At 59.4% G+C, this 46,272-nt stretch carries 46 protein-coding genes and 1 tRNA gene (1 of these 47 cut by a window edge); 15 read left to right on the forward strand and 32 right to left on the reverse strand.

Features of this window, described 5'->3' with window-relative positions; all coding sequences use genetic code 11:
• A protein-coding gene (pcsA, locus tag QDY28_RS19400) for a phosphatidylcholine synthase (RefSeq protein WP_331383284.1) crosses the window boundary here: on the reverse strand, positions 1–617 show its 5' portion. 109 nt of this gene lie to the left of the window's left edge; 617 of the gene's 726 nt are visible here — the first part of the coding sequence; it begins with the start codon at positions 615–617; its stop codon lies off the left edge, out of view.
• 213 nt (positions 618–830) lie between these two features.
• On the opposite strand from pcsA, the gene QDY28_RS19405 reads away from it, so the two are divergent.
• Positions 831–2,033, forward strand: a complete 1,203-nt coding sequence (locus QDY28_RS19405) for a UbiH/UbiF family hydroxylase (RefSeq protein WP_331383285.1) — start codon at positions 831–833, stop codon at positions 2,031–2,033.
• Here the strand turns inward: QDY28_RS19405 and QDY28_RS19410 are convergent.
• On the reverse strand, positions 2,010–2,972 hold the full coding sequence (locus QDY28_RS19410; protein WP_331383286.1) for an AEC family transporter: 963 nt from the start codon (positions 2,970–2,972) through the stop codon (positions 2,010–2,012). The two genes, QDY28_RS19405 and QDY28_RS19410, sit on opposite strands and share 24 nt — an antisense overlap.
• A gap of 45 nt (positions 2,973–3,017) precedes the next feature.
• A complete protein-coding gene (locus tag QDY28_RS19415) occupies positions 3,018–3,770 on the reverse strand; it encodes a cytochrome c biogenesis CcdA family protein (protein WP_331383287.1) in 753 nt (250 codons plus the stop codon).
• Positions 3,771–3,972: 202 nt separating this feature from the next.
• Between QDY28_RS19415 and QDY28_RS19420 the strand changes: the two genes are divergently transcribed.
• Positions 3,973–4,206: a helix-turn-helix domain-containing protein gene (locus QDY28_RS19420; RefSeq protein WP_331383288.1), complete on the forward strand. Its 234-nt coding sequence runs from the start codon at positions 3,973–3,975 to the stop codon at positions 4,204–4,206.
• A gap of 147 nt (positions 4,207–4,353) precedes the next feature.
• Here the strand turns inward: QDY28_RS19420 and QDY28_RS19425 are convergent.
• Positions 4,354–4,429 (reverse strand) — tRNA-Lys (locus QDY28_RS19425).
• Positions 4,430–4,903: 474 nt separating this feature from the next.
• Here QDY28_RS19425 and QDY28_RS19430 point away from each other — a divergent pair.
• The 4 genes from QDY28_RS19430 (at position 4,904) to QDY28_RS19445 (ending at position 6,766) form a co-directional block, all read left to right on the forward strand.
• On the forward strand, positions 4,904–5,104 hold the full coding sequence (locus QDY28_RS19430) for a hypothetical protein (RefSeq protein ID WP_331383289.1): 201 nt from the start codon (positions 4,904–4,906) through the stop codon (positions 5,102–5,104).
• 136 nt (positions 5,105–5,240) lie between these two features.
• Entirely contained in the window at positions 5,241–5,498 is a 258-nt protein-coding gene (locus QDY28_RS19435) for a GlsB/YeaQ/YmgE family stress response membrane protein (protein WP_331383290.1), read from the forward strand.
• A gap of 173 nt (positions 5,499–5,671) precedes the next feature.
• The gene (locus tag QDY28_RS19440) at positions 5,672–5,878 is read left to right on the forward strand and encodes a hypothetical protein (RefSeq protein ID WP_028753159.1); all 207 of its coding nucleotides are present in this window, start codon (positions 5,672–5,674) and stop codon (positions 5,876–5,878) included.
• Between the two features lie 273 nt (positions 5,879–6,151).
• Complete coding sequence (locus QDY28_RS19445) at positions 6,152–6,766, forward strand: GntR family transcriptional regulator (RefSeq protein ID WP_331383291.1); 615 nt, start codon at positions 6,152–6,154, stop codon at positions 6,764–6,766.
• A gap of 75 nt (positions 6,767–6,841) precedes the next feature.
• Here QDY28_RS19445 and QDY28_RS19450 read toward each other — a convergent pair whose 3' ends face one another.
• The 5 genes from QDY28_RS19450 to cysG all read right to left on the reverse strand — a co-directional run bounded on the left by QDY28_RS19450 (position 6,842) and on the right by cysG (position 11,847).
• On the reverse strand, positions 6,842–7,654 hold the full coding sequence (locus tag QDY28_RS19450) for a ferredoxin--NADP reductase (protein WP_331383292.1): 813 nt from the start codon (positions 7,652–7,654) through the stop codon (positions 6,842–6,844).
• Between the two features lie 237 nt (positions 7,655–7,891).
• On the reverse strand, positions 7,892–8,404 hold the full coding sequence (locus tag QDY28_RS19455; protein ID WP_331383293.1) for a DUF934 domain-containing protein: 513 nt from the start codon (positions 8,402–8,404) through the stop codon (positions 7,892–7,894).
• A gap of 10 nt (positions 8,405–8,414) precedes the next feature.
• Positions 8,415–10,085 carry a nitrite/sulfite reductase gene (locus QDY28_RS19460; protein ID WP_331383294.1) on the reverse strand — a complete coding sequence of 557 codons (1,671 nt, stop codon included), beginning with the start codon at positions 10,083–10,085 and terminating at the stop codon, positions 8,415–8,417.
• A gap of 7 nt (positions 10,086–10,092) precedes the next feature.
• The gene (locus tag QDY28_RS19465; protein WP_331383295.1) at positions 10,093–10,407 is read right to left on the reverse strand and encodes a DUF2849 domain-containing protein; all 315 of its coding nucleotides are present in this window, start codon (positions 10,405–10,407) and stop codon (positions 10,093–10,095) included.
• A 3-nt stretch (positions 10,408–10,410) separates the two neighbouring features.
• Positions 10,411–11,847, reverse strand: coding sequence for a siroheme synthase CysG (gene cysG / locus QDY28_RS19470; protein ID WP_331383296.1), 1,437 nt, complete (start codon positions 11,845–11,847; stop codon positions 10,411–10,413).
• 332 nt (positions 11,848–12,179) lie between these two features.
• On the opposite strand from cysG, the gene QDY28_RS19475 reads away from it, so the two are divergent.
• Complete coding sequence (locus QDY28_RS19475; protein WP_331383326.1) at positions 12,180–12,728, forward strand: nucleoside deaminase; 549 nt, start codon at positions 12,180–12,182, stop codon at positions 12,726–12,728.
• Positions 12,729–12,855: 127 nt separating this feature from the next.
• Positions 12,856–13,692 (forward strand): nucleoside triphosphate pyrophosphohydrolase, encoded by an 837-nt coding sequence (mazG, locus tag QDY28_RS19480; protein ID WP_331383297.1) that lies wholly within the window; start codon positions 12,856–12,858, stop codon positions 13,690–13,692.
• A gap of 15 nt (positions 13,693–13,707) precedes the next feature.
• Here mazG and hflX read toward each other — a convergent pair whose 3' ends face one another.
• The 8 genes from hflX to dusB all read right to left on the reverse strand — a co-directional run bounded on the left by hflX (position 13,708) and on the right by dusB (position 23,943).
• Complete coding sequence (hflX, locus tag QDY28_RS19485) at positions 13,708–15,042, reverse strand: GTPase HflX (protein ID WP_331383298.1); 1,335 nt, start codon at positions 15,040–15,042, stop codon at positions 13,708–13,710.
• Positions 15,043–15,120: 78 nt separating this feature from the next.
• Positions 15,121–15,363, reverse strand: coding sequence for an RNA chaperone Hfq (gene hfq, locus QDY28_RS19490; protein WP_007693481.1), 243 nt, complete (start codon positions 15,361–15,363; stop codon positions 15,121–15,123).
• A 108-nt stretch (positions 15,364–15,471) separates the two neighbouring features.
• Positions 15,472–16,335: a D-amino-acid transaminase gene (locus QDY28_RS19495; protein WP_331383299.1), complete on the reverse strand. Its 864-nt coding sequence runs from the start codon at positions 16,333–16,335 to the stop codon at positions 15,472–15,474.
• A 74-nt stretch (positions 16,336–16,409) separates the two neighbouring features.
• Positions 16,410–17,774 (reverse strand): nitrogen assimilation response regulator NtrX, encoded by a 1,365-nt coding sequence (gene ntrX, locus QDY28_RS19500; RefSeq protein WP_331383300.1) that lies wholly within the window; start codon positions 17,772–17,774, stop codon positions 16,410–16,412.
• The gene (locus tag QDY28_RS19505) at positions 17,764–20,037 is read right to left on the reverse strand and encodes a sensor histidine kinase NtrY-like (RefSeq protein WP_331383301.1); all 2,274 of its coding nucleotides are present in this window, start codon (positions 20,035–20,037) and stop codon (positions 17,764–17,766) included. The genes ntrX and QDY28_RS19505 overlap by 11 nt, the downstream gene beginning before the upstream one ends.
• 284 nt (positions 20,038–20,321) lie before the next feature.
• The gene (ntrC, locus tag QDY28_RS19510; RefSeq protein ID WP_028753146.1) at positions 20,322–21,773 is read right to left on the reverse strand and encodes a nitrogen regulation protein NR(I); all 1,452 of its coding nucleotides are present in this window, start codon (positions 21,771–21,773) and stop codon (positions 20,322–20,324) included.
• Positions 21,770–22,918 (reverse strand): two-component system sensor histidine kinase NtrB, encoded by a 1,149-nt coding sequence (locus QDY28_RS19515; protein WP_331383302.1) that lies wholly within the window; start codon positions 22,916–22,918, stop codon positions 21,770–21,772. The genes ntrC and QDY28_RS19515 overlap by 4 nt, the downstream gene beginning before the upstream one ends.
• Positions 22,915–23,943, reverse strand: coding sequence for a tRNA dihydrouridine synthase DusB (gene dusB, locus QDY28_RS19520; protein WP_331383303.1), 1,029 nt, complete (start codon positions 23,941–23,943; stop codon positions 22,915–22,917). The genes QDY28_RS19515 and dusB overlap by 4 nt, the downstream gene beginning before the upstream one ends.
• A gap of 218 nt (positions 23,944–24,161) precedes the next feature.
• Here dusB and QDY28_RS19525 point away from each other — a divergent pair, with 218 nt between their 5' ends.
• Both QDY28_RS19525 and QDY28_RS19530 read left to right on the forward strand, forming a co-directional pair.
• The gene (locus QDY28_RS19525) at positions 24,162–25,382 is read left to right on the forward strand and encodes a bifunctional 2-C-methyl-D-erythritol 4-phosphate cytidylyltransferase/2-C-methyl-D-erythritol 2,4-cyclodiphosphate synthase (protein WP_331383304.1); all 1,221 of its coding nucleotides are present in this window, start codon (positions 24,162–24,164) and stop codon (positions 25,380–25,382) included.
• Entirely contained in the window at positions 25,379–25,879 is a 501-nt protein-coding gene (locus tag QDY28_RS19530; RefSeq protein ID WP_331383305.1) for a CinA family protein, read from the forward strand. Before QDY28_RS19525 ends, QDY28_RS19530 begins: the two co-directional genes overlap by 4 nt.
• Here QDY28_RS19530 and QDY28_RS19535 read toward each other — a convergent pair.
• From QDY28_RS19535 to QDY28_RS19600, 14 genes are all read right to left on the reverse strand, one after another.
• Positions 25,870–26,316: a type II toxin-antitoxin system RatA family toxin gene (locus QDY28_RS19535; protein WP_331383306.1), complete on the reverse strand. Its 447-nt coding sequence runs from the start codon at positions 26,314–26,316 to the stop codon at positions 25,870–25,872. The genes QDY28_RS19530 and QDY28_RS19535 overlap by 10 nt on opposite strands.
• Before the next feature lie 9 nt (positions 26,317–26,325).
• Positions 26,326–26,916, reverse strand: a complete 591-nt coding sequence (locus QDY28_RS19540; RefSeq protein WP_331383307.1) for an AAA family ATPase — start codon at positions 26,914–26,916, stop codon at positions 26,326–26,328.
• Positions 26,917–27,029: 113 nt separating this feature from the next.
• Positions 27,030–28,001, reverse strand: a complete 972-nt coding sequence (lipA, locus tag QDY28_RS19545; RefSeq protein ID WP_283058218.1) for a lipoyl synthase — start codon at positions 27,999–28,001, stop codon at positions 27,030–27,032.
• 36 nt (positions 28,002–28,037) lie between these two features.
• A complete protein-coding gene (locus tag QDY28_RS19550) occupies positions 28,038–28,286 on the reverse strand; it encodes a GlsB/YeaQ/YmgE family stress response membrane protein (protein ID WP_028753138.1) in 249 nt (82 codons plus the stop codon).
• 7 nt (positions 28,287–28,293) lie between these two features.
• On the reverse strand, positions 28,294–28,554 hold the full coding sequence (locus tag QDY28_RS19555; RefSeq protein ID WP_028753137.1) for a GlsB/YeaQ/YmgE family stress response membrane protein: 261 nt from the start codon (positions 28,552–28,554) through the stop codon (positions 28,294–28,296).
• Between the two features lie 55 nt (positions 28,555–28,609).
• Entirely contained in the window at positions 28,610–30,073 is a 1,464-nt protein-coding gene (gene lpdA / locus QDY28_RS19560) for a dihydrolipoyl dehydrogenase (protein ID WP_331383308.1), read from the reverse strand.
• 136 nt (positions 30,074–30,209) lie between these two features.
• Positions 30,210–30,851 carry an SGNH/GDSL hydrolase family protein gene (locus QDY28_RS19565; protein ID WP_331383309.1) on the reverse strand — a complete coding sequence of 214 codons (642 nt, stop codon included), beginning with the start codon at positions 30,849–30,851 and terminating at the stop codon, positions 30,210–30,212.
• 138 nt (positions 30,852–30,989) lie between these two features.
• On the reverse strand, positions 30,990–32,348 hold the full coding sequence (locus QDY28_RS19570) for a pyruvate dehydrogenase complex dihydrolipoamide acetyltransferase (RefSeq protein ID WP_331383310.1): 1,359 nt from the start codon (positions 32,346–32,348) through the stop codon (positions 30,990–30,992).
• A gap of 15 nt (positions 32,349–32,363) precedes the next feature.
• Positions 32,364–33,761, reverse strand: a complete 1,398-nt coding sequence (locus QDY28_RS19575) for a pyruvate dehydrogenase complex E1 component subunit beta (protein ID WP_331383311.1) — start codon at positions 33,759–33,761, stop codon at positions 32,364–32,366.
• Between the two features lie 17 nt (positions 33,762–33,778).
• Positions 33,779–34,822, reverse strand: coding sequence for a pyruvate dehydrogenase (acetyl-transferring) E1 component subunit alpha (gene pdhA / locus QDY28_RS19580; protein WP_028753132.1), 1,044 nt, complete (start codon positions 34,820–34,822; stop codon positions 33,779–33,781).
• A 157-nt stretch (positions 34,823–34,979) separates the two neighbouring features.
• Positions 34,980–35,291 (reverse strand): FtsB family cell division protein, encoded by a 312-nt coding sequence (locus tag QDY28_RS19585; RefSeq protein ID WP_331383312.1) that lies wholly within the window; start codon positions 35,289–35,291, stop codon positions 34,980–34,982.
• A 280-nt stretch (positions 35,292–35,571) separates the two neighbouring features.
• Positions 35,572–36,846, reverse strand: a complete 1,275-nt coding sequence (gene eno / locus QDY28_RS19590; RefSeq protein ID WP_331383313.1) for a phosphopyruvate hydratase — start codon at positions 36,844–36,846, stop codon at positions 35,572–35,574.
• A 149-nt stretch (positions 36,847–36,995) separates the two neighbouring features.
• On the reverse strand, positions 36,996–37,835 hold the full coding sequence (kdsA, locus tag QDY28_RS19595; protein WP_331383314.1) for a 3-deoxy-8-phosphooctulonate synthase: 840 nt from the start codon (positions 37,833–37,835) through the stop codon (positions 36,996–36,998).
• Positions 37,832–38,719, reverse strand: coding sequence for a VOC family protein (locus tag QDY28_RS19600; protein ID WP_331383315.1), 888 nt, complete (start codon positions 38,717–38,719; stop codon positions 37,832–37,834). Before QDY28_RS19600 ends, kdsA begins: the two co-directional genes overlap by 4 nt.
• Positions 38,720–39,224: 505 nt before the next feature.
• Between QDY28_RS19600 and QDY28_RS19605 the strand changes: the two genes are divergently transcribed.
• From QDY28_RS19605 to lexA, 4 genes are all read left to right on the forward strand, one after another.
• Positions 39,225–40,733: a hypothetical protein gene (locus tag QDY28_RS19605; protein WP_331383316.1), complete on the forward strand. Its 1,509-nt coding sequence runs from the start codon at positions 39,225–39,227 to the stop codon at positions 40,731–40,733.
• On the forward strand, positions 40,733–41,290 hold the full coding sequence (locus QDY28_RS19610; protein WP_331383317.1) for a mechanosensitive ion channel family protein: 558 nt from the start codon (positions 40,733–40,735) through the stop codon (positions 41,288–41,290). Before QDY28_RS19605 ends, QDY28_RS19610 begins: the two co-directional genes overlap by 1 nt.
• A gap of 105 nt (positions 41,291–41,395) precedes the next feature.
• Positions 41,396–41,887, forward strand: coding sequence for a DUF2721 domain-containing protein (locus QDY28_RS19615; RefSeq protein ID WP_331383318.1), 492 nt, complete (start codon positions 41,396–41,398; stop codon positions 41,885–41,887).
• A gap of 390 nt (positions 41,888–42,277) precedes the next feature.
• Complete coding sequence (gene lexA, locus QDY28_RS19620; protein ID WP_331383327.1) at positions 42,278–43,000, forward strand: transcriptional repressor LexA; 723 nt, start codon at positions 42,278–42,280, stop codon at positions 42,998–43,000.
• Here lexA and QDY28_RS19625 read toward each other — a convergent pair.
• A complete protein-coding gene (locus QDY28_RS19625) occupies positions 42,981–45,440 on the reverse strand; it encodes a ComEC/Rec2 family competence protein (protein ID WP_331383319.1) in 2,460 nt (819 codons plus the stop codon). The two genes, lexA and QDY28_RS19625, sit on opposite strands and share 20 nt — an antisense overlap.
• A 280-nt stretch (positions 45,441–45,720) precedes the next feature.
• On the opposite strand from QDY28_RS19625, the gene QDY28_RS19630 reads away from it, so the two are divergent.
• Positions 45,721–46,272: citrate/2-methylcitrate synthase (locus tag QDY28_RS19630; RefSeq protein WP_331383320.1), on the forward strand; the 552-nt coding region annotated here is incomplete at its 3' end.

Raw genomic sequence — 46,272 nt, forward strand, 5'->3', positions numbered from 1 at the left:
ATCAGCAGCGAATACATGCCGAGAGCGGACCAGAACAGGAATATGCCGAGATTGAGCGGCCGCAGACGCCTGACCCGCACCGGATGCAGGAAATTGATCGGCAGGAAGGTCAAGACGACCGAAACGCCGACGAGCACCATCGCGGTCGTCGCGCTGGCGCCGATGACGAAGAGCGTGAAGATCACCATGTTCCAGACGACCGGGAAGCCGGAGAAGAAATATTCCTCCGTCTTCATGCCAGTGTCGGCATAATAAATGGCGCTGGAGACGACGATCATTCCGGCGGCGACGAAGGACCAGGGCTCACCGATCATGCCGCTTTCATAGAGGGCAAAGGCCGGCAGAAGCACATAGGTCACATAGTCGATGATGTTGTCGAGGGTGTCGCCGGACCAATTCGGCAACACTTCCTTGACTCTGACCTTGCGGGCGATCGGCCCGTCAATGCCGTCGACAAGCAATGCCAGACCCAGCCACCAGAACATATCGACGAAGCGATGTTCTGCCGCTGCAACAACGCCGAGAAAGGCAAGAAACGAGCCGGATGCCGTCAATATATGTACGGAAAAGGCACGGATCTCCGCGTAAGGCACCCGCTTGTAATTGAAGATTTTCATCCGCCCCGTTACTCGCCTGCTTATCTACCTGCCCGGGCAGGCGATTTTTCTTTCTAATATGCACCCTTTGCGCGGCGCTGCCAGCGCAAAAACGTGCATGTGCCACAGGCTAGCGCGAGTTCCTGTCATTTTCACCCGTTGCGATGTTTCATCCCATGGATTTCAACAGGCTAAGCGTCTATTTTCAGAAAGAAAGACAATTGAGGCATCGATATGAAGCAGGTTGAAGTAGCCATCATCGGCGGCGGTCTGGCGGGCATGATCGCGGCGATCGCCTTAGCGCGCGGCGGACGGGCCGTTGCCCTCGTGGCTCAGCCGCATAATAAGGCCGACCGGCGGACGACGGCGTTGATGGACCAATCGATTCGCTTCCTGGAGCGGCTGGCGCTGTGGGACAGGATCGCACCTTCCACCGCACCCTTGATCACGATGCAGATCATCGATGGCACCACACGGCTGCTGCGTGCGCCGACCGTCGCTTTTCGCGCCTCCGAAATCGGCCTCGACGCCTTCGGCTACAATATCCCTAATGCTGCACTGCTCAGCGCCCTCAGCGAAGCCGTGAAAGCCGAGGGCAATATCGAGCTTATCGAGACGGCGGCTTCCGGAATCGCGGTCCGCGACGATGGCGTTACCATCACGCTGGAGGATGGCGAAACGGTCGATGCGGCTTTTGTCGTCGGTGCAGACGGGCGCAATTCGCTGGTGCGGGAAACGGTTGGGATCAAGGTCAAGACCTGGTCCTATCCGCAATCGGCCATGGTGCTAAATTTTGGCCATTCGCTGCCGCATCAAAACATCTCAACGGAGTTCCACACCGAAAGCGGGCCATTTACCCAAGTGCCCCTGCCCGGCAGTCGCTCCAGCCTCGTCTGGGTGCAAAAGCCGGCGGAAGCGGCCGCCAATTCGGAAAGATCGCTGGAGGACCTCGGCCGCCTCATCGAGGACCGCATGCAATCAATGCTCGGCAAGGTCACGGTCGAGGACAGCGTGCAGGTCTGGCCGCTCTCCGGCATGACGGCGTATCGCTTCGGCAAGGGCCGGGCCGCGTTGATCGGCGAAGCCGCGCATGTTTTCCCACCGATCGGCGCTCAAGGGCTAAATCTCAGCCTGCGCGATATCCTGACGCTCGTCGAAATTCTGGCGAGCCCGACCGGACAGCCGATTTCCGCATCGGCAGGCGACAGCTTCGACCGCCGCCGCCGCGTTGATATCATCAGCCGGACAGCAAGCGTCGATCTGCTGAACCGCTCTCTGCTTTCGGATTTCCTGCCCGTACAAATGTTGCGAGCCGCGGGACTGCACGTGCTTTCGGCCATTCCGCCGCTGCGCAACATCGTCATGCGCGAAGGCATCGAGCCCGGCGGCGGCTTGCGCGGCTTTCCGTCGATGCTACGGGAAAAGCTGCGCCGGTAAGGCGCCTGACTTGATCAAATAAAGCACCAGGGAGACGGTCACCACCGAACATGCGGTGGTGATCATGATCGTCGCGGAGGCCCGCTCCTGCCAGACGCCATATTGCTGGCCAATGACGAACACATTCGTCGCCGTGGGCAAGGCGGCGAGCAGCACCGCCGATTCGATCCAGATCGGATCAAAGCCCCCGACCGCCTGCAGCACGACATAGACGACCAGCGGATGTAGAATGAGCTTGGCCGGCACGACATAGCCGATCTCGGTTGGGATACGTTTCAGCGGCCGCAGCCCCAATGTCACGCCCATGGCGAACAATGCGCAGGGTGCGGCAGCCTGTGCGAGATAGTCGACGAAGCGTTGGAAGGCGGGCGGTTGGCTGATGGAAAAAGCAGCGGCGGCAAAGCCGAGGGCTGTCGACAGGATGAAGGGGTGCAGCAGCACTTTCTTCGCAATGTCGGCGGCAAGCCGCCATGGCGAACGTTTATCGCCGCCCTCAATGGCCATCAATGCTGGCGCAACGATGAAATGTAGCGCATTTTCAAAGCAGACGATCAGGGCGACGGGAACGGCGGCCCTCTCGCCAAGCGCCAGCAGCGCCAAACCCGGCCCCATGTAGCCGATATTGCCGTAGGCGCCGGCGAAAGCCTGGACCGTGCTGTCTGCCAGCGAGTTGCGGCGCAGGAAGCGTCCGATCAGGAACAGCAACAGGAAAATCAAATAGGTCGCGGCAATATCGGTGACGATAAAATCGACGCGCGTCAGTTGTTCGATCGGGGTTTTCGAAACGAGCTTGAAGAACAGGGCCGGCAGCGCGGCATAGATGATGAAGGTATTGAGCCAGCCAAGCGCCTCCGCCGGCTGTTTTGTCATGCGCGCGGCAATGTAACCGATCGCGATCAGACCGAAGAACGGCAGCAACAGACCGACAATGTCAGCCATCAGGCATATCCATTTTGGGTGATTGGAAAGGAAGACGGGAGTTGCTTAGCCGATTTGCATCAGGATTGGAAAGGTCTGCTGGAACCAGATCGCCATGTCGCTGACATAGCCGAAGATGAACGCCAGACCGGTCAGCACGAGTAGCCCGCCCATGACCTTCTCGACCGTGCCGAGGTGGCGGCGGAAGCGGACAAGAAAGCTCATGAAGGCACCGGAAAAACCAGCGGCGATCCAGAAGGGAATGGCAAGGCCGAGCGAATAGATGGCAAGCAGGCCGGCGCCGGCGCCGATCGTCTCGCGCGAAGCCGCAACGCCGAGGATTGCCCCAAGCACCGGGCCGATGCAGGGCGTCCAGCCAAACGCAAAGGCCAGGCCCATGATATAGGCGCCCGTCAGCGTCGCCGGCTTGCCGCCACCTTGGAAACGTGCCTCGCGGGCGAGAATGCCAAGCCTAAAAACGCCGAGAAAATTCAGGCCCATAATAACAATGATCAGGCCGCCTATTTTCGCCAGAAAATCGAGATGCTGGCGCAGCAGAATGCCGATCGAGGACGCGCCGGCGCCAAGCGCGATGAACACCGTCGCAAAGCCGAGTGTGAAGAACAGCGCCGAGAACAGGACATTGCCGCGAACACTTGGCCCGGCCGCAACGGCCGCACCGCCGCCGCGGAACTGTTCGACGGAAATGCCGGCCATATAACAGAGATAAGGCGGCACCAGCGGCAGCACACAGGGCGAAAGAAACGAAAGCGCTCCGGCGAGCAAGGCGCTCAGAAGCGAGATATCAGCAAGCGACACGACAGACTCCGGCTATGTCATCCAGCCGTCTTACTAGCGTTGCAGTCGCAGGAAGGCCAATCACCTTTTCGCGGGTGGCAGGCGCGACGCTTGCGGTCATACCGAATAAAGCTTGTTTGATATACTGCTAATATCCGAATTTACTCGCAACAACATTGACGTCATTGCTTCCAACTCTCCAATGATTGCAAGGGAGCGTGTCATGGCGCCTGTTGATACAGAGCATTCCGAAACCTCAGCGGTCGAAAATTCCATCGCCGTCGGCATGGTGCCGGCGCACGATTCGTCGGTCAATGCCATGAGGCATAAGGAAGAAAGTGTATTCCGCCTAAAGGCCGAGGGAAAATCGATGGATTGCATCGCTCAAGAGGCGGGCGTTAGCCGATCAACCGTGACCAGAATCCTGCGCTATGTCGAACGGGCATCCGCCGGCTAGGATGCCGCGAGGTACGACAGCGCGGTGAATCGTTTGTCCTGCTGAGGCGGACATTCATCGTTTTCCTTCGGGCAAAGGACAGACGCGAAAACGCCTCGCCAAGGTTTGAACAAAACCTACCCTTAATGCGCTGATTTTTTTGAATTTTGGTGAGAGCGATGGGATTCGAACCCATGACCTACTGATTAAAAGTCAGTTGCTCTACCGGCTGAGCTACGCTCTCCCCGTCCGCGGATGATCGCACCCCGGCTGGAAGTGCGCGGAACATATGCAGACGCCCCATTGCGGTCAACCCATAAAATCGCGGTTGCGACGACGTACAATGCTTTTCCGCATATCGAAGTGGTGAAACCTGCCTGTTTCGACGCGCAGATCGGGAAAGTCGGCCGCAGGAAAGCGCATCTCTTTCTGCAAAAGCAGCGACCAATCGTTTTGATGATAGGCTCGTCACAATTCCTCAATTTAAGAATTATCCCATAGATTATTCTTGCCTTTTCGGGAGATTGCCGCAGACTTTTTGGGGATCGACTACGCCTTTCTCATTCAAACGAATGACTCGGCGAGCGCCACTTCAGAATGTTACCACTGTTTTGATAGGATGATTTTCAACAAACACGGCATTGTTGAATACTGGCCTGAATTGTTACGACATCTGTTCGGTGTCAGATTTGGGCCGGCACTGGGGTCGAGAGCGCCAATGAAGCAGAAATCCGAACTGGATAAATGGTGCAAGGCACAGGAGCAATTTCTGCGTTTTCATCTACATTGTCTGAAGCAGGGCCGGATCCGCGTACATGCCGTCGAAAACAACCGGTTCATCGATACGACCGATGAAATTGCCGAGGATATCAGAAAGCAGCTTGCCGATCTCAAAGCTTGCCTCGGCGCACCGGAATAACCGTAACATTTTTCCTCAATAATCGCGACCGCCAACGGTTCTGATCGCAACCCAGACGCAATGATTTGCGGCCCGAATCGCTTTTGGTGTATATCGGAACTATTGGCAACCTGCCGATTCCCTCAGGAGGATCTTTATGGAAGACGCACACGTCGGTTGGATCGCAGCAATCATTATTGGCGGCTTTGCCGGCTGGCTCGCTGAAAAGCTCATGGAAAGCAACATGGGCGTTTTCATGAACATCATCCTCGGCATCGTCGGCGCAGTCGTTGCTAGCTGGCTCCTTGGAGTCCTGCACATCGCATTGCCGTTCCACGCTTGGCTCAATTATCTGATCACCGGTTTCATCGGTGCCTGCATCCTGATCTTCGTCGGGCGATTGATCAGACGATAGGCGCGCGCCGCGCGCGCAGAACGCCGTCTCCACAGAAATGGTCAAAGGGAGGATGGGATAGTTCATCCTCCCTTTTTTATTGTATTTATGTGAGATTTTGACTTTCACAACCCCTTTTCAACCTCATCCGCAGCCCTAGCTTTTATTAGTAGACGGAAGAGGAGGTTGGAAGCATGACCCAAAGCGCCAATCAGACGCCGGGCCGGAAAGTAATACGCGGTCGTCCCTATAGCATCGCCGAATTCGCACGAAAATATCGCCTCGACGACAAGGAAGCAAAGCGGCTGTTCGATAAGTTCGGACCATCATCGACTGAGCTCGACTTGCTGATGGCTGCCAAGCGGAAACCGCCGAGCCTTTCCTCCGCAATCGGCTATTGACGCCATATCGCAGTCACAGGATGCCGGGCTCTCCCTCGCCCGGCCTTTGCCTCGGACCTCCCAAATCACTAGTTTCATGGTGCGGCAGGCTCGCCAAATGCGCGCCTGATATGGGCGATGGCTTTGCTGCGTGTTGGCGACAGCAGTGGCTATCCGCTCGCGGCTTTTCGAATGGGTGTCCGGTCTGCACTGGCCTTTCCTAACATATCACCTTCGCTTGCCATTGCGAGAACGACATGGCAGCTTGTGATATATCAACGGAATCGGCCGAGCATGCAGAATTCGCAAAGCCACCTCGCCTATCTCGCCCTTGAGCAGCGGATCGTGACGCTGGTTCTGAAACCAGGTGCGCTGGTGACGGAGAAGCAACTGATCGAGTTGGCGGGCCATGGGCGCACGCCGGTGCGCGAGGCGATTCAGAAGCTGGCATGGCAGGGGCTGATCCATGTGAAGCCGCGCGTCGGATTGCAGATTGCAGAGATTCGGCCGCAAGACCATGAGCATGTCATGCAGGTCAGGCGCGAACTCGAACCAATCGCTGCATCGCTGGTCGCCAGTCAAGCCACCGAGGAACAGCGGGAACAATTGCTGGAATGCGCCCGGCTGATGACCGATTGCGCCGAAACGCACGATCTGCCCGGCTTCTTTGCTGCCGACAAAGCATTCGATGAAATTCTCGAGGATGCCTGTCCGAACGGCTTCATCACGGCCGCTCTCGGCCCCGTGCAGACCCATTCGCGCCGGCTCTGGTATTCGACCGCGACACCAAACGCCATCGACCGTTCGATCGCGCTGCATGTCAGCGTCATCAGGGCCATCCATAAGGGCGATAGCGAAGATGCCCGAAAGGCAATGGCGACGCTGATCGATTATCTCAGCGCCAGATAAAAAAGCGGCCTCGCTGTCGAGACCGCCTTGCCTATTGCGATATCCGCCGATTCTGAAAGCGGTTCAGCTTTTCCTTCAGCCGACGAAGGCGCGCTCGATGACGAATTCGGCTGGCTTGCTGTTGGCGCCTTCGCTGAGACCTGCCTTCTCAAGCAGATCCTTGGTATCCTTGAGCATCGCCGAGGAGCCGCAGATCATGCCGCGGTCGATGGCGGGATCCAATGCTGGTACGCCGAGATCGGTGAAGAGCTTGCCGTTTTCGATGAGATCGGTAATGCGACCCTTGAAGGGAAACTCTTCGCGGGTGACTGTCGCATAGTGGCGCAGCTTGTCGCCGACAACTTCGCTCAGGATTTCATTGTTGCGGATTTCCTCGACAAGGTCGAAGCCGTATTTCAGCTCTGCGACGTCACGGGTCGTATGGGTGAGGATCACCTCCTCGAACTTCTCATAGGTCTCAGGGTCGCGGATCAGGCTGGCGAACGGCGCGATGCCGGTGCCGGTCGAGAACATGTAAAGCCGCCTGCCCGGCGTCAGCGCATCGAGCACCAGCGTACCGGTCGGCTTCTTGCGCATCAGCACTTCGTCGCCCGGCTTGATGTTCTGCAGATGCGAGGTCAGCGGGCCGTCCGGCACCTTGATCGAGAAGAATTCAAGCTCATCGGCCCAGGCCGGGCTTGCGATCGAATAGGCGCGGTAAAGCGGCTTGCCATCGACCATCAGGCCGATCATCGCGAATTCGCCGGAGCGGAAGCGGAAGCCCTGCGGCCGCGTCATCGTAAAGCGAAAGAGCCGGTCGGTGTAATGCGTCACGCTCAGCACCTTCTCGGCAAAGACGCCGGCGGGCACTGCGGAAACAAATTCTTCGGTCTTGGCGGGGGCGTTCATTCGGTATCGGATCCCGTATTCGTCATACACGTCATTGTTGGCAGGCTGCCTTTCGGGAGGCTGATATTATAATATAGCCCCAACTTAAAGGCATTCCATTCCATCCCACGGCGCCGGCGTAAAATATGCGTGTTCCGGTCAAGATTCACGCCGTCACATGCGCCCTTCATTATGACCCAGAATGCGGCAATCCGATGTATCTCGCATTGCCGCCACTCCTGGGGCTGGAAAGCCGCATTATGCCGTTTTGGCGGCCTGACGGCGCCAGCTATAGCCCTGACCACCTTCGGCATGCCGGGCGGTCGGCTGATAGTGATGCGGAATGCCTGGCAGGCGCTGTTCCGAAAGCCGCTTCAGCGCCGTCTCATTGGTGACCGCGAAACTATCGATGCCGACGCGCAGCATCAACGGAATCTGGTCGATCAGCACGTCGCCAACCGCACGCAGCTCGTTGGTGTAGCCGAGGCGCTGGCGCAGCAGCGACGCGTGGCTGAAGGCGCGGCCGTCGTTGAAAGCCGGGAACGCCACTGCAACGATCGCCAGGCGATCGAGATAGGGCTCCAGCCGGGCCACATCGTCAGCCGGCTTGATCAACACGCCGAGGCCGACATCGTTGCTTTCCTCGGCCTTGGCAATCAGGGCGTCGAGACTGAGCAGCGGCTTCTGCTCTTCCGTTGCCTTCAGGTCATCAGTCTCGATGATCCAGGGATCGTTTGCGGCAAAACCGCTTTCCCGCCAAATCTTCGTCATGGCCATCTCCTCACGCCGCTTCCGCCGCGGAGCCGTAGAGCGCATCCTTGAAAGGCTGCGGTCCGACCCGGCGATAGGCGGTAAGGAAGGTTTCAGAGGGCTCCAGGCGCAGGCCGAGATAGGTATCGACGATCGTCTCGATCGCGTCGGTCACCTTTTCCGGCTCGAAACCGCGGCCGATGATCTCACCGATCGAGGTATGCTCGTCGCCGGAGCCGCCGAGCGTAATCTGATAGAGTTCCGCACCCTTCTTCTCGACGCCAAGCAGGCCGATATGGCCGACATGGTGATGGCCGCAAGCATTGATGCAGCCGGAAATCTTGATCTTCAGCTCACCAATTTCGGCCTGACGCTCGGCCGAACCGAAGCGCTTAGAGATTTCCTGCGCAACCGGGATCGAACGCGCATTGGCGAGAGCGCAATAGTCGAGCCCGGGACAGGCGATGATGTCGGTGATCAGACCGGCATTGGCGGTTTCGAGACCGGCTGCGACCAGAGCGCGATAGACGGCTTCGAGATCGGCCAGTGCGACATGCGGCAGGATCAGGTTCTGCTCGTGGCTGACGCGGATTTCATCGAAGGCGTATTCTTCGGCGATATCGGCGACCACATCCATCTGCGCGTCCGAAGCATCGCCCGGAATACCGCCGATCGGCTTCAGCGAGATGGTCACCATGCCGTAATCGGGGTTCTTATGCGGCTGCACATTCTGGTGCACCCAGCGAGCAAAGTCCGGATCGGCTTTTTTCCAGCGGGCAAGGTTTTCCCAACCTTCGGCACGTTCGGGCAGAGCCGGTGGCGCGAAATAGGCCGCGATCGCCTGAACGTCCGCCTCGGGAAGCTTCAGTTCCGTGTCCTTCAGCTTCGCAAACTCGGCCTCGACCTGGCGGGCCAATTCCTCAGCCCCGGTTTCGTGCACGAGGATCTTGATGCGGGCCTTGTATTTGTTGTCACGGCGGCCGTGCAGATTGTACACGCGCACGATAGCGGTCGTGTAGGACAGCAGGTCTTCTTCCGGCAGGAAGTCGCGGATCAGTTTGGCAACCATCGGCGTGCGGCCCTGCCCGCCGCCGACATAGACGGCAAAGCCGATCTCGCCCTTGTCGTTTTTCTTCAGGTGCAGGCCGATGTCGTGTACCTGGATGGCGGCGCGATCGCGCTCGGCGCCGGTGACGGCGATCTTGAACTTGCGCGGCAGGAAGGAGAATTCCGGGTGGACGGAAGACCACTGGCGCAGAATTTCCGCGTAGGGACGCGGGTCGGCAACTTCGTCGGCGGCAGCACCGGCAAAATGGTCGGCCGTGACGTTGCGAATGCAATTGCCCGAAGTCTGGATGGCGTGCATCTCGACGGAAGCGAGCTCGGCAAGCACGTCGGGTATGTCGGACAGTTTCGGCCAATTGAACTGCAGGTTCTGGCGGGTGGTGAAATGGCCATAACCGCGGTCATAGGTGCGACCGATATGCGCCAGCATGCGCATCTGGCGCGAGCTCAGTGTGCCATAGGGAACGGCAATACGCAGCATATAGGCATGAAGCTGCAGATAGACGCCATTCATCAGGCGCAGCGGCTTGAACGCATCTTCCGAGAGCTCACCCGAAAGGCGCCGCTGCACCTGATCGCGGAACTGCGAAACCCGTTCCGCAACAAAGGCGTGGTCAAATTCGTCGTAACGATACATGATTTCCTCAGACTGCAATGAATTCCGGATCGGCCGCAGCATAGCCCGGCGCGTATTCCATGGTAGGACCTTCGGCGCGGATGCGCTCACGCAGGCGCAGCGGCCAGAGCTTACCACCGGTTTCCTGAACGTCGATCAGATTGACGTCGACAACCTTGTTGTCGGCATAGGCCTGCTTGCCGATCGCCTCGAGGGCAGCTTCCGCCTCGGCATGACGAGCGACGAGCGCCTCCTGCAGCGAGGTCGTCCACGCACCATTGGCATCCAACCAGACGGCAATGCCATCGGTCAGCCGGTTTGCGGTCAGAACCTTGTCGACCATGGATCAGCTCCTTGCAAATTCTTGAACCACGGTCTCCTGACGGACCAGCGGCACGGACTGTTCGAAATTGGCGCCGGCGACAGCATCGCCGATAATGACCATGACCGGACCGCTGAGCTCATCGCGATGCTCCAGGTCCGGCAGATCTTTCAATGTGCCATGCATCAGACGGCGGTCGCGGCGGCTGGCGTTCTCGATGACGGCGACGGTGGTCTCGGCCGGAAGCCCGGCTTCCATTAAACGGCCGGCAACGGAAGCGGCGACCGTACGGCCCATGTAGACGGCGATGGTCGCGCCGGAAACGGCTAGGCTCGCCCAATCCGGCAGAACGTCGCCGGTGAGATCGTGACCGGTGGTGAAGACCAGCGAGGAGGCAACGCCGCGCAGCGTCAACGGCAGCTCGAAATCGGCGGCGGCTGCAAAGGCCGAGGTGATGCCCGGAACGATCTCGTAGGTAATGCCGGCAGCGCGCAGGGCAGCCATTTCCTCGCCCGCCCGGCCGTAGACCAGCGGATCGCCGGACTTCAACCGCACGACGCGCTTGCCGTCCCGGCCAAGCTGCACCAGCAGATCGTTGATCTCTTCCTGCGATTTGGTGTGGCAGCCCTTGCGTTTGCCGACAGAAAGACGTTCGGCGTCACGACGGCCCATATCGACGATCGCCTGCGGGACGAGCGCGTCATAGACGATGACATCGGCTTCCATCATCACGCGTTGAGCGCGCAGCGTCAGCAGGTCTTCGGCGCCAGGACCGGCACCGACCAGCCACACATGACCCTCAACCTTGTGCATCGCGTGCAGCAAGCTCTCAGCCGCGCGTTCGGCCTGCGACAAATGACCGGCACTCACGGCGTCAGCGACGGGACCGGAAAAGAAGCGGCGCCAGAAGACGCGGCGGACGACGCCACGCGGCACAACGCGATCAACGGATTTGCGGTAGGTCGTCGCGAGTTCCGCGAGCTTGCCGAGGGAGGGTGACAACAACTGGTCGATCTGGGCGCGGATCATTTGCGCCAGCACGGGGCCAGCGCCTTCGGTGCCGATGGCGACGGCGACCGGGGCACGGTTGACCAGTGCCGGGGTGTAGAAATCGCAATAGTCCGGCTGATCGACAGCGTTCGCCGGAATTTTCGCGACGCGAGCAGCGTCGACGATCGCACGATCGGCATCGGCATCGCCCGTTGCGGCGAATACCAGAGCAGCGCCCTCGACCTGATCCGGCGAAAAGGCGGCTCGTACGGTCTCGATACGGTTGGTCATCAGGAAGGAGTGATAGTCGGCTTCCGGCTTCTGCGCATAGGCAACGATCTTCGCCTGCGTATTCATCAGCAACCGCGTCTTGGCAAAGGCTTCATCACCATTGCCGAAGACAGCCGCGATCCTTCCTTCCACGCGAAAGAAGGCGGGAAACACCGAAAGCTGTTGAGTCCTGGGAGGCATCATTATTCCACTTCGAGATTGCCCGAATATCACCTTAGCGGCCAGGAGATTGAAGAAACAGAAATTCTAATGCTCCGCCGAGTCCGTATTCTTTTGCTCGACATCTCTTCGATTTGAGCAAAACTCACCAGTCAGTCACCATGGCATAAATACAGGAAATCCATAGACTTTTGGGATTTCTTGCCATCAGCATAGTCCTATTGCCTGTGGCAAATGGAGTCCATACGTCATTTGCGCATTCCGCCGTGCCGGCAATGCCGTTAAGATAAGGCAAATGTTTCGGAGTGTTCCATTTGTCCGCCAATGCAATTGCCACCCGCCTCCTCGATGTCATGGAACACGATATCTTGCCACTGACGCAAAGGGGCGTTGCCGCCGGCAACAAGGTGTTCGGGGCGGCGATCCTGCGTAAATCCGACCTGTCGCTGGTCATTGCCGAAACGAACAACGAGCTCGAAAATCCGCTGTGGCATGGCGAAGTGCATGCGTTGAAGCGCTTCTATGAACTCGGCGAGAAGCCCGCGACCAAGGACCTGATCTTCCTGTCCACGCATGAGCCCTGCACCATGTGCATGTCGGCGATCACCTGGGCCGGTTTCGATAATTTCTACTATTTCTTCAGCCACGAGGATTCCCGTGATGCATTCAAGATCCCGCATGACCTGAAGATCCTGAAAGAGGTCTTCGGACTGGAACCAGGCGGCTATCGCCGGCAGAACGCCTTCTGGAACAGCTTTGCCATCGCCGATCTCGTCGAAACCGAAGCGGCGCCGCTGAAGACGGCGCTCAAGGAACAAACGGCGCGCATCAAGGCCGCCTATGCCGCACTCTCCGACCGCTATCAGGCGACGAAGAGCGAAAACGACATTCCACTGAACTGAACTAGAGCAGTTCAGCGCTTCACGGAATCGCTGAACTGCTCTATCTCTTTGTTTTCACACAATTCCGGACGGAAAACCGCTACGCACTTTTCCTGGAATTGCTCTAGACAAGACCATAGAGGCCACGATGGAAGCATCGCGAGACATATCCCGCCTGATCGAAATCATGGCGGCGCTGCGCAATCCTAAGACCGGTTGCCCCTGGGACATCGTCCAGACCTTCGAGACCATCAAGCCCTATACGATCGAGGAAGCCTACGAGGTTTCCGATGCGATCGAACGGAGAGATATGGACGATCTTTGCGAGGAGCTTGGCGATCTCCTGCTGCAGGTTGTTTTCCACGCCCGCATGGCCGAGGAAGCGGGCGAATTCTCCTTCGGCGATGTGGTGGAAGCCATTACCCGCAAGATGATCCGCAGGCACCCGCACGTCTTCGCCGTCTCCGGCGCCGATACGCCTGATGCCGTGAAAGTGCAATGGGAAGAGATCAAGGCAGAAGAGAAGCGCGAGCGTGCCGAGCGCCGGGCGCGGCGGGGAATTTCCGAGGATTTCAAGACCGGTTTGCTTGGTTCGGTGCAGCGCACATTTCCCGCTTTGACCGAGGCGCTGAAATTGCAGGAACGCGCCGCCAAGGTCGGCTTCGATTGGTCAGCGCCAGAGCCGATCCTCGACAAGATCGAGGAGGAGATCGATGAATTGCGGGTAGCGCTTGCGAGCGGCGATAAGGCCAAGGTCAGCGACGAGCTGGGTGACCTGATCTTCGCTGTCGTCAATATCGGCCGGCATGTGAAGGCGGATCCCGAGCAGGCATTGCGGGGCACCAACACGAAATTTCGCCGCCGTTTCAGCCACATCGAAACGACACTCGCCGCCGAAGGGGAAACCCTGGACGGCGCCTCTCTGGAGCGGATGGAAGATATCTGGCAGGCGGCGAAGGCCATCGAGCGTCAGCTTGCTGAGTAAGACGCAGCAGGGCGGCTATTCCCAGTCCTCGCGCTGCGGCTTCGGACCGTTGCCCATGCGCCGCTCCAGCTCCGCTGCTTCCGTCTCGGTCAAGCGTAAATCCAAGGTGACGGTGCCGTCCTCGTTGTCCTCGCGGCTATCGACGATGGCGTGATTATAGAGCCATGGCAGCAGCGCCAGCTTGTCGACCGGCAGCGTGATCGTCGTTTCGGTCAGCACGCCGGAAAGCCGGCGGCTGATTTCATTCATCAGGCGATCGACGCCCTCGCCGCTTCTTGCCGATACCGCGATGCCGTTTTCGGCGGTCGATGCCTTCTGGACGATGGCATCGTGCGCCTCCGGCTTCAGTCGATCGATCTTGTTCCAGACTTCGAGGATGCGCTCCGCCCCTTCCGCCTCGCCGATGCCGAGATCGCCGAGAATTCGCATGACGTCGGCGCTCTGCGCCGGATTGTCGTCATCGGAGAGATCGCGCACATGCAGGATCAGGTCGGCTTCAAGGACTTCTTCCAGCGTAGCGCGAAAAGCGGCCACGAGATGGGTCGGCAGGTCTGAAATGAAGCCGACGGTATCGGAGAGGATCACGGTTCGGCCATGCGGCAGTTTCATGCGCCGCAGCGTCGGATCGAGCGTCGCAAACAGCATGTCCTCGGCCAAGACGCCGGCGCCGGTAATCCGGTTGAACAATGTCGATTTGCCGGCATTGGTGTAGCCCACCAGAGCCACGATCGGATGCGGCACCTTCTTGCGCTTGGCGCGGTGAAGCTGGCGGGTACGCACCACCTGCTCCAGCTCGCGCTCCAGGCGGATAATCCGTTCCTGCAGCATACGCCGGTCGGCTTCGATCTGGGTTTCGCCTGGGCCGCCCATGAAGCCCGCGCCGCCGCGTTGGCGCTCAAGGTGGGTCCAGCTTCGAACCAGCCGGCCCTTTTGATAGTTCAAATGCGCAAGATCGACCTGCAGCGTGCCTTCCTTGGTGGAGGCACGGCGGCCGAAGATCTCAAGGATCAGGCCCGTGCGGTCGATGACCTTGGCGTTCCATTCCTTTTCGAGATTGCGCTGCTGTACCGGCGTCAGCGGATGATCGACGATAACCAGACCGGCATTGAATTCGTCGAGCAGCGCGCGGATTTCCTCGATCTTGCCGGTGCCGAGAAGCGTCGCCGGACGCGGATCGTTGATCGGCACGATCGAGCCATTGACGACGTCCAAGTCGATGGCGAGTGCCAGACCCTTGGCTTCTTCGAGCCGGCTTTCGGGGGAACGTGAGGTGGTCGTCGCACCATCCGCCTGCGCGGAGCGCGATGCGCGCGCGTGCTTCAGGACGGGCACAATGACGACGGCATGCATGTCATCCCGATGCTTCGCAGTTTCCGGGATGATGGAATCGTTTTTCGTATCGCGTGTCGTGATAACGGCAAATCCTATTTAGGATGCGACTTCTTCGCTTTCGAACATCTGCATCGGTTGGCCAGGCATGATCGTCGAGATCGCATGCTTATAGACAAGCTGTGAATGGCCGTCTCGACGCAGCAGGACGCAGAAATTGTCGAAGGACGTAACAACGCCCGTGAGCTTTACGCCATTGATCAAAAAGATTGTGAGTGAAATCTTTTGCTTGCGAACAGTATTGAGAAATAGGTCCTGCAAGTTTTGAGAACGTTCCGCCATCGCGCCGCTTCTTTCTTTTTTGCCGGCCTAAGCCGGTGAAATATCAAGATATACTGAGACCCCGGATAGGAGATACCCTCATTCTCTCCTCTCCAGCGAATGTTGGTATCAAATCGCAGTCTTTTCCGCAACGTCGAAAAAGGCTTCGCGAATTTTCTGCGAAACGCTGCCGGGATGACCATTGGCGATTGTCTCGCCATCAATGGCAACCACCGGAAAACAAATGCTGGTAGCGGCCGTAATGAACACTTCGCGCGCCGCCATCATCTCCTCGACCGAGAAAAAACGCTCGACAATTGGAAGCTCCAACTTCGAAGCGACATCCATCAGCGTCGTGCGCGTGATGCCGCGCAGAATGCCGTGCTCGGCCGGGCGCGTGACCAGATTGCCATCGGTATCAACGATCCAGACATTGGTCGCCGCCCCCTCCTTCACCATGCCGTTATGGTCGATATAGATGGCTTCCTGTGCGCCGGCTTCCTTGGCCTGCTGGCGAGCCAGCGCGTTTGACAAAAGCCCGACCGACTTGATGTCGACGCGATCCCAACGATTGTCGCGCACGGTAATTGCCTTGATGCCATTGGCATTTTTCTTGGCAATGATGGATGGATCAGTGCTTTTGGCGGTGACGACGATCGAGGACGGCGTGCCTTCGGCCGGGAAGACATGATCACGGCGGGCAACGCCGCGCGTCACTTGCAGATAGAACAGCCCGTTGCGGACATGATTGCGGCGCAGCGTCTCGCGAATCACATGGATCAGCGCCGCGCGGCTCATCGGCCAGGCGATGCGCAATTCTCCTAGCGAGCGATTGAGACGGTCGAGATGACGGGTCAGATCAACGATCAACCCGTGACGGACCTCGCAGACCTCGTAGACGCCGTCGGCAAATTGATAACCGCGATCCTCGACATGGACCCTTGCGTCGCTGTGCTTGACGTAACGGCCATTCACATAAGCTATTCTCGGCATGGCGGACCCTGATCAGAATTTCAAAAGGATGTGAGGGAGTTGCGGGGCAGATCGGAACTGCCGCGCAAACGGCTTCAGACGCCGAGCGACTTCAGCTTGCGGTGCAGCGCTGAGCGCTCCATGCCGACGAACTCGGCAGTACGCGAAATATTGCCCCCGAAGCGGTTGATTTGCGCGATCAGATAGTCGCGCTCGAACATTTCGCGGGCTTCGCGCAGCGGCAATGTCATGATGTGATAATCGTTCTTGGCGGATACCTTCGGCAGCATGTCGCCGAGATCGGTCGGCAGCATCTCCGCCGAAATCGGGGTCTCAACGCCATCGGTGCGCGCCAGGATCATCAGGCGCTCGATATTGTTGCGAAGCTGGCGGATATTGCCCGGCCAGTCATGCGCCTGCAGCACCGCCATGGCATCGTCGCCGATGCGGCGCGAGCGGATGCCGGCCTGCTCCGAAATCTGCCGCATCAGTTGATCGACGAGGAATGGAATGTCCTCGCGCCGCTCGGCAAGCGCCGGCACGCGCACCGGGACGACGGCGAGGCGGTGATAGAGATCTTCGCGGAACAGGCTCTCGGCGATCCGGCTTTCCAGATTGTAGGCGGTCGACGATATGATGCGCACGTCGACTTTCACGCGCTTCGAGCCGCCGACGCGTTCGAACTGCTGATCGACCAGCACGCGCAGGATCTTATTCTGCGTCTCGCGCGGCATTTCTCCGACTTCATCGAGATAGAGGATGCCGCGATGCGCCTCTTCCAGCGCACCGATCTTGCGCGGCTGGCCCGGCGAACCCTCAGTGCCGAAGAGGGCGATTTCCATCCGTTCGGGCGTGATCGTCGCCGCATTCAACGCGACGAAAGGACCATTGGCGCGCGACGACTTCTTGTGGATCATGCGGGCCACGAGTTCCTTGCCGGACCCGGAGGGGCCGAAGATCATCACGCGGCTGTTCGTCGGAGAGACCTTGTCGATGGTCTGGCGAAGCTGCGAAACGGCAACCGACGTGCCGATCAGCTCGACGGCATCGCCGGTGCGGCGCTTCAGCTCCGAGACCTCACGCTTCAGCTTGGAATTCTCCAAAGCACGTTCGGCGATCAGAATCAGCCGGTCGGCCTTGAAAGGCTTCTCAATGAAATCGAAAGCGCCGCGCTTGATGGCGGAGACGGCGGTTTCGATGTTGCCGTGGCCGGAGATCATTACCACCGGCAGTTCCGGATGACGCGCCTTGATCTCGTCCAGCAATGACAGACCGTCGAGCTTGCTGCCCTGCATCCAGATATCGAGGAAGATCAGCCGCGGTGCTCGGTCGGAGATCGCCGCCAAGGCGCTGTCGCTGTCGAATGCGGTGCGAGTCTCATGCCCCTCATCCGAAAGAATTCCCGAAACGATTTCGCGAATATCTTCCTCATCATCCACAACGAGAATATCAGATGCCATAAACGCTTTCCTTGTCACTTGCTGTCTGGGCGACGGCGGCCTGCTCACGACGCGGCAAATGCACGCGGATCATGGCACCCCTGCCCTGGTCGAAATCGGCGGGAGCATCATGCAGTTCAAGCTGCCCGCCATGGTCTTCAATGATCTTCTTGACAATCGCGAGTCCCAGGCCTGTCCCCTTCTCGCGCATCGTCATGTAGGGTTCGAGAATGCTGTGCCGGTTCTCGACCGGCAGGCCGCGGCCATTGTCGATGACGTCGACCGTAAAGCGGTCCCGCTCGGCATCCAGGAATGAGCGTACGAGGATTTTAGGCTCCTCGCGGGTCTCGCCACTCGGCACGCCCTCGATCGCTTCGACGGCGTTCTTGATGAGATTGCCGAAAGCCTGGCCCAGCATGCGTGTGTCAAACATGCCTTCCAACCGCTCGTCGCCAAGCTCGCGCTCGAACTTGACGTGGTTGTTGCCCATCTCGCGCAGGAACACCGCATCGCGCAGGATGTCGCGCAGATCGCTCGGCTCCATGGTCGGCTTCGGCATGCGGGCGAAGGACGAGAATTCATCGACCATGCGGCCGATATCGCCCACCTGGCGGATGATCGTCTCGGTGCATTGATCGAAGACAGGGCGATCGGCTTCGGCGATATTCTTGCCGAAGCGGCGGCGAATGCGCTCGGCGGAAAGCTGGATAGGCGTCAGCGGGTTCTTGATCTCATGCGCGATGCGGCGAGCAACATCGGCCCAGGCCGTCGAACGCTGGGCGATGACCAGATCGGTGATGTCGTCGAGCGTGATGACGTAGGATTCGTTCGAATCGCGCGATTCCTCGCGGGTCACCTGCACGCTTAGCGTACGCACCGTGCCGCCGCGCACTAGGCTGATCTGCTTGCGGAAATCATTGCGGTGCCGGGTCGTCGCTTCCGTCACCACCTGCTCGACTTCAGGGGCTATCTCAGCGAGGTTCTTGCCGACGAGCTCATCGCTTTTCAGGGTCAGCAGCTCTTCGGCGGACGTGTTGGCGATCGTGATGCGCCGGTCATGTTCGACGCCGATCACGGCCGCGGTCACGCCGGAGAGCACCGCTTCGATGAAGCGGCGGCGGTCATCCACTTCGTCCTTGGCTTCGAGGATCTCGTCGCGCTGCGTGCGTATCTCCGAGATCATCTTGTTGAAGGTGCGCGACAGGCTGCCGACGTCGCCATCGGCCGCGCGCACCGGCACCAGTACATTCATATTGCCGGAGGCGACGTTGTCGGCGGCGCTGATCAAAAGCCGGATCGGCCGAACAATGCGGTCGGCAACCGCGATTGCGGTCCAGATCGCCGCCAGAAGCACGATCAACGCAAAGCCGATGTAAAGCACGGCAAAGGCGATCTGCAGGGACATGCGTCCCTCTTCCATCGCCTTGTATTCGGCCGTGTTATCCTCGACCATGCGCATGGCGTTCATGACGCGTGGATCGACGGCACGTACGGTGTAGAGGAAGGCGCCGGGAATCTCGTCCAGTTTGAGGATGGCGCCGACGAGGTTGGTCACACCAGGCGGGATGAGCGTCGGCTGGCCGTCGGCGGAAGCGTCGAGCGCGTCTTTCGGAATTGCCGGCAGCGGGCGCTCGGTCTTGATGTCGGCCTGAACAATGGCGGTGCCGTCGCGACGCACGAGGAAAGCGCCTAACAAACCGCGCCCCTTGGCCTGCCGGGTCATCAGATCGGCGAAACCGGTGCGATCGAGGCTATAGAGCGTGCGATTGCGCTCCAGATCGTTCGCCATGGAAACGGTCTGGCCCTGAAGGTAGCTGGCGTTTTCCATCAGATAGGCTTGGGCGACATTCTGCGAGGAGCTGATGATCTGCTGCGTGCGCAGCGCAAACCAGCGATCGAGGCCGACATTCAGGGTCAAACTGGCGACAATGGCCACGAGGATCGCCGGGGTGATCGCAACGATGGAAAAGAGAACGACGATGCGGATATGCAGGCGCGCCGCCGCGCGGCCGCGGCTGCGCGCTTTGACAAGGCGCGCGACTTCGCGCGCGATCAGGGCGATCAGCCCCAGGACGAACAGGCCGTTGATGACGACGGAGGTGAAGACGACCGAGGATGTAGGGGCGACCGGCGTCAGCCCCAGAAGCATCAAAAGCGTCGCGATCGCGCATAAAAGCGCGCCGCCGGCCAAGATGAGGCCAGGAAGGGCGAAGGATGCACGACGGTCCGTCACCTTGACGACCGCCTCGTCGCTCGATGTCGGCGACACCGCGTCCTGCTTCATTCCCATCGTCTCCGGGCGCGGGCGGCGGTCTGCGCCCGGCCAAATTGCATCAGCACTGTTTGGTGACAGCAAAAGCGACCAGGCAAGGTCGGAACCGTCATTCGGCTTCGCACGCGCCGCGAAACCTGCATTTCAAATCATTTGAACAATGAGCTGAAACTAATGAACAATTTCCCCTTGCGCAGGAACACACTCGACGAATCGCTACCACAAAATCAGTGAACCGGCTGCGTGACCTTTAAGCAACGCATTGTGGCGAAAATGCAACGCATCCGATCACATTGTCAAGCGGTGCGAGAGCTTCGATAGACGGAAACACCCAGTTCTCTGATCTTTTTGCGCAATGTATTGCGGTTAAGGCCAAGCAGATCGGCGGCTTTGATTTGATTGCCGCGGGTGGCGGTCAGGGCGGCAAGGATCAGCGGATATTCCATTTCGGTGAGAACCCGATCATAGAGGCCCGGCGGCGGCAGATTGTCGCCAAAGCCGGCGAAATAGGTCCGCATGTTCTCCTCGACCGCCTGAGCGATGGTCATGGAACCGGTGCGGACCGGGCCTTTTTCGATCGGGCTATCGGGCACGTCGGCGCGCAATTCCGCATCGATGATCTCGCGGGTGATAACGTCCTGCGGATAGAGTGCCATCAGGCGACGGATGAGATTTTCCAGCTCGCGCACGTTGCCCGGCCAGGGATAGGATTTCATCAGCTCCAAGGCTTCCTGATCGAAGCGCTTCGAGCCCAGTCCTTCCTTTTCCGCCTGCTGCACGAAGTGGCGGACGAGATCGGGAATATCCTCCGCCCGGTCTCGAAGCGGCGGCAGGCGCAGCGGCACGACATTGAGGCGATAGTAGAGGTCTTCGCGGAAGAGGCCCTGATTGATCGCCTGCTTCAAATCCTTGTTGGTGGCCGCAACGATACGCACGTCCGTGCGGATCGGCGTGCGGCCGCCGACCGTCGTATATTCGCCCTGCTGCAGGACGCGCAGCAAACGTGTCTGGGCGTCCATCGGCATATCGCCAATTTCGTCGAGAAACAGCGTGCCGCCTTCGGCCTGCTCGAAACGGCCGGTCGAGCGCGTTTGTGCGCCGGTGAAGGCGCCCTTCTCGTGGCCGAACAATTCGGATTCAATCAGGTCGCGCGGGATCGCCGCCATGTTGATGGCGACGAAGGGGCCATTGCGGCGCTTGCCGTAATCATGCAGCGCGCGGGCGACGAGCTCCTTGCCGGTGCCGGATTCGCCGGTGATCATCAGCGTCAGGTCGGTCTGCATCAGACGTGCCAGCACACGGTAGATTTCCTGCATGGCGGCGGAGCGGCCGACCAGCGGCATGCCGTCCTGCACGTCATCATCGAGCTTGGCGGGCTTACGCTTCGGTTCGGACAAGGCCCGTCCGATGATGGCGATCAGCTCCGTCAGGTCGAAGGGTTTTGGCAGATAATCATAGGCGCCCTTTTCCGAAGCCTTGATCGCCGTCATGAAGGTATTCTGCGCACTCATGACCAGAACGGGCAATTCCGGCCTCGCCTTCTTGATGCGCGGCAGCAGGTCGAAGGCATTTTCGTCAGGCATGACGACGTCTGTTACAACGAGGTCGCCTTCGCCCGCGGAAACCCAACGCCAGAGCGTGGCGGCGTTGGACGTGATGCGCACATCATAGCCCGCGCGGCTCAAAGCCTGATTGAGCACGGTGCGGATGGCCGCATCATCGTCGGCGACAAGGATCGTAGCTGTCATCGAGTAGTCCCTGTGGAGTTCGGAAGAGGAGCATCTTCAAGCGTGATGCCCTTGGAAGCCGGCATCAGTACGCGAAAGGTGGTGCGGTGATTCTGGCTGTCGCATTCGACGATGCCGCCATGATCGCCGATGATCTTGGCGACCAGCGCCAGGCCAAGGCCGGTGCCATTGGTCTTGGTCGTGATGAACGGATCGAAGAGATGCGGCAGGAGATCGGCCGGCACGCCCGGGCCATTGTCGATCACGCAGAATTCCAGCGGCAGCGAGATCTTTTCGCGCGTGCCGGCGACGGAGAGGCGGATGCCCGGGCGATAGGCGGTCGTCAGCACGATCTCGCCATCCGGCCGGTCGCCAATGGCTTCGGCGGCATTCTTCACGAGATTGAGAAAGACCTGCACGAGCTGGTCTCTATTGGCATAGACCGCCGGCAATGACGGGTCGTAATTCTCGGTGACCTTGATATTGCGGGCAAAACCCGCTTTCGCGACCGCCTTCACATGATCAAGAACGGAATGGATGTTGACCGGCACGCGGTCGATGGGGCGCTCGTCGGAAAAGACCTCCATGCGGTCGACCAGCGAGACGATGCGATCGGTCTCGTCGCAGATGAGGCGCGTCAGACCGCGATCATCATCCTCGACCGATTGTTCGAGCAATTGGGCCGCGCCGCGGATGCCGGAGAGCGGATTCTTGATCTCATGCGCCAGCATCGAGGCAAGGCCGGTTACAGAACGGGCGGCGGCACGATGCGTCAATTGCCGGTCGATCTTGTCGGCCATGGATCGTTCCTGGAAAACGATCACCACGGAGCCGGGCTCACTCGAAACAGGCGCGACATAGATGTCCACGAGCTTGTCTTGGCCGAGGCGCGGCGAGCTGAGATCGACGCGGTACTCATTGACCGGCCCGCGGCGTTCGCGCACCTGGTCGATCAGCGCCAGCAGCGGACTTCCGAAGGGAATGAAGGTGGAAATCTCATAACGAGCCAGATGCGAGGCGCTGGCGCCGAAGAAGGCTTCCGCCTCCCAATTGGCAAAGGCGATCAGCCCGGCCTCGTTGACCATGACGACCGGGTTCTGGATCGCGTTGAGAACGGCCATGGCCACGGCACTGCCTGCAGCTCCGGAATCGGATTTAGAAGTCATGCTGCCTCCTGGGCGCATTGGACAAGATCGGATCCGGCCTGCAGCGCCGCATGGAACAATGCCGCCACCTCCCGACTGTCTTTCGAAGTCATGATTGCTGCCTTTTCGGCGCCTGTTATGGTGGGAGCGTAACGGTCCAGATACCAGCCAAGATGTTTGCGGGCATGACGAACGCCAACAGCTTCGCCATAGAATTCCAACATCATCTGATAATGTTCGAGGGCGATCTCGGCGACATCGCCGTGGTCCGGATGGCGATGGCCGGCCAGCACGCCCGCATGCCAAGGCCGTCCCTGACAGCCGCGACCAACCATGACGGCATCGGCACCGGAGCGGCGAAGGATCTCGCGAGCATCCTCCGGCCTGTCGACATCCCCGTTGGCGACCAACGGAATGGAGACGACATCGCGCACGGCGCGGATGGCATCCCAATCCGCCCTGCCCTCGTAAAACTGCATGCGCGTGCGGCCGTGAATAGTCACAAGCTGAATTCCAGCCTCCTCGGCGCGGCGGGCGATATGCGGCGCGTTTATGGAGTTTTCGTCCCAGCCAAGTCGCATCTTCAGCGTTACCGGGATATTCACCGCCTGGACCGTCGCCTCGATCAGGCTCAGCGCATGATCCGGATCGCGCATCAGCGCCGAACCGGAATAGCCGCCGATGACCTTCTTCGCCGGGCAGCCCATGTTGATATCGATGATGTCGGCGCCATTGTCGGCGGCAATCTTCGCCGCCTCGGCCATCCAATGCGCCTCACGACCGGCCAGTTGCACCATATGCGGCTTCAGCCCGGCGCTCCTCAGGCGCACCCAGGATTCCGCCGTGTCCTGCACCAATTCGCGGCTGGCGACCATTTCGGTCACGACGAGGCCAGCCCCGTAGCGCAGAGCGAGCTGCCGGAAAGGCAAATCGGTCACGCCCGACATCGGCGCGAGGATCACGCGATTGCGGACTGGCACCGGGCCGATGGAAAATGGGGCTGCAAGCTCGGACGGAAACAAATGATTATCTTTCAGGCACACCATATATCTGCACTATTTTTAGACAGTCTTATGAAGCTTGCCAAGGGGTTTCGGAGAATGCCGATATTTTTCGGGCAAATGCTGGAAAATGCCCATTCAAGACGATAGACCCTGCTGGAGCGAGGTCCGGCTTGGCGGTCTGCTTGGCATGATGTTGTCCAAAAACGGTTTTGCAATTTTGGAGATCATGCGGGAGCGAAAGCCTTTCATCCCTGGGGTTTATGACGCAAATGCACTCAATGCAACCGATGTCGATCGGAATCGTGATCGTGGCTGCCGGGCGTGGCGAGCGGGCTGGATCGCCCGAGGAAGGCCCGAAGCAGTATCGCCCGATCGGCGGCCGGTCGGTTATTGCGCATACGCTTGAAAAATTCGTGACATGGCCGCAGGCGGCAAAGATCGTGATCGTCATCCATCGTGATGACGAGACATTGCTACAGGCCGCGCTCAAACAGGTTGCCGATTCGCCTGAGGTCGAGATTGCTTTCGGCGGCGCTACCCGTCAGCAATCGGTGCTTGCGGGGCTACGGCGTTTGCAAAGTGCCGGCGTTACACATGTCATGATCCACGACGCCGTACGCCCCTTCTTCGACCATGATCTGCTCGATCGCGTTGCCGCGGCACTCACCGCCGGCGCACCCGCCGTGCTGCCCGCCATGCCGGTGACGGATACGTTGAAACGAGCCGATGCGGCTGGACTGGTGACAGAAACCGTGTCCCGCTCAGGGCTCTACGCCGCACAGACGCCGCAATCCTTCCGCTTCGCCGATATTCTGGCGGCGCATGAAAAAGCCGCAGCCGAGGACAAGACGGATTTCACCGATGATGCCGCAATTGCCGAATGGGCCGATTTGCCGGTGACGCTGGTTGCCGGCAGCGCCGACAATGTCAAACTGACGATCAAAAGGGATATCGCCATGGCCGATGAGAAGCTTTCCGCCGGCCTGCTGCCGGATGTGCGCACCGGCAACGGCTATGATGTCCACCAGCTCGAACCGGGCGATGGCGTAACGCTCTGCGGCGTCTTCATTCCGCATGACCAGAAGCTGAAGGGACATTCCGATGCCGATGTCGCCCTGCACGCCCTGACCGACGCCTTGCTCGCTACCTGCGGTGCCGGCGATATAGGCGACCATTTTCCGCCTTCCGATCCGCAATGGAAGGGCGCCCCCTCCCGCATCTTCATAGAGCATGCGGCCAAGATCGTCCGCGAACACGGCGGCACGATCATGAATGCCGATGTCTCACTGATCGCCGAGGCGCCGAAGGTCGGGCCGCATCGCGAGGCGATGCGCGCCAAACTCTCAGAGTTCCTCGGAATCAGCCTTGAGCGCTGCTCGGTGAAGGCGACCACCAACGAAAAGATCGGCTTCGTCGGCCGCCGCGAGGGCATTGCGGCCATTGCCACGGCAACGGTGGTTTATCGCGGAGGCAAGGCATGACCCATTTTCCCGACGATATTCTGGCGCTCGCTCAGAGCATCATCACTGATTTCGCCGCCAAGGGTTGGATGGTCGCGACGGCGGAATCCTGCACCGGCGGTTTGATTGCCGGCGCCTTGACGGAAATTCCCGGCTCGTCGGCGGTCGTCGACCGCGGCTTCGTCACATACACGAATACGGCGAAGATGGAGATGCTCGGCGTGCAAGAGCAGACGCTCGTGCAGTTCGGCGCGGTTTCGAGGGAGACGGCGCTGCAGATGGTCCATGGCGCACTTTTCCGCTCACGTGCCGATTTTGCCGTTGCCGTGACCGGTGTCGCCGGACCAGGCGGCGGATCGGCTGAGAAGCCCGTGGGGCTGGTTCACCTCGCCGCCAAGGCACGTAGCGGCGCACTCATCCACCATGAAATGCGCTACGGCGATATTGGCCGCGACAAGGTGCGCCTTGCTACAGTAGGAACGGCGCTGGAGATGCTTGTTGCCTTGAGTCAGACGTAGATCTTCTTCGCACGCGTCTCGAAGGCATCCGTGAACATACGGAAAGCGCGATCGAACATCGATCCCATCAGGGCGCCGAGGATGCGACTCTTGAACTCATACTCAATGAAGAAATCAATGCTGCAGCCGCCGCTTTCTGACGGCGTGAAGCGCCAGCGATTATCGAGATATTTGAATGGCCCATCGATATATTTCACATCGATCGCGCGCTCCGGCTTGTTGAGCAGCACCTGCGTCGTAAACGTCTCGCGGATCGCCTTGTAGCCCACGGTCATATCGGCAATCAGCAAGGTCTTGCCGTCGCGTTCCTTGCGGTTGCGGACAACCAGCGCCTCGCAAAGCGGCAGGAATTCCGGATAGCGCTCGACATCGGCAACGAGATCGAACATCTGGTCAGGCGAGTGCGGTACGGGGCGATGCGTTTCAAACTGAGGCATGAGCGGCAATTAAGCAGGACGGCCCAGAAGATCAAGAAGCCTGCGCATGTCGCCGCGGGATTTTAGCTGTAGAACAGGTACATCGGGAGCGTGTTGAGCGATGCCGGCAAGTACCTTGGGAGCAAACTTGCGCTCCCAATCCCAGATGTAACGCAGGAATTCCCAATCGATACGCTCGGGACAACCCGGCGCCATATCGGGGCGCGACCGCCCAAGCCATCGCAGCGCTCTCGACAAAGCGCCCCACATGCACAGCCAGCGCGGCACGCGTACCCAAAGGACGAGCTCTGTGCGGGGCAACCTCAGATCAAAGCTTGATGGTGCCGTCCCATCAATGAGCCAACGCTCCTCGGCGACCTTGGCTGCAATCAGGGCGCGCTCCTCGGCCTTGTCTCGGTTTACCCAGCCTGGCAGCCAGAAAAACTCGCGATCCATCGAGACGTAAGGCAAATCCAAGCGCGCGCAGATCTGCTGAGACAGGGTCGATTTTCCACCTCCCGAGCAGCCCATCACCAGAATGCGGTCAGCGTCGCGGATATGATCCGCTGCCTGCCTCAGATCGGTCACCTCGTTATGCAACTTCATTGCGATCTGATCCATCCCGTTTTCCTCCACTCTCAGAAGGCCATAGCGCAGATGATGATCTGATGACGGTAGAAACGAAAACCGCGGCACAATCGCCGCGGTTCATTCAAAAGGCAAGAGATTGGAATTTACTCCGCAGCCAGCAGCACCTTCTTCTCACGGGCGGCCCGCAAGCGGGCGAAATCGTCGCCGGCGTGATGGGACGAGCGGGTAAGCGGGCTGGAGGCGACCATCAGGAAGCCCTTGGTGTAGGCGACCGTCTCGTAGGATTTGAATTCGTCCGGGGTGACGAAGCTCATGACCTGATGGTGCTTGCGGGTCGGCTGCAGATACTGGCCGATGGTCAGGAAGTCGACGTCGGCCGTGCGCAGGTCGTCCATGAGCTGCAGCACTTCGTTGCGCTCTTCGCCGAGGCCGACCATGATGCCCGATTTGGTGAACATGGTCGGATCCAGTTCCTTGACCCGCTGCAGCAGACGGATGGAATGGAAATACCGGGCGCCGGGACGCACCGTCAGGTACTTCGACGGCACCGTTTCCAGATTGTGATTGAAGACATCGGGCTTGGCGGCGACGACCCGCTCGAGAGCGCCCGGTTTGCGCAGGAAATCCGGCGTCAGGATCTCGATCGTGGTTGTCGGCGAAGCGGCGCGGATCGCCCAGATCACTTTTTCGAAGTGTTCGGCACCGCCATCTTCCAGATCGTCGCGATCGACGGACGTGATGACGACGTGGCTAAGGCCCATTTCCTTGACGGCCTTGGCGACGTTTTCAGGCTCGGCCATATCGAGCGCGTTCGGCTTGCCGGTCGAGACATTGCAGAAGGCGCAAGCGCGCGTGCAGATCTCGCCCATGATCATGAAGGTGGCGTGCTTCTTGTCCCAGCACTCGCCGATGTTCGGGCAGCCGGCCTCTTCGCAGACGGTTACGAGCTTGTGCTCCTTCACGATCGAGCGGGTCTCGGCATAGCCCTTCGATGTCGGCGCCTTGACGCGGATCCAGTCCGGCTTGCGCAGAACTTCCGTATCCGGTCGGTGCGCCTTTTCCGGATGCCTGATGCGCTTGGCTTCGGGATTGATCGTGTCGAGAATCGTGACCATGAAATGTCTACTTTCCGCCGCTTGCTCGCGGCCTATTCATCGCCGGACGAGTTTGGCGAGAAATATCAGAATGCATGCACCGATGAAACCAGTGACGAAATAGCCGATCCGGCCGCCGGGCACGCCGATATGCAATTGCACCAGAATGGCCGCTGCAACGACCGAGCCGGCGATGCCGAGAACGATGTTGAGGATGATGCCATATCGCACCTCCATCAGCTTGCCCGCAAGCCAGCCGGCAAGACCGCCGATGATGATCAGACCCAGCCAGCCTACGCCTTCCATCGCACCTCTACCCCCACGCTATCGCCCTTGCAAACAGGACCACGACAATCGCGCCCACCGTTGCGTGAATGATTTCGACCACGAGCGCATTTTGTATGCCCAGCGAAATTCCCAGCCAATTGAACAGGAACCCGCCCACGAAAGCACCAATCACGCCGCTCAACAAACAACTGATCAGACCGCCGCCGCCGACAACGAGGCTGGCGAGAAACCCCGCCACCAAACCGATCAACAGAAAAACGACCCAAGCCTCAGTACTGACAGACATGATGATTTCCTTTGCGATTTTCCACCCTCTGGATAAAGGGCGAGCCAGGAGATTATCAAGCGTTGAGCACGCGGCCGTAGGCGTCCAGCACGGCTTCCTTCATCGTCTCAGAAACGGTGGGATGCGGGAAGATCGTGTGCATCAGTTCCTCTTCTGTCGTCTCCAGATTCATGGCGACGACAAAGCCCTGGATCAGTTCGGTCACTTCGGCGCCGACCATATGCGCGCCGAGCAACTCGCCGGTCTTCTTGTCGAAGATGACCTTGCAGAGACCCTGGTCCTCTCCAAGCGCGATCGCCTTGCCGTTGGCCGTGAACGGGAAGCGGCCGACGCGGATGTCGCGGCCGAGTTCCTTTGCCCTTGCTTCCGTCAGACCGACGGAGGCGACTTGCGGCTGGCAATAGGTGCAGCCCGGCACCTTACTCTTGTCGGTCGGATGCACGTTCGGCAGGCCGGCGATCTTCTCGACGCAGACGACGCCCTCATGCTCGGCCTTATGCGCCAGCATCGGCGGGCCGGCGACGTCACCGATCGCATAAATGCCCGGCACATTGGTCTTGCCGTAGCCGTCGATGACGACGCAACCGCGATCGGTCTTCACGCCGAGCGCTTCCAGACCCAGATTTTCGATGTTGCCCTGCACGCCGACGGCGGAGATCATCCGGTCAGCCGTGATCTGCTGCACCTTGCCGTCCTCGGTCTCGATATGTGCGGTGATGCTGTTGGCACCCTTGTCGACCTTGGTGACCTTCGTCTTGGTGAAAATCTTCAGGCCGCGCTTTTCCAATTGCTTGCGGGCGATACCGGAGATTTCGGCATCTTCGACCGGCATGATGGTCGGCATGATTTCAACGACGGTGACGTCGACGCCCATAGAGCGGTAGAAGCTCGCAAATTCGATGCCGATTGCGCCCGAACCCATGACCACCAGCGACTTCGGCAGGAAATCCGGCTTCAGCGCCTCGAAATAGGTCCAGATCAGCTTGCCATCCGGCTCGATACCGGGCAGCGCACGCGGACGGGCGCCCGTGGCTACGATGATATGCTTGGCCGTGTAGGTGCCCTCGCCCTTGACGTTCTTCGGCAACGGATGCTGCGGCTCGACAACGGGTTTGGTCGACTTGCCGACGACAATTTCGGCGGGCTGAGTGCCGGTCGAAGCCTTGGTGATTTTGGCTTCACCCCAGATCACGTCGACCTTGTTCTTTTTCATCAGGAAGCCGACGCCCATGTTGAGGCGCGCGGAAACGCCGCGCGAACGGGCGACGACCGCCTTCACATCGGGCGTCACCTTGCCTTCGAGGACAAGGCCATATTCCTTCAGGTGATTGGAATGATCGAGGATTTCGGCCGAACGCAGCAGCGCCTTGGTCGGAATGCAGCCCCAGTTCAGGCAGATGCCGCCCAGGTGCTCGCGTTCAACGATCGCCGTCTTCAGGCCAAGCTGGCCGGCGCGCACGGCGGCAACATAGCCGCCAGGGCCAGAGCCGATGATGATGACGTCGTAATTCTCAGCCATATGTTTCCTGCCTTTGGTTGGCGGCCGGCCGAAGCTCAGCCCGCCTTGATTTTTCCGAAGCACGATGGCGAACCGAAGAACCGCAAAGCGAAGATTGTGAAGCGGCTTTCAAGTAAGATCATGCGTAATCAAATAGTTATAGTCCGAGCATCATTCGCACGATCGGCTCGAGGCCGCGGCCGAGCGCCCGGGTATTTTCTGCATCGAGATGCACGCCATCGAGCGGTGTGGTGACGGCAACCGTGCCTGCATCGAAAAAGCCGCAGCCAAGCTCGTCGGCCAAATCGCGGTAGAGCGTCGCAAGCTTCGCTGACTCTGTGATCGCGCCGAGGAAATGAGCCGCGAAAGCCGGATCGGCCGTCTTGGTGATGACGGGAGGCGCAACGATCAGGATGTCCGGGACTTCATATTCGAATGGCCATGTATGACTGCGCACAAGCTGAATCAACCGGCTGATGCCCTGCAAGGCAGCAAAGGCCGAACCGGCGATGACCGGCTTCATGTCGTTGGTGCCTAGCATGATGATGACGAGATCGATCGGCGCATGCGTCTGCAGGATCGTCGGCAATACCTTCGCACCGTTACGGTCGCAATCGGCGAGATGATCGTCGAAAGCCGTGGTGCGGCCGTTCAGCCCTTCCGGAATGATCCGGACCTGATCGCCGAGCGCCTTTTGCAGCACGCTCGGCCACCGATCTGCGAAGGCATGACGACCCATTGTTTCGGCGCTATAGCCCCATGTCAGCGAGTCGCCATAACACAGAACGGTTTTGGTCATTCATGCCTCCGTGTCGCGACCAGAGCGTGATGCCGAAAAGTGTAAGCGGTTTTCGGGCGACATCACGCTCTATCTATTTCATTCTAGAGCGGATTCAGATTTTAGGTCGATTCGACCTAAAATCATCCGGCTCTAAGCTCAGACGAGCATCCCCATCGGATTTTCGATGTAACCCTTGAAGGCTGCCAGGAGCTCGGCACCGAGCGCGCCGTCGACGGCCCTGTGGTCGGTCGACAACGTGACGGTCATCATGGTGGCTATGGCCATTTCGCCCTTCTTGACGATCACGCGCTGCTCGCCCGCGCCGACGGCCAGAATGGTCGCATGCGGAGGGTTGACGACGGCGGCAAAGTTTTTGACGCCCATCATGCCCATGTTGGACACGGCCGTCGTACCACCCTGATACTCCTCAGGCTTCAGCTTGCGTTCCTTGGCGCGCTTGCCGTAGTCCTTCATCTCATTGGAGATGGCAGACAGCGTCTTCAGCTCGGCGCTGCGGATGATCGGCGTGATCAGGCCGCCCGGAATGGAAACGGCAACGCCGACGTCGGCATGCTTGTGCTTGACCATGTTACTGTCGGTCCACGACACGTTGGAATCCGGAACATCGCGCAGTGCCAGCGCCAGGGCCTTGATGACCATGTCGTTGACCGAGAGCTTATAGGCCGGCACGCCATCTTTCGACTTCGGAGCCGAATCGTTGAGCTGCGTGCGCAGTGCCAGCAGTGCGTCGAGTTCGCAATCGACCGAGACGTAGAAATGCGGGATCGTCTGCTTGGATTCCTGCAGGCGCTTGGCGATGGTCTTGCGCATGCCGTCATGCGGGACGAGCTCGTAAGAACCGGGCTCAAAGAGCTTGAGGACGGCGTCATCAGACATGCCCTTCGCGGCGACCGGGGCCGGAGCCGGTGCAGCCGCGGCCGGCTGGGCAGCCGGAGCAGCCGCCGGAGCGGCCTTGGCGCCACCGCCGGAAACGGCGGCTTCGATGTCCTTCTTGACCACCCGGCCATGCGGACCGGAGCCGACGAGCGCCGTCAGATCGATGCCGGATTCCTTGGCGAGCCGGCGAGCGAGCGGCGACGCGAAGGTGCGATGGCTATCCGTTGAAGGGGCGGCAGGTACTGCCGGGGCCGGCTGAGCCGCCGGTGCGGATTGAGCCGGAGCTGTTTCCGCCTTCGGCGCTGGGGCAGGCGCCGCGGCGGCGGGTGCTGCGGCCGGAGCGGCAGCGCCCGAGGCAGCGGCGGAGACGTCTTCGCCTTCGCTGGCCAGAACCGCGATCAGCGCATTGACCTTGACGCCTTCGGTGCCGGCGGGAACGACGATCTTGGCAACGGTGCCCTCGTCGACCGCCTCGACTTCCATCGTCGCCTTGTCGGTCTCGATCTCGGCGATGACGTCACCGGACTTGATCTTATCGCCTTCCTTGACCAGCCACTTGGCGAGGTTGCCCTCTTCCATGGTTGGCGAGAGGGCAGGCATGGTGATGTTGATAGGCATCGAAGAGCCCTCCCCTTATTTGTAGCAAACGGCTTTCACCGCATCGACCACTTCGGCCACACTCGGAAGCGCCAGCTTCTCGAGGTTGGCGGCGTAGGGCATGGGCACATCCTTGCCAGCGATCGTCAGGATCGGCGCATCGAGATAGTCAAAGGCCTGCTGCATGACGCGGGTGGCGATTTCCGTGCCGACGGAAGACTGCGGATAGCCTTCCTCGACGGTCACCAGGCGACCCGTCTTCTTGACGGATTCGATGATGGTCGGCAGGTCCATCGGGCGGATGGTGCGAAGGTCGATCAGCTCGACATCGATGCCCTGGGCTTCCAGCTCGGCAACTGCCTTGGTGGCATAGGTCATGCCGATACCGAAGGACACGACGGTTGCGTCCTTGCCGGCACGATGGATGCGAGCCTTGCCGATCGGCAGAACGAAATCGTCGAGCTTCGGCACGTCGAAGTGCTGGCCGTAAAGAATTTCGTTTTCAAGGAAGATGACCGGGTTCGGATCACGGATCGCCGCTTTCAGCAGGCCCTTGGCGTCGGCTGCCGTATAGGGCATCACGACCTTGAGGCCCGGAATATGGCCGTACCAGGCAGCATAATCCTGGCTGTGCTGGGCAGCGACGCGAGCAGCCGCACCGTTCGGGCCACGGAAGACGATCGGAGCACCCATCTGGCCGCCCGACATATAAAGCGTCTTGGCGGCGGAGTTGATGATCTGGTCGATCGCCTGCATGGCGAAGTTGAAGGTCATGAACTCGACGATCGGACGAAGGCCGGCCATGGCGGCACCGACGCCGACGCCGGCAAAGCCATGCTCGGTGATCGGGGTGTCGACAACGCGGCGCGGACCGAACTCCTGCAGCAGGCCCTGGGTGACCTTATAGGCGCCCTGGTATTCAGCAACTTCTTCACCCATGACGAAAACGTCGGGGTTGGCGCGCATTTCCTCGGCCATCGCATCGCGAAGCGCTTCGCGCACAGTCATGGAAACCATTTCGGTGCCTGCCGGGATTTCCGGATCGTTCGGAACGGACGCCTTCGGCTCGGCCGGGACCGGTGCGGCAGCAGAGCCGGTATTTGTCGGCTTCTCTTCCTGGGCGACCTGGGGAGCAGCGACGGGAGCCGGCTGGGCGGCAGCCGGAGCAGCCGAAATCGCATCGGCCGATTCACCATCCTGCAGCAGCACGGCGATCTTGGCGTTGACCTTGACGTTCTCCGTACCGGCGGGAACCAGCAGCTTGCCGATAACGCCTTCGTCGACGGCTTCCACTTCCATGGTGGCCTTGTCGGTCTCGATTTCGGCAATCACGTCACCGGAAGTGACCTTGTCGCCTTCCTGCTTGAGCCATTTGGAAAGGGTGCCCTCTTCCATCGTCGGAGAAAGGGCGGGCATGAGAATATCGATGGGCATGGATCGTCCCTCCCCGATTAGAGCAGAATGTCGGTATAGAGCTCAGATGCATCCGGCTCCGGATCGTTCTGGGCGAAATCGGCGCTGTCGGCGACAATGTCGCGGACATCCTTGTCAATCGCCTTCAGCTCGTCTTCCGACGCCCAGCCTTTTTCCAGAAGGCGGGCACGAACCTGCTCGATCGGGTCATGCTCGGAGCGCATCTTCTGCACTTCGTCCTTGGAACGATACTTGGCCGGATCGGACATGGAATGGCCGCGATAGCGATAGGTCAGCATTTCCAGAATGATCGGACCCTTGCCGGAACGGCAATATTCGACAGCTTCGTCGGCAGCCGCTTTGACGGCGCGGACATCCATGCCGTCGACCTGAATGCCGGGAATGCCGAAGGAGGAACCGCGCTTGGAGAAGTCGGCCTGCGCGGTTGCGCGCGCCGTCGACGTGCCCATGGCGTAACGGTTGTTCTCGATCACGTAGATCACCGGCAGCTTCCAGAGCTGCGCCATGTTGAAGCTTTCGGAAACCTGGCCCTGGTTGGCGGCGCCATCGCCGAAATAGGCAACGCTGACATTGTCATTGCCGCGGTACCAGTTGGCGAAGCCGAGGCCTGTGCCGAGCGAGACCTGCGCACCGACGATGCCGTGGCCGCCGTAGAAGTTCTTCTCCTTGGAGAACATATGCATGGAGCCGCCCTTCCCTCGGGAATAGCCGCCCCGACGTCCGGTGAGCTCGGCCATAACGCCACGGGCGCTCATACCGGTTGCCAGCATATGACCGTGATCGCGGTAGCCGGTGATGACCTGGTCGCCTTCCTTCAGCGCCAATTGCATGCCGACGACGACAGCTTCCTGGCCGATGTAGAGGTGACAGAAGCCGCCGATGAAGCCCATGCCGTAGAGCTGGCCGGCCTTCTCTTCGAAGCGGCGGATCAGGAGCATCTCACGATAGGCCTTGAGCTCCGCATCGCGGTCGAATTCCGCGATTGCACCACCATTGGTGTCTCTTGCAGGCTTGGATGTTGTCTTGCGGCTGGAAACGGACGCGGATTTTCGCGGCGCCATTCAACTCTCCCTATGTGAGTGGCCTCGTTATGTAGTGCCGCGTAACATAGGGAAGATTGCTCGCCACAGCAATGCTATAATTGCATGGCTCATATTCTTCGCAAGCCATTGAAGGGATTACGAAAAATGCAATTAACCGAAATTCGGTTAATTGTGACTATTTATTGAAGATCACGATCTCGTCGGCCTTGGAGTAGGTCAGTTGATAGCGCGCATATTGGTCGAGCATATCCTTGTCCAGGGAGCCGTCGCTAAGCAAAGCCACTTCCTTTTCAAGGTGTTCGCGCCTGGCGACGAGATCGGCGAGTTCCTTGCTGCGATCGATGCGCTGCTTCTCGAAGACCTCGGTCGCCTTCAGACCGTAGTCGCCGTGAATGCAGTGGTAGCCGAAATAGCTCACGAAGGCGACCGTGATGGCGGGAAGAACGAAACGGCCGAACTTTCTCTTCTTATGATATTTTGTCCACATACTCGCTTGCTCAAAACGCTCTATCGAATGATCCCGAACCCAGGTCCGCGACTGAAATACGAAGCGGTTACGGAGAAGATCACGCTAAATCAAACACCTATGGCAACATTAGCCGCCAGAGATTAACCATCCGTTGACTCTGCCATTTTTCCAACAAAAAACCGCGCCCGAAGGCGCGGTTCAAGAGCTGGAAATTATTGGCTTATAAGACGACTCGGATCGTTATCCGGCGCACGCTAAGCCTTCCGAAAATCCCGCGGATTTTCAGGGGTATGCGCTATCAGCCGCGAAGAATGGAACGGCCGGCATATTGTGCCTGAGGGCCGAGCGCTTCTTCGATGCGGATGAGCTGATTGTACTTGGCAAGACGATCGGAACGCGACAGCGAGCCGGTCTTGATCTGACCGCAGTTGGTGGCAACAGCGAGATCGGCAATGGTCGAATCTTCGGTTTCGCCGGAACGATGCGACATGACGGCCGTGTAGTTGGCCTTATGCGCGGTTTCGACGGCGTCGAGCGTTTCGGTCAGCGAGCCGATCTGGTTGACCTTGACGAGGATCGAATTGGCGACACCCATGCGGATACCGTCGCGCAGACGAGCCGAGTTGGTGACGAACAGATCGTCGCCGACAAGCTGCGTCTTCTTGCCGGTCAGGTCGGTCAGGATCTTCCAGCCTTCCCAATCGTCTTCGGCCATGCCGTCTTCGATCGAAATGATCGGATATTTGGCGGCGAGTTCGGCAAGGTATTCGGCCATGGCGCCGGATTCCAGCGTACGGCCTTCACCCTCGAGAACATACTTGCCGTCCTTGAAGAATTCCGTCGAAGCGCAGTCGAGGCCGAGAGCGATCTCGTCGCCCGGCTTGTAGCCTGCCTTTTCGATCGACTTCATGATGAAGTCGAGGGCAGCCGGGGCGCTGGAGAGGCCGGGCGCAAAGCCGCCTTCGTCACCGACATTGGTGTTGTGGCCCTGTGAAGCCAGTTCCTTCTTGAGAACGTGGAAAATTTCCGAACCCATGCGCACGGCGTCGCGGAGAGTATCTGCGCCGACCGGCAGGATCATGAATTCCTGGAAGTCGATCGGATTGTCGGCATGGGCGCCGCCGTTGATGATGTTCATCATCGGAACCGGCAGCAGGCGCGCGTGGGCGCCGCCGACATAGCGGTAGAGCGGCAGGTTGGCGCTCTGGGCGGCAGCCTTGGCGACGGCGAGCGATACGCCGAGGATGGCGTTGGCGCCGAGGCGCGACTTGTTCGGCGTGCCGTCAAGCTCGATCATGATGTTGTCGATCTGGATCTGGTTTTCCGCGTCAATGCCGCCGATCGCGTCGAAGATCTCGGTGTTGACAGCTTCGACGGCCTTCTCGACACCCTTGCCGTGATAACGCTTGCCGCCGTCGCGAACTTCGACGGCTTCATGCGCGCCCGTCGAAGCGCCCGACGGAACCGCAGCGCGGCCCATGCTGCCATCTTCGAGGTACACATCGACTTCGACGGTGGGATTGCCACGGCTGTCGAGAATCTCGCGGGCGATAATGTCGGTGATTGCGGTCATGATAGCTTCCTGCTCGCTGGTGATAAATCGATTGAAATCTGTCTTAGTCGAAGATGCGGAAATTACAATGCCGCCCCGCATCCTCGATTGAAGCTCCCACAGGCCGCGTAGCGCAAGTTCATGTCAGCCTGTTGAATGCTTCCCATTTCTTAGGCCTTGGCGATCGCGTCGAAGGCCAACAGCTTTTCCAAAAGCCGCGGCATATCCTTCAGATAGACCATGTTCGGACCATCAGATGGGGCATTGTCCGGGTCCTCATGGGTCTCGACGAAAAGGCCGGCAATGCCAACGGCGACAGCAGCCCGCGCGAGGGTTTCGACAAACCGGCGGTCACCGCCCGTCGAGCCACCCTGCCCACCCGGCTGCTGCACGGAATGGGTCGCGTCGAAGACGACCGGCGCACCCATTGCCGCCATGATCGGCAGCGAGCGCATGTCGGAAACGAGCGTATTGTAACCGAAGGATGCGCCCCGTTCGCACAGAAGCACATTCGGATTGCCGCTGTCATTCAACTTGGCCAGCACGTTCTTCATGTCCCAGGGCGCGAGGAACTGACCTTTCTTGACGTTGACGACGCGGCCGGTCTTGGCGGCGGCAACGAGAAGGTCGGTCTGGCGCGACAGGAAGGCCGGGATCTGCAGAATATCGACCGTCTTGGCGACAATCGCGCACTGCTCTTCAGTGTGAATGTCGGTCAAAACCGGAAAGCCATATTCTTTCTTGAGGTCGGCAAAGACTTCCAGCGCCATTTCCAGGCCGATGCCGCGCTTGCCCGAGAGTGACGTGCGGTTTGCCTTGTCAAAGGACGATTTGTAGACAAGGCCGATGCCGAGCTTGCCGCAAAGCTCCTTCAACACACCGGCGACCATGAAGGCATGGTCGCGGCTTTCCATCTGGCAGGGGCCGGCGATCAGCGACAACTTTGTAGTATTGGAGAACAGGACCTTGGAGGCTCCCTCGCCGACGGTCACTTCGGAATTCGTGTTCATGCTATCTCCTCGAAGGCGAACAGCGCGCCCTGTCCGGGGGCGGGCTTTGCCAGAATACGATTGTTCTTACGCGTGTATGTGACGCCGTTAGCAGCCAAATGCGCCGATGTCACGGAAAGATCGCGGGTTTTGAAAAGGATTGCCCGTGCGCGAAGGCCGGGATCCTCCGCCGGCACCGGCCACTCATAAAAGGCTTCCATGCCCTCCGAGGTCAATATCTCGACCGCTGCATTGGCTGCATGAACGGTGAGGCCGAAAGAATGATCCACTATCTTTGGTCCATCCACGACCTGCTCGAAAAAGCTACGGAATGCGGCCGGATTCGGCGCCGATATGGCAATTTTTGCAATGCCGGTCACGCCATTGGCATGCCGCTCCAAGGCGCTGCGATCGGTCGGCAAGGGATTGATGCGTTGGCAGCAGAAGGCGAAGAAATCCGGGGAACGCAGATCGGCTGCGAAAGCGAGACGGAAACCCGCCGTTACTTCCGAGCCATCCGGCATGCGCATCGGCCGGGAAAAATCCAGCGTGTCTCCGGCCGATATCGTATTTGCCCGGAACCGCTTGTCATCGGCGACCGCATCATCCGTGCCGAAAACGATGGCTGAAAAACCTTCATCACCGATGCGAAAACGGTAAGCCTGGTCGCGAGCGACGAAAACATTTCCTTCCGCCACGCTCCTCTGGCACTGCTCACGGGACGCGACGCCCAAGGGCTCCAGATAGATGTTGTCGGGAAAGAAGACGCAGGCGTTTTCCGTGCCGAAGGGATGGCGAGCGTCGGGGGCGACGGTAAAGCCGAGCTTCCCCAGCCGTTCCCGCGCCACAGCGATATTGATTGTCGGCAGAACGAGATGATCCAGCGGATGCGGCGATGAGGTCATGGTCTCCCCCTTCATTCGTCGGCAGGTTTGCGCCTATCCGCCGCTCAATTCAAGATCAAAGCGTCGGAGCAGACTGCAGAAGAGCGCTCCCGCAAAAATCCGCACGCGAACTAGCCGAATTATATAGCCCTGGCACGAAACTCTCCCTTGTTAGAGGGCAATAATTCGAGCAATATCCGCATCATACTGCAATAAATGACCTGTAGCGCAGCAACAGGTAATTGATACGGGTGAGGATTGCGCCGAAAAGTCCGTTTCCCGGCAGCAAGACAAAGACGCGCATTCTTCAGTTCGGATTGTCCAACGGCAACGCAATTCACCATCCGATCTCGGAGAGGCAGGAAAGCGGCCCGTTACTTCTATCTTTGCAGCAGTACTCAATCTGATTGTCGGGTGCTTGGGGGGAGACATGCGCTTGATGCTCGTCGAGGGGGCGCCCATACGCCCGGTCTTACATTTGGCCGCTTCTCTTTGTCTAGCCTTGGTCGGGGCAGCGCGAAGGCTCATGAATCCTGCCGCGCGCTTCATTGCACATATGCCGAGCGGCTTCGCCGCCATTGCGCTTGTCCTTGTTTTCACGGCTATCGCGCCGCAACTGTGCCAAGCGCAGGCTCCCGAAGCGGCCCCCACAGCACCGCCCGCAAAGCTATCGGAACTGCTGCGTTTGATGAATGATCCGGAGCTACGCCAATGGCTCGAAAAGCGACAAGCAGCCGAGCAGCAGCGGGCACCTTCGGCGGCGGCAGCGACGTTGGTCGAAACGGGAGAGGCCCGCGCCCGCGCCCGATTTCAGGCCCTGCGGTCAGCAATCCCAAATGTACCGGCGCAGCTCGCCGCTGCAGCGAGCAGAGTGCGTGAGCAAGCAAGAAATAGCGGCTTTGCGCCGGCGTTCGTCATGTTCACCGCACTGGTCTGCGTCGGTCTCGCAGTGGAATGGTTTTTCAAGAAGACCGTGCTCAAAGCGAAGTTTCAGAATCCTCTTGTCGCGCATACGATCGGGGAATTCGGACCATGGATCACTTTCACCCTCGCCAGCTCCGCTATTTTCCTGGCCATAGACTGGCCGCCGCTTCTGCACGTCGTGATCCTGTTTTATCTGGCGGCATTCATTGGCGCTCGCCTCGCGTTTGCCCTTTGCAAACTATCGATGGATGCGGGCGCTTTGTCCGCTTTCGGCTATCGTAGGGCCCGTCTCTTCATTGCCGTTTTGGCCATAGCCGTCGCCACGACATCGCTGACCAAACCGCTCTCCATCGACGCAGATGTGGGGACTGTCGTCTCCCATTGTTTCTCCGTTCTCCTGTTGCTGATCGCGCTCGAAGCGGTGTGGCGGCGACCGGCCACGGAAAGCGCCGCCCGACAGCTAATGCTCATGAACATCCTCTATTCACTCTACGCCGCCTGCCTCTGGCTCCTTTGGGTAGCCAACTTCGTCGGCCTTTTCTGGCTCGGCATCTATGCCGTTGTTCTTCCGGGGCTGCTGGCTGCGGTCGGACGAACGGCCGAAGCATTCGCAAAGGGACGGTGGCCTGGTGACAACAAGAACAGTGCTCGCATGGTGCTGGCCGTTCGCGGTGCGCGGGCGCTTGTCATCGCAGCCGCGGTCGCCTGGATCACCGTCGTCTGGCACTATGATCCCAACATTCTCGCACGGGAAAATCCGGCTATCGACGCCGCCGTTCGCGGCGCGCTGAAGAGCATCGTCGTTCTGATTTTGGCCGATCTCTGCTGGCAATTGTCGAAGGCATTCATCGACGAGAAATTGAGCGCCGCCGATAGCGGCGAATCCGCGCTATCCATGGAAGCGGCGCGCGCGGGCCGCCTTCGCACCCTGCTGCCGATCTTCCGCAACGCGCTGGCAGCCATCGTCATCGCGGCCACCCTCCTTACCGTGCTATCCGAAATGGGCGTGCAGATCGGGCCGCTGATTGCGGGGGCCGGAATATTCGGCGTAGCGATCGGTTTCGGTTCGCAAACGCTCGTCAAGATATCGTCAGCGGCATTTTCTACCTGATGGACGATGCCTTCCGCGTCGGCGAATACGTTCAGAGCGGCAGCTACAAGGGAACCGTGGAATCCTTCAGTCTGCGTTCCGTCAGGCTTCGCCATCATCATGGTCCCGTGTTCACCGTTCCTTTCGGCGAACTCGGCGCCGTTCAGAACATGAGCCGCGACTGGGCGATCGATAAATTCTTGCTGCGGGTTCCGTTCAACACCGACGTCGCCAAGGCGAAAAAGATCGTCAAGCAAATCGGAGAACGGTTGAAGGAAGATCCGGAAATCGGACCGCAGATTCTCGAGACCCTGAAAATGAAAGGTGTGGAGCAGATTGGCGACTTCGGTATCGAACTGAGCTTTGCGTTTACCGCCCTTCCCGGCCGGCAAACCTACATACGGCGCCAAGCCTATACCATGATCCGCGACGCCTTCATGGAAAACGGCATCGAATTCGCCCAGCCGACGGTGCAGGTGGGCGGAGAGGAAAAACAGGACGCCGCAGTCGCCGCCATGACACTGCAGAGAAAGAAGATAGCTGAGCAAATGACGCAATCGGCGGCGCCACCAACATAAAACGTTCGCATGAGATCAGCAACGAGCCTCATCTCCGCGCGCTTCTTTTGCAAGGCGACACCCAGGGGCGATACTGGATGACGTTGGACAGGAAGGAGATCCAATGTGCTGAACGACCATCTGACGTCTATTGCCGCGCATGTTATCCAAATAGCACTGACTCCGGTCTTTCTGCTGGCAGGCACCGCCGGATGCCTCAATGTCTTTTCGGCGAGGCTCGCTCGCGTCTCCGACCGGGTCAACAGCCTTTTCGAACGGGTGACCTCGGACGATCCGGATGAAACGCGGTTGCTGCAGCTCTACTATCTGCGGCGGCGAACATTGGCGCTAGAGATTGCAGTCCTGCTCGGCACGGCATCGGGCGTGTTCACATGCCTCGCGACGCTGGGTCTCATGGGCGGTGCGATTCGCCAGCAGTTTCGCGAGCAATTATTGCTCTGGCTCTTCGGCCTTGCCGTCTTCGCGCTCATGGGCGCTTTTATCGCCTTTCTCTTCGAAATGATTCTGGCCGGGCGCAGCATGCTGCGGCAGATAGCCAACGACCGCACCTTGCTCGAGCATCGGCACGGGAGTTCCAGAAAAAACCCAAGCTATTGAATTCCCGTCCAATATCGCTACGGACGGAACCGATCAAAGCCGCTCCGAATCCAATCTTCCCAGTCTGATCTACAGATTGCCCTCCTTCGTTCAGCAACCATCCTCCCCAAAGAGCTTAGTTAGCAAACAGATGGGCTCACATCGCTTTTTTGGATGAGCTGTCCTGACGGGCACAAAAAGGCTTTCCGCAGAATTCCTGATATATTTCCGGTCTTTAACTCGGATGTATCGAAAAAAATCTGTCCGACCGGGACCTGTTATGTTCCCATTTATTTGTTGCGCTTACAAAATCTTCACCAAAATTTAAGGGCTTGCGGAACACATATGGAACATATAGTGTCCGTTCTGGATTTGTTTCACGACACCTTCTCACTCCTGAGGTTCAAAACGATGTTGACGCGCAAGCAGCAGGAACTGCTTCTCTTCATTCACGAACGAATGAAGGAGTCCGGTGTTCCGCCATCTTTCGATGAGATGAAAGATGCGCTGGACCTTGCGTCCAAGTCCGGGATTCATCGTCTCATCACTGCCTTGGAAGAACGCGGCTTCATACGCCGGCTGCCGAACCGGGCCCGGGCACTGGAGGTCATCAAGCTGCCCGAGGCCTATAGCCCGAGCTTGCAGCCGCGTCGCGGTTTTTCACCGAGCGTCATCGAGGGGAGCCTTGGCAAGCCGCAACTTGTGCCGCCGCCTGCTCCCGCCAAGCCGGTGATTGAGGAAAACAACAGTTCAGTCTCAGTTCCCGTCATGGGCCGCATTGCCGCCGGCGTTCCGATCTCGGCCATTCAGAACAATACCCACGACATCACGGTTCCCGCCGACATGCTCGGCTCCGGCGAACATTATGCGCTGGAGGTCAAGGGCGACTCGATGATCGACGCCGGCATCTTTGACGGCGATACGGTCATTATCCGCAACGCCACCACCGCCAATCCGGGCGACATCGTCGTTGCTCTCGTCGATGACGAGGAGGCGACGCTGAAGCGCTTCCGTCGCAAGGGAGCTTCGATCGCGCTGGAGGCGGCGAACCCGGCTTACGAGACCCGTATTTTCGGGCCGGATCGCGTGAAAGTACAAGGCAAGCTTGTCGGCCTCATTCGCCGCTATCACTGACGGGTGACACCGGTGCGATCGGCGCTCCGAAAGTGCCCGTTCGCCAGTCGTAAGCGCGATGAAGGCTCCATGGCCGCGTCAGATTTTCAAACGCCGCCGTTATCATCGGCTTGTCGGCGCGGAGATTGATTTCGATGGATCCGGTGCGGCGTAGCGTTGCACCTGTAAAAAGCATGGCGCCAGAGCGGCAGTGGTCCAGACGCAGACGCACGGGGGTGACGACGATGTTAGCGGTGTCGCAGGCTGGGGCGAGATAGGCAGCATCCTCAATGGTGACGAGCATTTCGCCATTGTCCAGCATTGCCACGCACCATGCCCCTTTTTGGCAGGCGAAGCCACCCTGCCCGGCATTGTCCAGTGCCGCATCCATCGCCTTTCGAACGGCGACTTGCTCGTCGGAAGTCAGCCGGCGATGCTTGTCCGATTTGCTGATCTTGGGGAGCTGACTGCCGGGCGGAAGCATCGTTGGCGGTTGCTGCTCGGTGATCGCCAGGGCTCTTTGCCATTGCTCGAAGATGAAGTCGGGCGGCTTTTCCCGGTTGGTCGTCAACGCGCCGTTGCGCAGCAATGCGACGAGCGTGCCGTCCTCGGAGATCATCAGATCGGGTTTCGGAACACCGGGGCTGAGTGCCACGACCGCGACCGAACCGATGATCAAAAATGCACCTGCATGCCGCAGCCATGTTTTCAGCAAGGTCATCAGCAAGAAGCCGGCTATGACCGTCGGGAACAGCCAGACCGGCAACCGGCCAAAGGGAATGTTGCCGCCCCAGGCGGCGACCGTTTTGGCAATGACGATGACAGCATCAAGGCCCGCGCCGGTGATCTGCCAGAAGGGAGCATCGACGCCGAATGGCATCAGCAGCGTCGCCGCCATGCCAAACGGCATGACCACAAATGAGACGACGGGCATAGCCGCCAGATTGGCGATAAGCCCATATGTCGCCAACCGGTGAAAATGCTCGATCGAGAAAATCGCAGTCGATGCGCCGCCGATAAAGGAGGTCGACAATATGCCTCCGAAGAAGCGCGAGACGAAGAGCAGCGGACGCATGAGCCGGAAGCGGGAGAGAACGCTCTCCCGATGCGGTCTTTTCGTCCAAAGCGAATAACCCGACACCAAAGCCAATGTGGCGGCATAAGACATCTGGAAACTTGGTCCGAGCGCCTGCGACGGCGACAGAATAAGGATGACGATCGCGGACAGCGCCACATTGCGAAGGCTGAGGGATGGCCGGTCGAAGAGCACGGCGATCAGCATGATCGCCATCATAATGAAAGCGCGCTCTGCCGATACCCCGAAGCCGGAAATAAAATAATAGGCTGTCACTGTGATCAGCGCACCGAAGGCTGCGATCTTCTTCGTTGGCCAGGCCTGTGCCACGCCGAAAAATAGGCTAAGCGCATAGCGCAGGCCGACATAAAAAATGCCTGCAGACAGCGCCATGTTCAGGCCGGAAATTGCAATGATGTGCGCAAGGCCTGAAGTCCTGAGCGCTTCCGTCGTCTCATCCGAAATTGCTCGTCTCTCATCGGTGACAAGCGATGCCGCGAAGGCGCCGGTGTCACCGGGCAAAAGCGTCCTAATCCTGTCGCCGATGCTGCTGCGCAAACGCGCAAGCCAAATATCCGCCTTGTCCAGAAACGACCCCTGGGCAACATCACCAGATGGCGACATTAGCATCGGCGTTCCATAGGCAAAGCCATTCGCGCCGGTGCCATCGAAATAGGCGCTGAAGGCGAAATCGTTGAGGCCGGGCAAGGCGGGTCCGGCCGGCGGCGTCAGTCGCGCCCTGCCCTGAATGCGATCGCCGAGCTCAAAAGGCTGGATTTGTTTGCGCACGAAGATCGTGACCTGCGCCGGCGGCCGGCGAATGGCGGGTTTTTCCGTTGTCTCCAGGGCGACGACATAGCGCCAGCGTCCCTTGTCATCGGCCTCGCGTCTTTCGATCCGGCCCGTAATGGTGGTCGTCACCGCGGAATCGAGCATCATCGTCGACGCCCGCCAGGTCTCGCATTGCGCCAGAGCCATGCCTGCGCAGCCAAGCATGCCGGCGAACAGCAGGTGCCGCAGCACTCGTCCGGCCTCCTGTCGGAGGAAAAAAGCAACGGCAAAAATAAGGAGGGCGGTAAAAACGGCCTGCGGTGGCGGATCGGCTCCGGCGGAGAACCAGAAGATCGCGCCGGCGCCGATATAGACCGGCGCAAATAGCACCGCACGGCCGTGCGCTGCCTCTTCTGCGGCTAAATGGTAAATGCTGAGTCGGATGCCGCCTGCCGCAAGGCGAAGGCGGGCGATAAGGGCGGCTTGATCCTGTGTCCGTTCCGGCTGTGTCGCTTTGGGACGAGGAATGACCGCGCCCACGCCGCGGCCGCGCTCAGCAACCGCAGCAAAACCCCGACTCTCCACCTGCGGATCTGGTGCCTCTAAATTAGGCATACATCCAAGCGCCTACGCAAAACTACAGCTAAAGCGAGAGTTTTGCCGTCACCATCGGGTGATTTCAACTGAAATCCGTCGGTTCTTTGAGAAATGACGCCAATTCATGCTTACGCAGGGCGGGCCCGTCTACCGCAGTGCCCAAAAGTTGATACTGCAATGCACAAATAGGCGTAAGGATAACTTGGCATTAGGCTCTGGATCATATAGCTAATCGTTAGTCGCTTAACCCTTTGGCGCTTTTTAAGGCGTCAATCCCGCCAAATCTTGGAGGATCAGCATGACGGAACAAAGCGCGAAACTAACTTGGGGTGAAAAGACGGTGGATTTGCCGGTCAAGACCGGAACCATCGGCCCAAGTGTCATTGATATTGGTGCCCTTTATAAGAACACCTCCACTTTCACCTATGATCCTGGCTTCACTTCGACTGCGTCGTGCGAGTCCAGAATCACCTTTATTGATGGCGACGAAGGCGTCCTGCTGCATCGCGGTTATCCGATCGAACAGCTTGCCGAACACGGCGATTTCCTCGAAGTCTGTTACCTGCTGCTTTACGGCGAATTACCGACCGCAGCCCAGAAGAAGGACTTCGACTATCGGGTCGTGCACCACACCATGGTGCATGAGCAAATGTCCCGTTTCTTCACCGGTTTCCGCCGCGATGCGCATCCGATGGCCGTCATGTGCGGCTGCGTCGGCGCTCTGTCGGCCTTCTATCACGACTCCACCGACATCACCGATCCGCACCAGCGCATGGTCGCAAGCCTGCGCATGATCGCCAAGATGCCGACGCTTGCCGCCATGGCCTACAAGTACCATATCGGCCAGCCC

This window comes from Rhizobium sp. BR 362, from assembly GCF_036528765.1.
Classification (GTDB): domain Bacteria; phylum Pseudomonadota; class Alphaproteobacteria; order Rhizobiales; family Rhizobiaceae; genus Rhizobium.

Excerpts from the sequence above, each read along its gene's own strand:
- QDY28_RS19405 (WP_331383285.1), top strand. The coding sequence starts at position 831 with ATGAAGCAGGTTGAAGTAGCCATCATCGGCGGCGGTCTGGCGGGCATG.
- QDY28_RS19410 (WP_331383286.1), bottom strand. The coding sequence starts at position 2,972 with ATGGCTGACATTGTCGGTCTGTTGCTGCCGTTCTTCGGTCTGATCGCG.
- QDY28_RS19420 (WP_331383288.1), top strand. The coding sequence starts at position 3,973 with ATGGCGCCTGTTGATACAGAGCATTCCGAAACCTCAGCGGTCGAAAAT.
- QDY28_RS19430 (WP_331383289.1), top strand. The coding sequence starts at position 4,904 with ATGAAGCAGAAATCCGAACTGGATAAATGGTGCAAGGCACAGGAGCAA.
- QDY28_RS19435 (WP_331383290.1), top strand. The coding sequence starts at position 5,241 with ATGGAAGACGCACACGTCGGTTGGATCGCAGCAATCATTATTGGCGGC.
- QDY28_RS19440 (WP_028753159.1), top strand. The coding sequence starts at position 5,672 with ATGACCCAAAGCGCCAATCAGACGCCGGGCCGGAAAGTAATACGCGGT.
- QDY28_RS19445 (WP_331383291.1), top strand. The coding sequence starts at position 6,152 with ATGCAGAATTCGCAAAGCCACCTCGCCTATCTCGCCCTTGAGCAGCGG.
- QDY28_RS19450 (WP_331383292.1), bottom strand. The coding sequence starts at position 7,654 with ATGAACGCCCCCGCCAAGACCGAAGAATTTGTTTCCGCAGTGCCCGCC.
- QDY28_RS19455 (WP_331383293.1), bottom strand. The coding sequence starts at position 8,404 with ATGACGAAGATTTGGCGGGAAAGCGGTTTTGCCGCAAACGATCCCTGG.
- QDY28_RS19460 (WP_331383294.1), bottom strand. The coding sequence starts at position 10,085 with ATGTATCGTTACGACGAATTTGACCACGCCTTTGTTGCGGAACGGGTT.
- QDY28_RS19465 (WP_331383295.1), bottom strand. The coding sequence starts at position 10,407 with ATGGTCGACAAGGTTCTGACCGCAAACCGGCTGACCGATGGCATTGCC.
- cysG (WP_331383296.1), bottom strand. The coding sequence starts at position 11,847 with ATGCCTCCCAGGACTCAACAGCTTTCGGTGTTTCCCGCCTTCTTTCGC.
- QDY28_RS19475 (WP_331383326.1), top strand. The coding sequence starts at position 12,180 with ATGGAACACGATATCTTGCCACTGACGCAAAGGGGCGTTGCCGCCGGC.
- mazG (WP_331383297.1), top strand. The coding sequence starts at position 12,856 with ATGGAAGCATCGCGAGACATATCCCGCCTGATCGAAATCATGGCGGCG.
- hflX (WP_331383298.1), bottom strand. The coding sequence starts at position 15,042 with ATGCATGCCGTCGTCATTGTGCCCGTCCTGAAGCACGCGCGCGCATCG.
- hfq (WP_007693481.1), bottom strand. The coding sequence starts at position 15,363 with ATGGCGGAACGTTCTCAAAACTTGCAGGACCTATTTCTCAATACTGTT.
- QDY28_RS19495 (WP_331383299.1), bottom strand. The coding sequence starts at position 16,335 with ATGCCGAGAATAGCTTATGTGAATGGCCGTTACGTCAAGCACAGCGAC.
- ntrX (WP_331383300.1), bottom strand. The coding sequence starts at position 17,774 with ATGGCATCTGATATTCTCGTTGTGGATGATGAGGAAGATATTCGCGAA.
- QDY28_RS19505 (WP_331383301.1), bottom strand. The coding sequence starts at position 20,037 with ATGAAGCAGGACGCGGTGTCGCCGACATCGAGCGACGAGGCGGTCGTC.
- ntrC (WP_028753146.1), bottom strand. The coding sequence starts at position 21,773 with ATGACAGCTACGATCCTTGTCGCCGACGATGATGCGGCCATCCGCACC.
- QDY28_RS19515 (WP_331383302.1), bottom strand. The coding sequence starts at position 22,918 with ATGACTTCTAAATCCGATTCCGGAGCTGCAGGCAGTGCCGTGGCCATG.
- dusB (WP_331383303.1), bottom strand. The coding sequence starts at position 23,943 with ATGGTGTGCCTGAAAGATAATCATTTGTTTCCGTCCGAGCTTGCAGCC.
- QDY28_RS19525 (WP_331383304.1), top strand. The coding sequence starts at position 24,162 with ATGACGCAAATGCACTCAATGCAACCGATGTCGATCGGAATCGTGATC.
- QDY28_RS19530 (WP_331383305.1), top strand. The coding sequence starts at position 25,379 with ATGACCCATTTTCCCGACGATATTCTGGCGCTCGCTCAGAGCATCATC.
- QDY28_RS19535 (WP_331383306.1), bottom strand. The coding sequence starts at position 26,316 with ATGCCTCAGTTTGAAACGCATCGCCCCGTACCGCACTCGCCTGACCAG.
- QDY28_RS19540 (WP_331383307.1), bottom strand. The coding sequence starts at position 26,916 with ATGGATCAGATCGCAATGAAGTTGCATAACGAGGTGACCGATCTGAGG.
- lipA (WP_283058218.1), bottom strand. The coding sequence starts at position 28,001 with ATGGTCACGATTCTCGACACGATCAATCCCGAAGCCAAGCGCATCAGG.
- QDY28_RS19550 (WP_028753138.1), bottom strand. The coding sequence starts at position 28,286 with ATGGAAGGCGTAGGCTGGCTGGGTCTGATCATCATCGGCGGTCTTGCC.
- QDY28_RS19555 (WP_028753137.1), bottom strand. The coding sequence starts at position 28,554 with ATGTCTGTCAGTACTGAGGCTTGGGTCGTTTTTCTGTTGATCGGTTTG.
- lpdA (WP_331383308.1), bottom strand. The coding sequence starts at position 30,073 with ATGGCTGAGAATTACGACGTCATCATCATCGGCTCTGGCCCTGGCGGC.
- QDY28_RS19565 (WP_331383309.1), bottom strand. The coding sequence starts at position 30,851 with ATGACCAAAACCGTTCTGTGTTATGGCGACTCGCTGACATGGGGCTAT.
- QDY28_RS19570 (WP_331383310.1), bottom strand. The coding sequence starts at position 32,348 with ATGCCTATCAACATCACCATGCCTGCCCTCTCGCCAACCATGGAAGAG.
- QDY28_RS19575 (WP_331383311.1), bottom strand. The coding sequence starts at position 33,761 with ATGCCCATCGATATTCTCATGCCCGCCCTTTCTCCGACGATGGAAGAG.
- pdhA (WP_028753132.1), bottom strand. The coding sequence starts at position 34,822 with ATGGCGCCGCGAAAATCCGCGTCCGTTTCCAGCCGCAAGACAACATCC.
- QDY28_RS19585 (WP_331383312.1), bottom strand. The coding sequence starts at position 35,291 with ATGTGGACAAAATATCATAAGAAGAGAAAGTTCGGCCGTTTCGTTCTT.
- eno (WP_331383313.1), bottom strand. The coding sequence starts at position 36,846 with ATGACCGCAATCACCGACATTATCGCCCGCGAGATTCTCGACAGCCGT.
- kdsA (WP_331383314.1), bottom strand. The coding sequence starts at position 37,835 with ATGAACACGAATTCCGAAGTGACCGTCGGCGAGGGAGCCTCCAAGGTC.
- QDY28_RS19600 (WP_331383315.1), bottom strand. The coding sequence starts at position 38,719 with ATGACCTCATCGCCGCATCCGCTGGATCATCTCGTTCTGCCGACAATC.
- QDY28_RS19605 (WP_331383316.1), top strand. The coding sequence starts at position 39,225 with ATGAATCCTGCCGCGCGCTTCATTGCACATATGCCGAGCGGCTTCGCC.
- QDY28_RS19610 (WP_331383317.1), top strand. The coding sequence starts at position 40,733 with ATGGACGATGCCTTCCGCGTCGGCGAATACGTTCAGAGCGGCAGCTAC.
- lexA (WP_331383327.1), top strand. The coding sequence starts at position 42,278 with ATGTTGACGCGCAAGCAGCAGGAACTGCTTCTCTTCATTCACGAACGA.
- QDY28_RS19625 (WP_331383319.1), bottom strand. The coding sequence starts at position 45,440 with ATGCCTAATTTAGAGGCACCAGATCCGCAGGTGGAGAGTCGGGGTTTT.